Here is a 55,811-nt window from a genome sequence, read left to right as displayed (position 1 = left end):
AGCATCGGGCCAAACCTCGCCGGCGAGCCCGTCGTCGAGGCGTTCAACGCCGAGGTCGTCCTCCCGATCTGAGCTGTTTCCGGCCGATCTGGACAAGCGGCGCCCACAAGGCGCCAACAACATGGACATCTCCCCGCGACACGCCGGCTCAGACCCACCCGGCGCTGGCAGGATCCGCCCGTGATCTCGGCACTCGACACCCTGACCCCCGCCCAGCGCGACCTCCTCGACCAGTGGCTTCCCGGAGCCGAGGTGGTCGCCGACCGCAGCGCACTGCACCGCGCCGGCACCACCGCCCTCGTGCTCTCCGCCGGCGAGGAACGCTTCCTGGTGAAGACCACGACAGAAGGCGTACGCCACATCGACCGTGAGCTCGCCGCCCACCGCAGCTGGCTGGCCCCGTGGACCGACGCCGGCCGCGCGCCGAGCCTCGTCGAGGCCGACCTGGACGCCCGCATCATCGTGACGACCCACCTCGACGGCGAGCCGGCGAGCACCTCGGCCGCCATCCACGACCCCGAGATCTACCGCCAGGCGGGCGAGCTGCTGGCGACGTTCCACGGCCAGGCCGCCGTCGAGGACGAGGACTACGAGCCGGAGCTCGACGAGCGCGCCCTCGCCTCGCTGGACAGCGCCGGCCTGGAGGCCGAGCTCACCGAGCGTCTCCGCACCGAGATCACCTCGTGGCCGACGCCGACGACGGTCCTCGTCCCCACCCACGGCGACTGGCAGCCGACCAGCTGGGTCGTCGACGCCGGCACCCTGCGCGTGATCGACTCCGGCCGCTTCGCCTTCCGTCCGGCCCTCTACGACCTCTCCCGGCTCTCCGCGCAGGACTTCACCCGCAACGACACCTTCGAGAAGGCCTTCCTCGCCGGCTACGGCGCCGACCCCCGCGAGCCCGAGGCCTGGCACCGTCTCCAGGTCCGCGACGCCATCTCCGTCGCCGCCTGGGCCCACCGCACCGGCCACGCCGAGGTCGCCGCCCTGAGCAGAGCGACCCTCACCGCCCTCCTCCCCTGACCCCCCGCCGAGTCGGCTCATCTTGACCAACATCCGCGCCGAGTCGGCCCGTCATAACGAGCCGACTCGGCGACATTTCTGGTCAAGATGAGCCGACTCGGCGGCGATGGTCAGACCTGGTCGAGGAAGCGGTCCATGACCCGCGCGCCGAACTGGAGCGCATCGACGGGCACCCGCTCGTCCACGCCGTGGAAGAGCGCGGTGAAGTCGAGCTCCTCGGGCAGCCGCAGCGGCGCGAAGCCGTACGTCCTCATCCCGAGCCGCTTGAAGTGCTTGGCGTCGGTTCCGGCTGACATCAGGTACGGCGCGACCAGGGCGTCGGGGTCCTCGGCGACCAGCGAGCGCTGCATCGCGGCGACGAGAGCGCCGTCGTAGGGCGTCTCCCAGGGCATCTGGTTCTGGTCGAACTCGATGTCGATCCCCTCGCCGCACAGCTTCCGCAGCGTCTCGAAGAAGTCGTCCTCGAAGCCGGGCAGGAAGCGGCCGTCGACGTGGGCGGTGGCCTCGGTCGGGATGACGTTGACCTTGTAGCCGGCGCTGGTCATGGTCGGGTTGGTGACGTTGCGCAGGGTGGCGCCGATCATCCGGGCGGCCGGGCCGAACTCCTCCACGAGCCGCTCGGCGTTCTCCGGGGTCGGCTCCTCCCCCGCGATCTCGCCGACCGCGGCGAGCAGGGTCTGCATCGTCGGGGTCAGCTGCACCGGCCACTCGTGGGCTCCGATGCGGGCGATCGCGCCGGAGAGGCGGGTGATCGGGTTGTCGCGGTTGATCATCGAGCCGTGCCCGGCGGTGCCGCGGGCGGTCAGCTTCATCCAGGCCATGCCCTTCTCGGCCGCCTCGATGAGATAGAGCCGCTTGCCACGAACCGTCGTGGAGAAGCCACCGACCTCGCCGACCGCCTCGGTGCAGTGGGCGAGCAGGTCGGGGTGGTCCTCGACGAGCACGTGGGCACCCTTCATCCCGCCGGCCTCCTCGTCGGCGGTGAAGGCGAGCGTGATCGGGCGCTCCGGGATCCGGCCGGTGCGCTGGCGTTCCCGAACGACCGCGAGCAGCATCGCGTCGAAGTCCTTCATGTCGACCGCGCCGCGGCCCCAGACGTACCCGTCCTGGATCTCCCCGGAGAACGGGTCGACCTGCCAGTCCTCGGCGGCGGCCGGGACGACGTCGAGGTGGCCATGGAGCAGCAGACCGTCACCGGAGGAGCCACCCCACTGCGCGACGACCGAGGCCCGGCCGTGCTCCGACTCATAGATCTCGGAGGAGATCCCGACCTCGTCGAGCTGCGCCGCGACGTACTCGGCCGCCTTCCGCTCCCCCGGTCCCGGGTCGTTCCCGAAGTTGCTGGTGTCGATGCGGATCAGGTCACGGCAGAGGTCGACGACCTCGGTCTCGGCGCTGGTCATACCGCCACCGTATCGACCGGCGACGACAAACAGCCGCCTGACGTCCACCTATGTGACGGCAAAGGATTTCGTTGCGGTCGGATGCGTGGGTTTCCATGGGCGCATGCAGAAGCGTGCCCTCCTCTCCGCCCACCGCGCCGCGGCGCGTCAGTCGGGGCACCGTGACAACTCCTGGGAGTCGCTTCTGGAAGCCGTTCGGATGGAGGTCGACTACGTCGAGTTCGACGTGCACCGCACCCGCGACGGCGAGTTCGTCCTCCACCACGACGGCCACATCCGGGACCGCATCGGTCGCAGGGTGAAGATCGAGCACAGGACGTACGCAGCGCTCTCGCGGCTCGCACCGTTCCGCCTGGTGCGCTACCGGGAGGCGCTCGAGTTGCTCGCCGCCCACGGCAAGCACGCCCACATCGACCTCAAGTTCGCCTCGCCGTCGAACCACCTCGGCCTCCCGCACGAGGTCGACGCCGCCGAGATCGCCCTCGAGGTGATGAACGAGAGCTTCATCGTGACCACGATGGTCGACGAGTCCGTACGCGCCCTGCGCGACTGGGCCGACCTCCGCGCCCCTGAGACCCTCGTCGGCCTCTCCCTCGGTGGCGTCGACTTCCGCCACCATCCGCTCAAGCTCTTCCGGCTCAAGCTCTCGGAGTTCTTCCCCGAGGGCCGCATCCGCCGCTGCCGCTCCAACCTGGTCGTCGTCGAGCAGCGTCTCGCCGACGTCTGGCTGCTGCGGTGGGCCCACCGCCGCAACATCAAGGTCCTCGTCTGGACCGTCGACAACCCCGGCCGCCTACGCCGTTTCGTGCACGACAAGCGGGTCTGGATGGTCACCAGCAACCACCCCGCCCGCGCCCTCCTGCCCGCCTGACCTGGGCGTGCGCCCACAGGGCCATCCCGATTCGGCACCGGGGCGGCCTCCTGATAATGTTCTTCTTGTTGCGCGCGGGTGGCGGAATAGGCAGACGCGCTAGCTTGAGGTGCTAGTCCACGTATTAGTGGGTGGGGGTTCAAGTCCCCCCTCGCGCACAGAGAGAAACCCCAGGGAGACCTGGGGTTTCTCGCATTTCACCAGGGCCTGCTGATTCGTTGGTGCAGAGCGCGAGAACCTTTCCCGGTTCGCGCGCTGGTCATCCCTGCGCCGCTCGTGTGATCGCACGAGACGCTCTTCAGCTCAGGCAGTGTTCGGAGTCACGCGATGCGCTCCCGGGCCAGCCCGAGGGGGCATCGTACGATCGCCGCGGCGCTCCGTCGGCAAACCAGCCGACGGCCCGTCGACACGCATCCGGTCCTCGCTGCCCGGGCTCGTCCCGTGCCGATGGCAGGCTCGTGTTCCTTCCCCCCGAAACCAGCGCGCCGCCATGTGCCAAGGAGAGACACTCGTGACCGACCCCCACACCACTCCCGTGACGGCCGGGCAGCTGCGGGCAGCCATGATCGAGGCGGCTCGGCGACTGTTGGAGGACTCCCCCACCCACGACATCTCGGCAAGAGAGGTCTGCGAATCCGTCGGCGTGGGGAAGCCGGTGCTGGACCAACACTTCGGCGACAGGAACGGACTCCTCAGCGCGGTCATCGACGAGGCGTTCAACCACTACATCGAACGCAAGCGCTCCCGCGAGCAGGCGGTCGACCCGGTGACCGAGCTCTATGCCTGCTGGGACGACTACCTCGACTTCGCGGCCGCGAACCCGGCGCTCTACCGACTCATGTTCTCCCCCACACTGCCCAAGGTGCCGGATGCGGCGGGGCGGATCTTCGTCCTGCTCACCGAGGCGCTCGACCGCTGCGCGGTCGCCGGCGCACTTCGCATCCCGAGCGTGGAAGCAGCTCAGATGATCCTCTCCGCAAACACCGGGGTCGCGCTGAGCATCCTCTCCCAGCCCGGCCGGTTCGGTGATCCGAGGCTGTCTGAGCGCGTTCGTGATGCCGTCTTCGCCATCTGCCTCACACGCGACGGGCACCAGCAAGGGGACGGCGGTAGCCTCTCCGATATGAGCGGCGTCCAAGGGATCGATACCACCGTCCGGCCGTCCGGCACCGGATGTGCGGAGTGCACGGCGAGCGAGAACGGGTGGTGGCTGCACCTGCGCCGGTGCGCCGAGTGCGGACATGTGGGCTGCTGCGACAGCTCGCCGGCCCAGCATGCCACCCACCACTACCGCGAGACCGGCCACCGCTACATGCAGAGCTTCGAGCCCGGCGAGGACTGGTTCTGGGACTTCGAGAGCCAGGAGGCCGTACGCGGACCCGTACTGGCCGACCCGACCAGTCGGCCGGAGACCCAGCCGTCCCCGGCTCCGGCGGATCGCGTGCCCTCGGACTGGCAGCGATACCTGCACTGAGTCCTCTCGCGCCGGCCGCGACGGTCGGCCGGGCTCACCGTGGCAGGAGCCCCAGCTCACGCGCCCGCCTGACCGCGGCGTTGCGCCGAGTCACACCCAGCTTCCGAAGGATGTTGCGTACGTGGGTGCGGATCGTGTTGACGGAGATGTACATGACGCCGGCGATCTCCTCGGTGGTGAGGAGGTTCGCCAGGTGACCCAGAACCTCCTGCTCCTTCTCCGTGAGCTCCTCGAACACGGGGGCGGGAGGGCGCGCCGAGACGGAGGTCAGTGCACGCTTCTGGACGTTCAACCGCCGTGAGGGCCCGGCCGAGATCTCGAAGAGCCAGTCGTGCTCGGCGCTCAGCTGCTTGTCCCGAACGAGCAGCTGTCGCACCACGGCGGGCGCCTCGTGGAACGGGCGCCGCACTCGTTCCTGCGAGGCCAGCGTGAGAGCCCGATCGAGCGCCGCGCGCGCCCGGGGTGATGGTCCGTCGTGCAGTCGGCGTGCGCACTCCACCAGCCAGCCGAAGACCTGGACCGGCACGGGCACCCGTTTCGACAGCACGGTGGACATCGCGGCGTCAGCAGCGCTCGGGTCGCCCAGCTGCAGGTGTGCGAGCCCGACCACGAGGGCCGCCTCGGGCGCGTCGTCGAGGTCCTCGACCTCGACCACCGCGGTCGGCTCGCCGGCGGCAACCCTGACGTGGGCGAGCTCGACGCGCAGCTGCTGACCCAGCCAGCCGCCCTCGTCGCAGATACCAGCGGCCGCCTGCTCGAGCCTGCCGAGTGCGCCCAGCCGGTCACCGTGCGCCACCTGGAGACGCGCCCCGATCACCGCCAGCATCGCCTGCGGAACCGGGTCTCGCAGCCGCAGGTCCATCCGTTCGACCGACTGCACGTGATCGGCTGCCGCGCGCAGGTCGTACCGCTCCATCTCCACCCAGCCGAGCGCCACCCGGGCGGCAGCCGACCGGTCTGCTGCGTTGAGACCGATCTGCTCGGTGGCACCGATCGCGCGGCCCCCGAGCTTCGCAGCCCTGGAGAGCTTGCCCCGGTAGCAGGCTATGACGGCCTGGTAGCCCAGGCACTCGGCCAGCACGGCCTCGGATCCGGCGCCCGCCGCCGCGGCGACACCCGACTGGAACATCGCGTCGGCCGCGGCCAGCCGTCCTTGGCGCAGGGCGGCGATGCCCTTGCTGAGAAGGACGAGAGCAGTCAGCTCCGGGCGGGCACTGCCCTTCGACCCGGCGTCCGGCGCGGCCAGTGCCTGTTCGGCCGCGGTGGCGAGCGACATGGCTTCGTTCGGGTCCTTCGTCGCCTGTGCGCCCACGGCCTCCAGCACCCGGACCGCGACGGTGGTGGCCCAGAGACGGGGGTCCGATCGCTCACCCGGCTCGGTCCTCACCTGTGCCAGCTCGTGGGTGAAACCGGTGGTGTCGCCGGCTCCCAGCGCGAGCGTCGCCCTCACGACGGTGGAGGCCGGGTCCGCCAGCTCGGACGGGATCGACCGCAACGACCGGGTCAAGGTGCTCGTGTCGTCGTCGAGCAACAGCTGACCGACCGCCAGGTCGTCGACCACCTCCGCGGCCGCCTCCTGCCAGGCCCCGATCGCGACGAAGTGACCGACGGAGTCAGCGACCTGACCGTGGTGGGCGAACCACTCGGCCGCCGTTCGCTGCAGGCGCCTCATCTCCTCAGGCGATTCGTAGGCGAGCACGGCGCGGAGGAGATCTCGGAAGAGCGGGTGATAGCGGTAGCACCCTGGCCGGCCGGGCACAGCTTCGATGAACACGTTGTCCCGGGTCAGGAAGGTCAGCGTACGTTCGGCCGTGGGACCGGCGAGTGCCTCGGCCAGTCCCGGCTGGATCGTGTCGGGAACGCTCGTCGCCAGCAGCAGCGTGCGTACCTCGGGCCTCTGCGCGGCCAGCACCTCGCCCACGAGGTACTCCGAGATGTTCCCGGTGTCCCCGACGATCTCGGTGACGGCATCGTCGGGATCCTGTCGCAGCCGCAGCAGCTGCGTGCCGAACCGCAGCCCTGCCGCCCAGCCCTTCGTCCGACCGTTGAGCGCGTGCACCGAGTCCTGCGTCAGGCTCAGTCCCGCCCGCAGCGTCAGCTCACCGGCTTCCTCGTCGGTGAAGGCCAGGTCCGCCATCCGCACCTCGAGGACCATGTCATCGAGGCGGTACCGGTACAGCGGAAGCACCGGATCGGCTCGTGTCGCCATCACCAGCCGGAGCCGGTCGCCGCTGTGTCGCAACACGAAGTCCAGATCCTCGGCGACGTCGGCCGAGAGCAGCTCGTATCCGTCCACCACCACCGTCAGCCGTGCCGGATGGTCGCCGACCGCCTCCGCGACCGTTCGGCGAACCTGGCGGTCGAGCGGGCCCTCACCCTCGGAGACCGTCTCGGCCGAGACCGCGACGCCCAGGCTCTCGAGGCACCCGACCAGACCCGGCCAGAACGCACCATCCGTCCCCTCGTAGGTGATCCACGCGGTGCGGTCCTGCTCCCCGCCGGCCGCGACCCAGTCGGCCAGCAGGGCCGTCTTGCCGGTTCCTGCCGGCGCGCTGACCAGCGCCAGGGAGCAGGCGTCGCTGCGGTCGAGCATCTGCAGGAGACGTGGTCGCCGTACGTACGACGAAGGGACCGTTGGGATGCCGAGCCACCCATCGCCGGGGTGAGGAACCATCGCGTCGACGTGCCTCCTAGATCGAACGAGTGCGCAAAAGCGCCCATCCGAACAGACCAAGGGGGAGCCAATCGGAACCAAGGACCAGTCCAAACTAGTACGAGCCTCCGGAGCGGTACATAGCCCGTACGTGTCAGCGCTCTCGTGCCGCGGTCCCGGTCTCACCCTCCACCTGAGGGTCAGTGCAGCAGGACCTTCATCCAGGTCAGTCCCAGGCCGAGGAGCCCACACGCTGCCGACCCGGCGAAGGAACGAGCCCAGGAACGGCCCGTGTGCCGGAGCCAGACCATCGGGATGAGAGCCAGCAGCACGACCCCGGACCACATGGACCAGGTGACGGCTCGTCCGTCCTCGATCCACCCGATCGCTCCGAGGAGCAGGATGAGCAGCGGGACGAGGACGCCCTCCACGATGCCGATCTCGTGGCGCACCCCCGCAACGAAGACGCGGCGCCACGGCATCACGTCGGGTCCCGAGTCGGCGATCATCGAGGCGTAGACGTGCACCGCCCAGATCACGGCGCTCGAGATCACGGCGAAGCCGAAGACCCGGCCGGCGGAGTCGTCGAAGTGGGAGGCGCCGGCGATGACGGCGAGCACCGAGACGATGCCGTAGACGGCGCCGGCGACGGCGCGAGGCCCGCGACCGAACCGCCGATCGTGTCCTCGATGCGACTCGCTGACCGCGCCGCCGATCTCCTCGCCGCTCATCGCCGGCCCGCCGCCAGGATGGAGCCGAGCCTGGGCGGCACGAGGGACATCAGCCTCACCGCGATCACCTCCGGTCAGCCTCTTCCGGCGAGGCGCTCGCATGCCGGGTCGATGCTGTGCTGACCCGGATGTCCTCGATCGTCAGCCCCTCCGCATCCAGCATGCCCACGAGCTCGGCGACGCCGGCGCCCGCGCCGGCAGTGGCTCGAAAGATGGTGCACGGCCGCCGCTCGGCGACAGCCGGGTGCAGCGCGCAACGGAGCACCGGACCCAGGTCGCCTTCGACGGTCAGCTCGAACAGGCCGCCGGTGCCGGACCCACCCTCACTCATGGCCGTCTCCGGCCGGCTCGTCGTCGGCGGTGTCGGCCATGGCCCGTCGGACCTCCACCACCTCGAGACCGAAGGTCCGAAGCCTCGCCAGGAACCCGTGGAGCTCGGCCTGGTCACGACACCGGCAGATCAACACGGTCCTCGTCTCGCGCGAGGAGGTCTCGACATCGGCGAGCTGCACCAGAACCTGCTGCGGGACGAGTCCGGCGACCCGTATCTCGAAGGCCTGGGTATCGGTGGCTCCCGGCTCCGACGGGTTCTGGCCCATGATCTCAACTCGACTTCCCGCGCTAGGTGTTCGTCATCCGCGACACATCAAGCAAGCCTGGTGCGGAAGCGGCCACGGGTCGTCGTCCGCGGTGGATGAGGACCGGCACCGGCCGCCGGCCCGACTACGCGGCCATCTCTCTGGCGAAGTACTCGAGCGCTGTCTTGGTCTTGGTCTGCTGGTCGCCCGAGATGTTCAGTCCTCGCTTGACCAGCAACGCCTTGAGCTCCGCGGCGACCTGGAAGGCGTTCACGGGTGCGCACCTGGAGGAGAGCTCGAGGATTCGCGAGCCGTCCGGGTAGAACCACAGCTCGGCGACCAGCCGGCCGGCGTACTCCGGTGGCCTGAACTTCTGCTTCAAGATGGTGATCGGGCCGAGCGCGACCAGGGCGTCGAGGTCGACGTCCGCGCCCGCGTGGGCCTGGAAGAAGCTCCGCTGCTCCTTCGTGTACAGCTTGCGGATGGCGCGCGTGCCCGCCGCGACCTCCTTGACGTCGCTCTGCCCGAGAGTCGCCTTCATCGAGGCCGAGCAGACGAAGCCTCCCGGCATCGCATCGACCTCCACGGTCAGGTTCTTGGAGCTGCGCGCCTCCGAGAGCTCTGCCGGGACGACCGGCCGCACCTTCACCACGGAGTCGTCGTTGCGACCCTGGATGCGGCGGGCGCGGACGACGACGCCGCGTCGGTTGAGCGTCAGGTCGGCGGTGTCGAAGAAGAACACCTGCCGGATCTGGGCATCCAGCGGGTCCAGCCCCAGGGCGGTCACCGCCAGCGGTCGCTCGGCGTTCGGCACGGTCATCTTGAGCTCGACGCTGTCGGCCTGCTTGGTCAGGTCGAGCAGTTCACCGAGCTGTTCGCCGGAGAGCAGTCCTGGCGGCTGGGTGCTGGTGGACATGTCGGATCACGCTTCCACGACACCGAGGGCCGGGCATCACCCCGACCGGACGATTAGGTCTGGCTGCAGGCCGGATCGAGCGCTCGCCCACCAAGGCAGAACCCTCGCCCCGAGGACGACACCGGGGCAAGGGTTCTGCCGATCGAGAGGATCAGGCCGTGCTAGCCGGCCATCGCCTTCGCCTTGAGGGAGGCGAACTCTTCCTGAGTGATGGTCCCGGAATCGAGCAGCTGCCGGGCCTTGGCGATCTCCTCGGCGGGAGACGATCCGGCGACCGTGCGGATGTATTCGTCCTGCGCCTCCCTGGCCTGTTGGAACGCCTGACCCTGCCGCTCCGCCATCCCCTTGCCACGGGCGATGAGGTAGATCACAGCCATGAGGAACGGCAAGAAGATGAGGCCGATCATCCAGAGGGCCTTCACGCCACCGGAGATCGATTTGTCCCGGAAGAGATCGGTGACGATGTTGAACAGAACCATCAGGTACGCGACGAACGCGAAAGATACGATGATGAACCAGATGATGTCCCAGAAGCTCATGTGAGAAGTTCTCCTGTCATTCGGGAAGAGTGTCGAAGGGGACGTACGAACGCGGGACCGGTCAGCTCGACCGCCGGAGACCGGGAGGCTCCCGGTGCGACGGAGAGGACTGGCCAGGACCGAGGCCCCTTCAGCGTCACTGGCTCATGATTCGCGCTTTGGCGGGGGTTCCCTTCACCCGCAACGGGTGATACCTGGTTCCACCGACGGGACTCGTCCGGCGCCGGCGAGCGTGGCTCAGGAGCCTTGGATGCGGGCGTAGAGCTCGCGGTGGGCACGAGCGGCGCGGGCCCAGGTGTAGCCGGCGGCGAGGTCCCTTCCGGCGGTCGGGTCCGGCGGCGTGTCCAGGATCTTGCCCAGCGCGACGGCGATCTCGGCCGGCGTCGTGGCGTAGGCGACGGTCTCGGCGAAGACCTCGCGGAGCACGGGCAGGTCGCGGGCGACCACGGGGACGCCTGCGGCGAGCGCCTCCAGGGCGGCGAGCCCGAAGCCTTCCTTGGTCGACACCATCGCGAGCGCGCCGGCCTCGGCGACCAGAGACGGGAGCTCGTCCTCCGCGAGCACGCCGGTGATGACGACGGGCACGTCGAGCTCGCGAGCCCGGGCGTCGAACGCCGCTCGGTAGTCGCGGTAGTCGAAGAGGGTCTCCCCACCGCCGAAGACCAGCGTCAGGTCGGCATGACGGGGATCGGAGGCGCGCAGCTCGGCGTACGCCTCCAGCAGGTCGAGCGAGCCCTTGCGTGGCTCGATCCCGCCGAGGGCGAGGACGTAGCGGCCGAGTCGCGCCCGCCAGGACTCCCGACCGGCGACGTCGTCGGCTCCGGCCGCGAACCGGGCGGCGTCGACACCGTTGGGGATGACCGTCGGGGTGAGGCCCCATCCTGCCTCGACCTCGTCCGCGACCGACTGCGAGACACAGATCCGGGCGTACGGCTCGACGACGGCCTTCTCGTGGCAGGCGGCGAGCTGCGGGGTGGTGAAGTGATCGAGGTGGTGGATGGTGCGCAGGCAGGGCAGCGCGGCGTTGGCGCTGATGCAGTCCTGGGCGTGCACGATGTCGTAGGCGTCCCGCTGCTGCTCGAAGGCGGTCCTCAGGACGGCGATGGAGCGCACGATCCGCTCCCCCACGCTCTCCTCCTCGCGTGCCTCGAACGGCACCGCACGGACGGTGACGGCGGGGTCGACCGGACGGAAGAACTCCGTGTCGCCGTGACGGCCGAGGGTCCAGACATGGACGTCCTCGCCGAGCGCGGCCAGTGCCTCCGCGAGCGCCAGCGTGTGCACGACTCCGCCGCGAGGACGGGTGGAGTAGGTCAGGAGCGCGATCCTCATTCGGGCCTCCCCGGGTTCTGGTAGGCCGTCGGGGTCAGCTCCTTGAGGTGGTGGAGGACCCGTCGGGACCGGGCGATCTCCGCGTCGATGTCGATCTCCGCGACGGCGAGGCCACCTTTGGAGGTGGTGCGAGCCAGGATCTCGCCGCCGGGACCGACGACCTTGGCCTGGCCCAGGAAGCGCAACCCACCCATCACCCCGGTCTGGTTGGAGGAGACCCACACGACCTGGTTCTCGGCCGCCCGAGCCTGGTCGTAGAGGTCGAAGAGCCGCGACTGCCGATCCTGCGGGAGCCGCGAGGCACGGTCGGTGACCGAGGCCGGCCAGGCCGAGAGACAGGCGATCACCGAGGCGCCGTCGAGGGCGAGGGTGCGGGCCGCCTCCGGGAACGTCTTGTCGTAGTCGATGAGCATGCCGAGCCTCCCCACCGGGGTGTCGAAGGCCGCGAAGCCCTCCCCCGCCGCATAGACCAGCGACTCACCGGCCGGCTGGTGCACCTTGCGGTGGCGCCCGAGAATCCCGTCGCCGCTGAGGCAGACGGCGGAGTTGTAGAGCCGCGCCCGGCCCTCGACGACGACCTCCTCGGCATACCCGAGGCAGACCACCATCTCGCCGGCCATCGCGATCATCCGGCCGATCTCGAAGGAGTCCTCGCCGAGGGCCGGCGGCAACGCGTACGGGTCGGGGTGCCGCAGGTCGGAGAGGTAGCCGCCGAGGGTCGCGTCGGGGAGCACCAGGAGGCGTACGTCGTTGCGCCGGGCGTCCTCGACGATCCCCTCGAGCTTGGCGACCGCGCGCGGCAGGTCGCGTCCGAAGTGGGCCGCGACCGCCGCGATGCGTATCTTCGACATGCTTCTCAACCTATTCGTCGTCGTCCTGGATCCGGGGTGGGCGCGCCTCAGGCGACGGCCGCCGCCGACGTGTCCAGCAGACGGGGTGAGCGGCGCCGGGCCAGATCGGCGGCAGGCTCGATGGTCCGGCGGCTGTTGCCGGTGATGGTGCCGGTGATGTGCTCCGCGTCGGCGGCGATGCCGAGGTAGCGCCCGGAGCCCCAGGTGTGCAGCCACGGCAGCCCGAGGAAGGAGAGCCCGGGGACCGCGGTGAGGCCACGGGTGTGGGTCGGTCGTCCCGTGCCGTCGAAGACGCCCACCCGGACCCAGCGATAGTCGGGCCGGTAGCCGATCGCCCAGATCACCGTCGAGACACCGGCCGCGGCGAGGTCGAGGGCGGTCGGATCCGACTCCGGCTCCCAGACCGGTCGGTAGGGCTCAGCCGACGGTACGTCGAGGTCGCGAGAGGCGATGTAGACGTCGATGTCGCGGCAGATCGAGCGGTAGACGTCGTCGGCGGAGCCGAGCGCCTCGCGCAGCGTCGGCTCGAGGACGAGATCGGTGCCGGCCCCGGAGGCGAGCCGGCCGTAGAGCCGCATCCCCTCGGCCGCGAACTGGCGCAGGTCGATGTCGCGGCCGCCGTCACGGCCGGTCACGTAGTGGTTGGTCTTCTCGCGTGCCGCCGGGCCTCCCGGATAGCTCGTCACGGGAGTGTCGTAGAGCCCCATCTCGGCCAGCCACGTCATGCAGTCGCGGCCGCGGTGGAACCGGGCGACCCGGGGCGCATCGCCGATCGCCAGATGCACCTGACGTCCCTCCAGGTGCAGGTCCTCGGCGATCTGGGCCCCGGACTGGCCCGAGCCGACCACCAGCACCGCACCCGGGCGGAACTGCGCGGCGTTCTTGTAGTCGGCCGAGTGCAGCTGGTCGATCGCGGGGTCGAGCGCGGGCGCCCAGTCCGGGACGACCGGTACGTGGTAGCCGCCGGTGGCGACCACGACGTGCTCGGCCTCCCAGGTCTCGGCGCCCTCGGGCCCCTCGGCCTCGAGCAGGAACCCGCCGTCCGGGCGCTGGGTCAGCGAGGTCACCCGGGTGTGCTCGCGCAGCGGAGGGCCGAAGGTCGGCGCGTAGCCGGCCAGCCACGCCACCACCTCGTCGCGGGTCATGAAGCCGTCCGGGTCGGGCCCGGCGTACTCGTAGCCGGGCAGGCGGCAGTGCCAGTTGGGTGTCACGAGGGTGAAGTTGTCCCAGCGGGTCTCGGCCCACTCGTGGCCGGCGGTGCCCGCCTCGAGGACGACATGGTCCACGCCGTCGCGGACGAGGAACCAGCTCGCGGCCAGGCCGGCCTGCCCGCCGCCGACGATCGCGACGGTGGTGCGGTGGGTGGTCATCGGGACTCCTGGGAGGTCGAGGTGGCAGGAAGGGGCGGGTGCATGGCGAGGACCCTGACGTGCTGCTCGGAGGCGTACGCCGCGGCCGAGGCGCGCAGCTGCTCGGCGGTCGCCATCGCGCTGGTGCACGCGAAGCCGAACTTCGCCCGCACCCGCTCGGAGGCGGTGGCCAGGGCGGTGAGGCTGCGGTCGAGGAAGTCGTCGACGGCGTACGTCCGGCCGGCCTCCAGATGGTCGTGCACCACCAGCGAGGGCGAGTAACAGTCCTCGACCCGGCCGTCGGGCCAGCGCACGGTGAAGGTCATCTCAGGCACGGCCCTCACCCACCGGGGCGAGCGGCTCGGCGGTCGCCAGCGTGGACGGGTACGCCTCGGGCCGGCGGTCACGGAGGTGGAACATCGCCCGGCGCGCCGTGCTCAGAGCGCTGGGCACGTCGAGCTCGGCCACGGCCATGCCAGCGTCGAGACCGGTGGTGGCCAGGATGTCGCCGCCCGGACCGACCACCTTCGCGTTCGCGACGAAGCGGAGCTTGCCGAAGGTCCCGTGCTGGTTGGAGGCCAGCCAGACCACCTGGTTCTCGAGCGCCCGGGCGGCGTCGAAGAGGTTGAACCGCGCCAACCACCGGTCGTCCTCGAGCGAGGCGCTGGTGGCGGTGCGCGAGGCCGGCCAGGCGGAGATGCAGGCGATGATCTCGGCGCCGTCGACGGCCAGCGCCCGCGCGCCCTCGGGGAACGCCTTGTCGTAGCAGATCATGGTGCCGATCCGGCCCGCCGGTGTGTCCACGCAGCCGAACCCGTCCCCGGCCGCGTAGTAGAGGTTCTCGCCGAGCGGCTGGTGCACCTTGCGGTGAGCGCCCAGCACGCCGTCGCCGGTGACGACGGCGGCCGTGTTGTAGCGGTCCGCACCATCGGACTCGCACAGACCCACGACCACGGTCATGTCCGCGGCGAGCTCGGCGACCCGCCGCAGCTCGGGGCCGTCGATGTCCATCACGGGCGGGAGGTCCTCGGGCGTCTCGTCGTGGCTGCCGTCGCGGCCCGCGCCGAGCACAGAGAGGTAGCCGCCGAGGCAGGCCTCGGGGAGGGCGAGCAGGCCCACGCCGGCCTGGCGGGCGTCCTCGATGAGGCCGCCGATCTGGGCGAGGTTCTCGTCCACGTCGCGGCCGAAGCCGGCGCAGACGGCCGCGACGGCGGTGCCGCGGGGGGAGCTGTTGATGGTCATGTCGCAGGTCCTAGTCCGGTGACGGTGTGGTCGATGGCGTCGGTGACGGTGCCGTCCGGCCAGCGCAGGCCGACGCCTGTGCCGGGGACGAGCTCCCCGCACACCGCGGAGGAGAGGAAGCCGGGCAGCTCGGGCCGCACCCGGGTTCGTGCGGGCGCCTCCGCGGTGAGCATCGCGAAACCCGGGAAGCAGGTGAGCCAGTCCGCGGTCGAGGCGGCCGGCGGGGTGGGGACGGCGCCGACGTCGATGATCGCGCGGCAGCCGCTGGCCTCGGCCAGCATCCCGGCGGTGCCGACCAGCCCGGCCATGCTGACGTCCTTGGCCGCGCTCGGCGCCAGCGCGGGCACGACTCCGGACAGCGCCCGAAGCTCGGCCGAGGTCCGGTGCGAGGAGGAGTCCCACTGGCGGCCGCGGTAGCCGGGCCGCCAGCCCCCGCCGAGGTCCGCGCTCAGCCGGAGTACGTCACCGGGTGCTCCCCCACCACCCGGGACCGGCCGCTCGGCGCGCCCGAGAGCGGTCACCGAGAGCGCGGACGGGACGCCGAGCTGGGTGTGCCCGCCGAGGACGGGCAGGTCCCACGCCTGCGCGGCCTCGGCCAGCCCGCGCACGATCCGGCGGGCGAAGGAGGCGTCGCGGGCCCCGATGGCGTCGAGCAGGCCGACCGGCTGCGCGCCCATCGCGGAGAGGTCGTTGACGTTGACCAGGACCGCGCACCACCCCGCCCACTCGGGATCACGCTCGACCATCGAGGGGAGGATGGCGTCGCAGGCCGCGACCAGGTCGCTGCCCGGGACCGGCGCCCCGTCGTCACCCCGGAACCCCGGCGTCGAGTGCCCCACCAGGGCGCCGACGAGGTCGCCCAGCGGCGACTTGGTGGCCTCCGACAGCTGCCGGATGCGCGGGACCGGCCACTCCATCACCACATGGGTCAGGTCGTGGAGGTGGACCCGCTCGCGCGGGATCCAGCCGAGCCTGCGGAAGAGCCCCTCGTTGCGGGACTGGACGGTGGCGTCGAAGCGGAGCGCACCGGCCTGCTCGGCCGTGGCGCAGGCCGCTCGGACGAGCGCCGCACCGACACCGAGGAGCTGACGTGCGTCCTGCTTGACCGCCAGCCGGCTCCCCCGCCACCAGCCGACGTCACGGGCGCCCGGCTGCGCCGGGTGGAGGCGTACGCCGCCCAGGGTCTCGCCGTCGTCCGAGCGGGCGAGCAGGACGATCCGGCGCGGGTCGTCGTCGACGTCGTCGAGGTCGGAGCCCGGGAAGAGACCCTGCTCGGTGACGAAGACCTCCCGGCGAAGCCGGAGGTAGGCCTCCAGGTCCGCCGCGGTCTCGGCCCGGACCACGGTATAGCCCTCCAGGCTCGGCGAGCGGCGTGCGGCACCAGTGAGGATGACGTCATCGAGGAGCTCGGTCATGCCGGCTCCTCCCCGCAGGCACCGAGCGCGGAGCAGGCACCGCACGAGGCGCAGCCGGCCGCCTGGTCCGCGCCGGTCATGCCGGCCCGGCGCAGGAGCGCGGCGACCCGGGAGGTGACCCGGTAGACGTCGGCGTGCGGCGGCGCGGGAACGGCATCGACGTCCTTGGCCAGGGTGCCCGCCAGCGGGCGGTAGGGCACGACGAAGGGATAGACCCCCATGGCGATGAGCTCCTCGCAGCCGGCGACCAGCTCGTCGGGATGCTCGCCGAGACCGACCAAGAGGTAGGTCGAGACCTGGTTCCAGCCGAAGACGCGGACCGCTTCGGCCCAGGCGGCGCGGTACTCGCTCAGCGGCACCGAGCCCTTGCCGGGCATCCAGCGCAGCCGCGCCGCGTCGTCGAGGGACTCGACATGGATCCCGATCGAGCGAGCGCCCGCGTCATAGAGCTCCTGGATCGAGGCCAGGTCACCCGGCGGCTCGCACTGCACCTGGATGGGGAGATCGGGCACCGCCTCGCGTACCGCGCGCACGCAGCGCGCCAGATGGGTCGCCCCGCGGTCACGGCCCCGGGAGGTCCCGGTGGTCATCACCATCTGGGTGACACCGTCGAGCTCGACCGCGGCCCTGGCCACCTCGGCGAGCTGGGCGGGCTGCTTGACCGCGATCGTGGAGCCCTGGCGCAGCGACTCCTCGATCGCGCAGAAGCGGCACCGATCGTCCTCTGCGTAGCGCGCGCAGGTCTGCACGACGGTGGTGGCGAGGACGTTGGCCGAGTGCAGCCGGGCGATCTTGTCGTAGCCGACACCGTCGGCGGTGACCAGGTCGTAGAAGCGGGGCCGGGCGACGGCCTCGACCCCGAGCCCGGTGTCGGCGCCGTCGAGGAGCAGCTTGCCGCCGCGTACGGAATAGGGGCTGCGGGGGTTGAGCGGGATGGCCGCGCCGACCCCGTCCAGGAGGACGTGGCCGTCGTCGCTCGGCCCCGCGCCCGAGCGGCGGGCGACGGGGGCATCGAGCAGGCGGATCCCCTGGATGGCGACGTCGACGCGGGTGCTGGACGAGATCGGCGAGGTCATGGCCGGGTCCTCAGAGGTTGTAGGTCGAGTTGATGATGGCGCCCTTGCGCGCGTAGTGGATCAGCGCGTCCTGGACGTCGAGCGGGTGCGAGGGCACGACGCCCTCGATCAGGTCCTCCTCGCGCAGGCCGTGGAGGCCCATCCCGAAGCGGCAGCAGAAGACCGTTCCGCCCTCCTTGATGAAGGTCTCGATGGCGCCGTTGGTGTTGAGCTCACCGGGGAACCCGGCATCGCCCATCGTCGGGAAGCCGCGCGAGGCCATGCAGGCGAGCGTGCCCGGCCCGTAGAAGTAGATGGCGGACTCGAAGCCCTTGCGCAGGGCCCGCGTCGCCTGCAGGACGGCGACGAAGCTGACCGAGGACTCGTGCGGGATGCCGTGGACGAGGGTGAAGTAGGTCTCCCCCTCCTCGGCCTGGTAGTCGGGGAAGATCTTGGTCGAGCCGTAGATGTTGGTGCCCGGCTGCTGCGAGGGGTGCGGGATCTCGCCGAGCGACTTGGCCATGTTCTCGGCGATCTGGGCGTCGATGTCAGCGGTGTCAGTGGTCACGTGGTTCTCCAGAGAGGTGGGATAGGCGGAGGGAGCGGGCTCGTCGTCCTTGACGAGTGGTCGGCAGCCGGGCTGCCGCTCTCAGCCGTAGAGGGCTGAGAAGTTGTGGTGGAAGAAGGCCTCGGCGAGCTCGCCGTCACCGGCCGCGGCGGCCAGCCGGGCGTGCTCGCCGGCGAAGTCACCCCACGGGGCGTCGGTGGCGAAGAGGATGCGGTCGTGCCCGACGCCGCGGCGCTCGATCTCCTGCACCAGCCAGGTCGGTGCGAAGCCGATCGCCCAGCTGGTGTCGGTGTAGACCTGCATCCCGGCCTCGATCCAGTCGAAGAGCCGGCCGCCGATGAGCTTCATGTGGCCGCTCATCCCGCCACCGAGATGCACGAGATGGAGACGTACGTCGCGGGCGTAGCGCTCCACGAGCGTGCCGATCTGGTCGATGTCGGAGGCGGCGCCCGGCGAGGTGTGCACGTGCACGGTCAGGTCGTGCTCGCGGGCGGTGGCGAAGACCTTGTCGAGCTGCTCGAGGCATTCCGGGTCGCTGGGATGGCCGCCGAGCAGGAAGCTCGTCTTGAGCGCGGCCACCCCCTCCTCACCGGCGAGGGCGAGGGCGGCATCGTTGCGGGCCGAGTCGGACGCCTTGGGCGAGACCCACAGGCCGCACCGGATCCGGTCGTCGCTCTGGGCGGCCTCGATGGCCAGGGAGTTGAGGTCGAAGGCGGCGTCGGGGTCGGGCACGCCGTAGTTCGGCAGCACCAGCGCGCGCTCGATCCGGTCGGCGTCGAGGTCGGCGACGAGCTCCTTCACGGTGGCTCTCGCGGTCACGTCGGCGTTGATCGCCGGGCCGCCGTAGAACGGGTACGCCGGCAGCCGGCCGATGTGGCGGTGGGCGTCGCGGAGGGGCTTGTTCATGGCATCAAGCCTTCGGCCCGGTCGTTTCGGAGTGGTTACGCCTGGAATACGAAGCCCGTTTCGGTTCGTAAGATCGAGGTAACCCGCCTCACCCGAGTCAGGTGATGCGGCTCGGCGCCGGCGGCGTTGCGATGGTGCGGTGCTGACCTGGCTGCGCGAGCGGATGTCCCTGCCTCGCCATCTCTTCGATCGGCGGACGGCACGACGCGATGCCGCTGCCGGCGCCGTGCTCGGCATCGAGTCGGTCCCGGACGGGCTCGCCAGCGGTCTCCTCGCCGGGGTGAACCCGGTCGCCGGGCTCTACGGCTACCTGTTCGGGCTCGCCGGCGGAGCGCTGTTCACCGGCACCGCCGCGATGGCGATCCAGGGCACCGGGGCGATGGCGATCATCGTCGCCGACGTCGACCTCGACGCCTACGACGACCCGGTGCGAGCGCTCGCCACGCTGTCGATCCTCACCGGCGTGATCATGATCGTCGCCGGCGCGCTCCGCCTGGGCCGGCTGCTGCGGTTCGTGTCGAAGTCGGTGATGACGGGCTTCATCTCCGCGGTGGGGATCAGCATCGTGCTCGGCCAGCTCGACAACTTCACCGGCTACGACTCCCACGGGAGCAACCGCGTCACCGCCGCGCTGGACCTGCTGGTCCACCTCCGCGGCGTCGACCTCGCCTCGGTCGTGGTCGGTCTGACCACCGTCGCCGGCATCCTCGTCCTGCAGCGCACCCGCCTGGGTGCCACCGGACTGGTGGTGGCCGTCGCCGCGGGTTCCGCGCTGGCCGCCGTGCTCAACGCGCTGGGAGAGGACACCGTGGCCCTGGTCGCCGACGTCGCCGAGGTGCCCAACTCGTTGCCCCTTCCGGTCTTCCCCGACCTCGCGGCCACGATCGACCTCCTGCTCCCCGCCGCCGCGCTCGCGTTCGTCGGGCTCGTCCAGGGCGCCGGCGTCTCCGCCGGCTTCCCGAACCCGGACGGCACCACCCGTCCCTCGCGCGACTTCATCGGCCAGGGAGCGGGCAACATCGCCTCCGGTCTCTTCCGCGGCGTGCCCGTGGGCGGCTCGATGTCGGCCACCTCGCTGGTCGTCGGCGCGGGCGCCCGGAACCGGTTCGCCCTCCTGGTCGCGGCCGTCGTGATGGCTACCGTCATCGTCCTCTTCGCCGGGGTCGTCGAGCTCGTCGCCATGCCCGCCCTGGCCGGCCTGCTGATCGTGGTCGGTGTCGGCACCGTCAAGCCGGCCAAGCTGCTCGCCGTCGCCCGGACCGGGCCGGTGCCGCTGACCGTGATGCTGACGACCCTGGTGCTCACCCTGCTGATGCCGCTGCAGTACGCCGTGCTGGTCGGGGTCGGGCTGTCGGTGCTGCTCTTCGTGATCGGCCAGTCCTCACGGCTGGTGACACGCCGGCTGGTCATGGGCGCCGAGAACCGGGTCATCGAGACCAACCCGCCGGCAAGCCTCGGCGAGCGCGAGGTGGTGGTGCTCCAGCCCTACGGGCCGATCTTCTTCGCCACCGCCACCGCGCTGCGCTCGCAGATGCCGGACCTGACCCCGGCCTCACGCAGGTCCGTGGTGATCCTGCGGCTGCGGGGCGCCGACGACGCCGGCGCCACGCTGCTCGAGGTCCTGGCGACGTACGCCGCCGGGCTCGCCGACCTCGGGAGCAGGCTGGTGATCGTGACCGACAACGATCGGCTCGTGCGCCAGCTGCAGACCGACGCGACGCTCGGCTCGGCCGGCTCCGTCTACCAGGGCACCGCGGTGATCTGGGAGGCCACCCGGGAGGCCTACGACGATGCCGTCGCGTGGGTGGCGCAGGACGAGGAGCCCACGAGCCGGGACCAGCACTCCGCCACCCGCCCCCACCGCGACCCGCACGAGGGCGACTGGCCACCGGACCAGATGGCCCTCTAACCAGAGCCCTCGCAGCCGGTAGCGGGGTTCACCCCTTTCCGGCGATCACCGACGTCCCCCGCACCCGCAGGCTGGGGTGGTGACGAGCTCGGCGACCCATGACGAATCGCGTACGGACTGGCGCGAGCTGATCGCGATCGTGCTGCTGTCCGTGACCGCGATCCTGACCGCCTGGACCGGCTTCCAGGCGAGCAAGTGGAGCGGCGCGATGTCGATCTCCTTCTCCCAGGCATCGACGAAACGGATCGAGGCCGCCCGGCTGGAGTCCACCGCCAACCGCAAGCTGACGGTCCAGGTCTCGCTGTTCGTGCAGTGGCTCGAGGCGTACCAGATCGGCGACAGCGAGCTGACCGAGTTCCTCCAGGCCCGATTCCCGGAGCCGCTGGCCACGGTCTTCCCGGCGTGGCTCGACGCCCGGCCGCTGAAGGATCCCGACGCTCCCGCCACGCCGTTCGACATGGCGGAGTACGTCATCCCGGAGTCCGTACGCGCAAGTGCTGCGGACGAGGCCGCCGACCGCAAGTTCACCCAGGCGCTCCGCAACAACCAGCGCGGCGACAACTACACCGTCTTGACCATCGGCTTCGCCTGCGTGCTCTTCTTCGCGGCCCTCTCCGAGCGCATGCGGCGCCGCAGCGCTCAGTGGGCGCTGCTCTGCATCGGCGGCGCGGGATTCCTGCTCCTGACGATCGTGCTCATCTCGTTCCCGAAGATGATCTGAGCCCGGTCACCCGAAATAGGTGATCCTTCCGCGTTTTTTGCCGTTTACTTTGAGTAGCATCGCAGCATAGCCGGGCGGGTATTCCGGCTCATCTACGGCGCGGTGACGCTCATCAGCACCCTCCCCCCCAACGAGCGCACGACGCCGACGTGGCATCTGAGCTCCGACTGAGGGGAGGGGTTGTGCAGCGCAGCAGGCCGGCGCCCGCTACAGACCCGACGACTGGACAACCCACACCGATCCCGCCTCGCGAGGCGACGGCGGTGATACCGGCATCGAGGGCCGCGGACGACGCGGCCAGCGCGCCGTGGCCCCGCCTCCCGAGGGTCTACGTGCCACGCCGATCGCTGTGGGCCGACCTCGACCGCTCCGCCGATGCCGCGATCACCCTGCTGATCGCCCCCGCCGGCGCCGGCAAGACCCTGGGGGTCGCCGGGTGGCTGCGGCAGCAGACCGGCGACGAGCCTCCCCGCGCCCAGCGCTGGATCGACGCCGACGGCACCATGACGCCAGACCAGCTCGCCGAGATGCTTGACGAGGCAGCCGAGGGCACTCCCCCGCGCATCGTCATCGACGACGCCCACCTGCTTCGCGCGGCCACGCACCGGATGCTCAACGAACGCCTCAACGACGACCCCGACTCCATGCGCCTGGTGATGATCAGCCGTTGGGACCTGCCCTTCACCCGGCTGGTGCCGGAGCTGCTCGGCAACTTCGCGATCGTACGAGGCAACGTGCTGCAGCTGACCGACGCCGAGGCCGAGGCACTCATCGTCGAGCACGCCCGCACCGACTCCAGACAGGTCGTCGACGGCATCGTCCGGCAGGCTAGGGGCTGGTGTGCCGCGGTGGTCCTCGCTGCCCGGTCGGTCCATGCCAGCCCTCCGGGGCGAGCCGGCGAGACCGCGTTCGAGGACGGCACCGTCGGCCTCGGCGACCGGGTGGCGAGCGAGGTGTTCGCCTCGCTGTCCGCGCGGGCAAGACACCTGCTGCTGTGCACGTCGGCCGAGAACGTCGTGACCGCCAGGACCGCCGCCCATCTCTCCCAGGACCCGAGTGCCGGGGAGACGCTGGCCGACCTGGAGAGCACCGGGCTGCTGGTGACCCGCGCGGTGCCGCTCGTCCCCGAGACCGAGGAGGCCTACCGGATCCATCCGCTGCTCGCGGAGGTCGTACGCCGCCGGCTGGTCGCCGGAGGGGTCGACGTCGTCCGGGCACGATCGACCGTCGTGCGTGCTGTTCGGATCGACCGGACGCGCGGCGAGGCGCGGAGCGCGCTGCGGCGGCTCGAGGCGGTCGGGGCCCACGAGGAGATGGCGACCGTGCTCGCCGAGGACGGCGTCAGGACGGCGATGCGCGGCGACGGGGAGCGCCTGAGCCCCTTCGCCCGCAACCTCGTCGAGCACGTCGAGACGACCCCCAGGACCTGGTTCGCCCTCGCCATCGAGCACTGGCTCGACGGCAACGTGCCCGAGGCCGAGCACTGGCTCGACAGCTGTCTGGCGGTGCCGGCCGGGCTCTCGGCGGAGGAGCTCGCGTGCGTCGGGCTGATGCGGGCCCGGCTGGGCCTGGAGCCGCTGCGCGCCGCGACCGACAGGGCCGTGGAGGTGGCCCGGGGACGACACGGCGCCGGCGGCGAGGCCGCCATCCTCCCGCAGCTGCTCACCGAGCTCGGCATCACCCAGAGCTGGCTCGGCGAGCTGCCGGAGGCGGAGCAGAGCCTCACCGCCGCGATCGGGCTGGCCCGCACCTGGAACATGCCGGCGGTCGCGGCCGACGCCTCCAGCCATCTGGCGATGACCGAATACATGCTCGGTCGCGAGGCGGCCTGCGGAGAGATCGCCGAGGAGGCCGCCACCCTGCTCGAACGGGTCGCCCCCGACCACGCGCACAGCCCTCGCAGCGAGTTCACCCGGACCCGGACGGCTCTGGCCGCAGCCCTGGCGCGCACGGCGCGGCTCCCGTGGCTCGAGCTGACGCCCATCCCGGATGCGACGGTCCATCCCACCGACCTGTGCACCCGGTTCTGGATGAGGCTCCGGGAGGCCCACACCACCATGTCCAGCCACTCGGTCGTCCGGGCGCGCCAGCTCCTCGACGAGCCGTTGGGCCTCCCGGGAGCCTTCCGGCTGCCCGACCACCTGCAGGTCGTCCTCCTCGTCAACGTGGCGGCGCTGGCGGCGCTCGCGACCGACCGGCGCTCGTTGAAGTCGGCCGAGGCCGAGCTCACCGAGCGCGGGATGATCGGGGAGGCGGCGCTGGCCAAGGCGCTCCGCGCCGACCTGGACGGAAACCGCAGGCTCGCCGCAGACCACTTCGACACCGCGGCGCAGCAGACGACGTGGTCCCAGCCGATGACCCGCGGGATCGCGCTCGTCGGCCGCGCGGAGCTGCTCAGCGAGCTGGGCGACGCGGACGGGGCGGCCGAGCATCTCCAGCAGGTCGCGATCGAGACCGAGGTGCGCCAGAACGCGATCCCGTTCCTCGGCTGGACACGACAGGGCACGCCCGTGCAGACCATGCTGGGACGGTTCCCCACGCTCAGGCCGCAGGACTGGGTCAGCCGGATCTCGTCCGGCATCGCGGAGGTTCCCAGCCTGACGACCTACTTCGACCAGGGCACGCCCCGGCCGAGCGAGACGGTCGACGAGTCGGCCGGGCCGCTCCCCGGCCTGAGCGCCCGGGAGCGGGACGTGCTGCGCGAGCTCGCCCGCGGATCGACGTACGCCGACATCAGCGCCGCGCTCTTCGTCTCCGAGAACACGGTGAAGACCCACGTCAGCAGCCTGTACGCCAAGCTCGGGGCCTCGCGGCGCAGTCAGGCGCTGGCGGTGGCGCGGAGCCTGAACCTCATCTGACCGCATCGGGCTCGGCCGCCCTGGGACTCGGCGGCCGAGCCCGATGTCGGTTCGGGTCCCGGATCCTCGCGGAAGGTCAGCCCCGCGCCTCGGCTCGGAGGCGGAAGGACATCACGATCGCGATGATGCCGACGGCGATCAGCCAGATGCAGGAGACCACGAGGAGCGCCCCCAGCGACACCGCCGGGTTGATGAGGAGGACCGCACCGGCCAGGACCGTGATCACCCCGGCGATGATGTCCCACGTACGTCGCCCCGGGGCCGGCCGGAGGATGGCGCCGATGATGTCGACGATGCCTCCGATGACCCACCACACTCCGAGCAGGATCGTGACGATGAGCAGCGTCTGCACCGGGTCACGCAGGAAGAGCAGGCCGACGACGATCGCCAGCGCACCCGAGAAGCCCACGACGGCTCGCAGACCGCCGTCCATGGATCTGCCCGCCACCGCGGCGATGAGGCGGATCAGACCGGACGCGATGATCTGGATCGCCACGATCACCGCGAGGACGACGAGCGTCTGCTTCGGCCAGACGGCCAGGACGACTCCGAGCGCCGTGGTGAGCAGGCCGTAGGCCAGGACCAGGCCCCAGTAGTCACCGAGGCCCTCGAACACGGACCCGGAGCCCACCTTCGGCGCGTCCGGCTGGGCCCCCGCGCTCTGTGCGTACGGGCCCGGTGCGTCGGGTCCGGAGGCGTCGGGCGCGGAGGCATCAGGCCGAGGGATGTCAGGACGGGGAAAGTCCGAGCCCGGGATGTCGGAGCTCGTCATCTCAGAACTCGGCCCGGCTCGACATCAGCTGCGCGAGCGACCAGATGACGAAGATGTAGAGCGCCAGCATCGCGAGCGCCCAGAACGGGTAGTAGGGCATGAAGGCGAACGCGGAGATCGAGCCGATGACCGCGATCACGATGCCGGAGATGCGGGCCCACGTCTGCCCGAGGAGCAGGCCGATGCCGACGGCTATCGCGATCGCCCCCAGCACGATGTGGATCCAGCCCCAGGTGGTGAGGTCGAACTGGTAGACGTAGTCGATGCCCTTGACGTAGACCTTGTCCTCGGCCACGCCGGCGATGCCGGAGAGGATCTGGAAGATGCCGACCGTCGTGAGGATGGTGCCTGCGAAGATGGCGCCGGAGAAGGCGAAGGCGGTCTTGACGGGTGCGTCGTGGCCGCCTCGTGGTGTGGTGGTGCTCATGATGGGGTACTCCCTGTGGTCGTGAGCGGTTTCTCGTCGACCGCTTCGTTGGATGAGCCAGAAGCTAGGCCGCCGCGGCCCCGGCTGACTCACCCGCAACGGGCGAATCTCCTGCGCCGAAGGCGCGTCGCAGCGCAGCTTCCTGGCCGTCGCTCAGGTCGGTGAAGATCGGATCGGACGGCAGCCGGCCGCCCAGCGCATCCCTGACCGTGTCGACGACCCCGTCCGTGGTCAGCACGAACAGGGCCGAGGTGCCTGGGGTGACGCGATCGCGCACCCTGTTGATGAAGCCGTCGTCGATGCCGACGGCGCTCAGCGCGTCCGAGTGCAGCCCGGTCGCGGTGCCCAGCGCCGCACCGAGCAGTGGCACGAAGAAGATGAAGCCGAGCAGGAGCCCCCAGAAGGACCCACCCAGCTCCGTCCCCTCCGCGTCCGCGGAGGGGTGCAGCTGACTCGTTCGCAGCTTCATGGTGCCGGGCGGCCAGGAGAGCGCCGCAGCGTCCTGGAGGTCGATGAGACCCTCGAGAGCCAGCCCCTCCAGCGCGTGCAGGGTCTCCTCGGCGCCTTCGGGAGTGTCGAACCTCCACACGGTCAGAGTTCCGGTCGTCATGTCCTCCCCCGCCCCCGGCATCCCTCAGCCGAGCAGTTTCTGTTTGGCGGCTGCGAACTCCGCGTCGTCGAGGATCCCCTGGCTGTGCAGCTCCCCCAGCCTGGCCAGCTGCCCGATCAGGTCGCTCTCGGCCGGTGCGGCGGGAGCGGCCGGCGGCGGTGCCGCCGGGGGCGGGGCGGCCGGCGGCGGAGCGGCCGGGGGCGGGGCGTACTGCTGTTGCTCGTAGGCCTGTGCCTCCGCCCGTTGCTGGGCCCTGGCCGCCTGCCGGCGGTTGACAGCGTTCGATGTGGCCGTTGCCGTTCCGGCGATGACGGCCGTCCGTGCGGCGGCACCGATGAGTCCGGGCCGTCCGACGCGTCTGGCGAGCATGGTGTGTCTCCTCTCTAGCGAGCGACGGACGCGAAGGCGACGTCGACGTCCTCGGGCGGTACGCGCAGGAACAGCTCGACCTCGGCGCCGACGCTCCGGATCTGACTGACCGCCTCCCGCGCCCAGACCTGCTCGTAGACGACCGCGAGACCGGCCCGGCCGGGCTCGAGGGCGGTGGCGAACAGCTCGATGTCGGTGTCGCTGAGCAGGTCGTTGGCGTCGATCTGGAGCCCCGACAGCTCTGGAGGCAGACCCTCCGCGTCCTCCAGGTCGAGGGCCCGGAAGCTGCCGCCGGAGTCTTTGGCCATCAGCACGCAGTCGATGATCCGGATCACTCCGGCCTCGACCGATGGCTGCAGCACTGCCGCGAGGTCGCCGAGCCCGACGTCCTCCGGCATCGAAAGAAACAGAATCTCGACCGGGCCGCGGTCCATCGCGCCTCCCACATATCGCACGCCTGCCGGGCGGCAGGACACCTCCGACGCTAGGACGCGATCTGCGCTCGCTGATCACCCACATCGGGTGACCTTGGGACCGGTCACCGCGGCGGTTCGGGCGGTTCGAGCGGCGACTCCCGCGAGGAGACCACCGCGGCGTGCGTGGACTCGCCCAGGATCTCGGTGGCCGGCTCGATGTGGACTCCGCTGAGCCGTCGAAGGGTGCCGTCCGCCGACCAGCGCTCGACCAGATCCGGGTCGACGCCCGAGAGGTACAGCCGTCCGCCGGCAGCCTCCAGATCCCGGGCGTAGTCCCCCACGACCTTCAGGAACGTGGCCCCCAGCGTCGTCCGCCCCCGCAGCCGCAGCACCACCGCGGTGACGGCCTCCGGCGACTCGCCCGGCTCCGGCTCGGCCTCGTCGGGAGGCAGCGGCAGCCGACGCTGCAGCGTCCGCGCCCCGGCATAGAACAGCGAGCCGTACGCCTCGAGCACGACCAGGTCACCGCGCGTCAGCACCGGTGGCACCGGCCTCTCGACCAGGCGCCCCTCGCGGTCCCGCTCGATGCGTACGAGCCTGAGATCGAGGGAGTCCTGCCGCAGCTGCAGCAGGAGCGAGGCGACCACCCCGATGCCGACCGCCTGGGCGACGGGCAGCAGCAGGACGGCGACGAAGGTCGCCGTCATCGCGACGGCCGGGATGACCCCGGTCCGCGCGACGCTCACCACCTCACGCGGATGGATGGATGCCGCACCGGCGTAGATGAGCACGGCGGCGAGGGTCGGCATCGCGACCTTGCCGACGATCCCCGAGAGCAGCACGAGGATCACCGCCATCCAGATGCCCGTCCAGATCGCTCCCCACCGGGAGGCCGCTCCGGCCGTCGCGTTGAGGGCCGTCTGCCCCACGGACCCACCGACCGGCTGGCCGCCGAAGAGTCCGGAGGCGACGTTGGCGAGACCTTGGGCGGTGAAGTCCCGGCGCATCGAGGACCTGCTGCCGTCGAGGTTCGGGACGGCCTCCGCGACCCCGGCCCCCTGGATGAGCACGAGCGCGGCGATGGCGAAGGCTCCGGTGACCATGTCCAGGTCGATCAGGCTCAGGTCGGGAAGGTGCGGGAGGGGAAGCCCCTGCGGGATCTTGCCGGAGTCCTCCACGCTGACGACGTCGGCCCCGGTGACCAGGACGGTGAGCGTCGGCACGACGAGCGCGACGAGTGGCGAGGCCACCGCCAGCCGGGTCGGAGCCAGCACCAGCAGCAGGAGCAGCGCTCCCAGCCCGGTCGCGACGGTGGGCAGGCTGCTCTCACCGAGCCGCGTGAGGAGGTCCCATGCCTTGGCTGCCGCGAAGGGCCCCTCGGCGTCGACGCCGGCGATGTCGGGGAGCTGGCCGAGCACCATGTTGACCGAGACCCCGGTGAGGAAGCCGAGCATCACCGAGTAGGACACGAACCTGATGTAGCGGCTCAGCCTGAACAGCGCGGCCAGGAGCATCACCCCGCCGGCGAGGATCGTCAGCAGCAGCATCGCCGCCGACCGGTCATCGGCATCGTGAGCGGCCAGCACCGAGCCGGCGGCCAGCGCCGAGGCGCTGGTGGTCGTGACCACCATCATCCGGGTCGAGGAGCTCAGGCCGCCGGCGATGGGGCCGGCGAAGGAGGCGTAGAGCCCGTGGGTCGGGTTGACCCCGGCGAGCACGCTGGACGCCATCCCGTCCGGCACGCTGGCGATGGCCCCGGGCAGCCCGGCGACGAGGTCGCGGCGCCAGTGGCGCTTGCGCGGGGTGATCTCCTGGACCTCCCGGCGCAGCACCCGCTCCGCACGGGCCTGGGTGCGACGCAGCGATCCCGCATAGAGCCTGCGCAGCGGCGTACGGCCGTCCGGGTCGGGATCCATGTCGCCCTTGGCCACCGGCGCTCCAATGCAGGGAGGAGGAAGGCGTACGGGGCTCGGGCCGACGCCGTCAACGGATCCTGCGGGAAGCCGGCCCGCATCTGCCTCCCCCGGGACGGGTGACCCGAGGCTCACCCCTTCCGGGCGACCCTGGAACGGCGCCGGCGTAGCAGCCTGATCGATCGTGGCCAGACTTCTCGCTCCGTCGTTCGCCGGCTACTCGCCGTCGTGGATCAGATCCGACGTCCTCGCCGGGCTCACCGTATGGGCCGTGCTCGTGCCGGAGTCGTTGGCGTACGCGACGATCGCCGGGGTCCCACCGGTCGTGGGTCTCTACGCGGCCATGCCCGCCCTGGTGCTCTACTGCCTGTTCGGCTCCTCGCGCCATCTGATCGTCGCGCCGATGTCGGCCACCGCAGCGCTCTCGGCCGGTGTCGTGGCATCGTTCGCCTCCGGTGGGGCCGACGTCGTCGCGCTCACCGTCGGGCTGGCTATCGCGACGGGGATCGTCGCTCTGATCGCCGGCCTGCTGCGCCTGGGGTTCCTGGCCGCGTTCATCAGCGAGCCGGTCCTGCGAGGCTTCATCATCGGGCTCGCCCTGACGATCATCATCGGGCAGCTGCCCTCGCTGGTGGGCGTCGAGAAGGGCTCGGGCAACTTCTTCGAGAAGGCCTGGGACCTGCTGCGCCACCTCGGTGACGTCGATGCCCTGACCATCGCCATCGGGGTGGGCAGCCTCGCCGTGCTGCTCGTTCTGCGGCGGCTGGTTCCGCTCCTGCCCGCCTCCTTGATCGTGGCGCTGGTCTGCATCGGGCTCACCGCGCTGCTCGACCTCGAAGGGCACGGGCTCGCCATCGTCGGCCACATCGACGCCGGCCTGCCCACCATCGGGCTCCCGGACGTGTCGGGATCCGAGTTCCGCGACCTCCTCGCGGCCGCCGTCGGCGTGATGCTCGTCGGGTTCGCCGAGGGCCTGGGCGCGGCGAAGACGTACGCCGCCAAGAGCGGCTACGACATCGACCCGAACCGCGAGCTGCTCGGCCTGGGCGTCTCCAACCTGGGCGCCGGCCTGGCCAGCGGCATGGTGGTCAACGGCTCGCTGTCCAAGACCGCCGTCAACGGCTCGGCCGGGGCGAAGTCGCAGCTCTCGGCGGTCACCGCCGCCGTGCTGACGCTGCTCACCCTGCTGTTCATGACCAGTCTCTTCGCCGACCTTCCCGAGGCCACGCTCGCGGCGATCGTGATCGCCGCGGTGGTCGAGCTCGTCGACATCTCCGCGCTGCGCCGGCTGTGGCGGGTCCGGAGCGGACAGGTCACCAAGATCTACCAGATCAGCGCGCGCGCCGACTTCGTCGGCGCCGTCGTGGCGCTGCTCGGCGTGCTCCTCTTCGACACCCTTCCCGGTCTCGTGATCGGCATCGTCGCCTCGGTCATCCTGCTCATCGCGCGGACCTCGCGGCCGCACATCGCCCCGCTGGCTCCCGTCGACGGGACCGAAGGTGACGGCGCGTCGCCGCACCCGGGGCTGTGGGTGGACCAGAGCCGCAACCCGGCGTACGCGGGGATCCCGGGTGTCCTGGTGGTCCGGGTCGAGGCGCCCCTGCTGTTCGTGAACGCCGACTACGTACGCGACCGGGTCCGGGAGCTCGCCACGGACGTGCCGGACCTCCGGCTGGTCGTGCTCGACGGCCGGGCGACGCCCTCGATCGACGTCACCGCCACCGCCATGCTGACCCAGCTGCGTGCCGATCTGCACCGCCTGGGCGCCGACCTGGCGCTCGCCGGGGGCGTGGGTCAGGTGCGCGACGTCCTGTCCGAGGCCGCCGAGGAGGGTGAGCCGACGGTCTACCCGACCGTCGAGGCCGCCCTCGCGGCGGCTACTGGAGAGCCGACGTCAGGCGCATGACGTTGTCGACGTACGCCGCTCCGCGCCCGCGCCGCGCCCACTCCTCGGCACTGAGCTCGCTCGACCTCTCCCGATAGTCCTCGAGCACCGTCTGCAGGTCGGCGACCACCTGCTCGCTCTCGAGCAGCACGATGACCTCGTAGTTGAGCGCGAAGGAGCGGTAGTCCATGTTCGAGGAGCCGACGACGGCGACCCTGTCGTCGACCGTGAAGAACTTGGTGTGGAGGACGAAGGGCGCCGGATAGAGCCGGATCCGGACACCGGCGTCGAGGAGGTCGGCGTAGTAGGAGCGCTGCGCGTGGAAGACCATGAACTGGTCGGCGCCCTCGTTCACGAACAGCTCGACCTCGACGCCCCGCTGGGCTGCGGTCGTGACGGCGTAGAGGAGCGACTCGTCCGGCACGAAGTAGGGACTGACCAGGCAGATCCGCGACTGCGCGCCGTAGATCAAAGTGTTGAACAGACGCAGGTTGTTCTCGGTCACGAAACCGGGACCGCTCGGCACGACCTGGCACGCCACGTTCTCGGCGGCGCGCTCCGTCGGCTCCGCGTCCCGCGGCGCGCGTGGGGAGAGCAGGTCCCGGATGCTCTCGGAGGTCTCGGCGTACCAGTCCGTGGCGAAGACGATCGCCAGGTCGCGCACCGCGGGCCCCTCGACCCGGATCATCAGGTCGACCCACTTCCGACCGGCGCGATGGTTCTTCGGCTTGTCGTATCCGGGCTCGATGAGGTTCTGGGACCCCGCGAACGCCACGGTCCCGTCGACGACGAGGATCTTGCGATGGTTGCGCAGGTCGGGGCGGCGGAGCTCGCCGGAGAGCGGCCGGATCGGCAGCATCGGGGCCCACTTGATGCCCGACTCCTCGAGCCGCGACAGCATGTCCTGGTAGCCCGGGATGCCGCGTGAGCCGAGGTGGTCGAAGAGGAAGCGCACCTCCACCCCACGCCCGACCGCCTCGACCAGCGCGTCGAAGAAGTCGCCGGTGTCCTCGTCCCAGGCGGAGATGTAGAACTCGACGTGCACGAACCACCGGGCGCGGCGTACGGCCTCGGTCATCGCCACGAACGTCCGTGCGTAGTCGGGATGGACCTCGACCCGGTTGTCCCGGGTCAGCGGCAGGGATCCCAGGTGCTCGTTGAGCCGTACGGCGCCCGCCGAGGGACCAGAAGGCGCCGCCAGGGCCGCCGGGTCGGACCCCAGCTCGGCGCTGATCCGCTCGTTGACCTGCCGCTGCCACTCACGGCGCTTGCGCCCGACGCTGGTGCTCCCGAAGAGCAGGAAGGCGAGCAGGCCGAACGCCGGTACCGCCAGGATGAGGAACAGCCAGGCCAGGCCCGTCGACGGCTTCCGGCGGCCGGGGATCACCCCCAGCGCCACCACACACACGACGACGTGAGCGACCACGAACGCGGCGCTGATCAGGCCGGCGATCCAGGTTGACTCTTGCATCAGAACGACCCCATTCCATCGCCGACCATCTTGAACCCGAGCACTCCGAGGAGAACCGTCATGATGACCGCGTTGTTCGCGATCATCCAGGTCTTCATGCCCTCCAGCAGCTGGGCGGCGCGCTCACCGGTCGCCAGGTAGATGCCGTAGGGCACCAGCACGCCCAGGCTCGCGACGACGGTGAAGACGACCATCGCCCCGATCCGCTCACCGTTCACCGAGGTCGCCGTCGCGATCGTGCTGCCCGCCGAGACGACGAGCAGCAGGTTCTTGGGGTTCACCGACCCCAGGAGTACGCCGGTGCCGAAGGCCTTGACCGCGTTGAACTCGTCCAGCGCCGCCATCCACTTCGGCGTCGGCGCCGACTCCCCCTCCCCCGGCCGGGCCTGCCAGCTGCGTACGGCGAGCAGGAGGAGAAGGGAGCCGAGGACGATCTTGAGCAGGGCCGCCCAGGTCGGGGTGTCCGCGTCGCCGGACCCGGCCGCGCCGACGAGCAGCGCGACGAGGGTGCCGAGCACGAAGATGCCGGCCATCCACCCGGCGACGAAGGCCGCCCCGTTCGAGCCGGCGCGGCGGCTGACCAGCATGAGGACGAGCGCGACGATCGGCATCGGGCTGACGAGCACGCCCAGTGCGATCGGGAGGGACTCGCCGATTGCTTCCCACATGGCCCGACCTCAGCGCAGCCGGTCGCCCGCCGTCTTCACCTGCTCCGGGTGAGAAGTGAACGCACCAGTCGCGCGGCCTGGACGGCGACCGGATCCTCGACGAGCAGCCGGCCGAGCAGCGCCCCGCCGACGACGATGCCACCGAAGCCGATCAGCCAGGTCGAGAGGGAGAGGATCACGCCCAGCATGCCGAACTGCTCGGCGTTCGACTCGACGTAGGCAGGCATCAACCAGGCCGAGCCGCGGCTGTAGAGGACCTGCACGACGCCGGTCAGCACCGCTCCCGGGAGCAGCAGCCAACCTCGGGCGCGTCCGAACAGCAGCAGCCAGCTGCTCCCCCACCAGATGGCGCTCGCGCCCAGCATCTGGAGCACCGGCCGGAGCGGGTTGCCCGGGTCGGTGAGCAGCTCGACGATCGCATTGGCCACCATCAGACAGCCCAGCCACGCCACGACCCAGAACAGGCAGCGCCGGGCTCCCCGGACGCCTCCGACGTGCTCCTGCTCCCAGACCCGCTCGAGCATCCGCTGCACGGCGCGGCCGAAGGACGTGGCCGACACGATCGTGATCACCAGGCCCAGCGCCCCGGTCTCGGACCGCACCTGGTCCAGGTCGACCTCGCCCGTCACCTGGCGTACGACCTCGTCGCCGACTCCGGTGACCTGCGCGACCTGGTTCAGCGCGTTCCCGGTGAGATGGGGCAGGAAGGCGGCCAGCACGACCAGCATGGGCACCATGGCCAGGAGCGCCTGGGCAGCGATCAGCATGCACCGGTCGATGAACTCGATGCGGATGATCTCCGTCGCGAGGCGCCCCACCTGAGGGACGTGCCCGACCCAGGCCTCCACCCGGTCCCGCAGGTCAGCCACGTTCACGGGAACAGTGTTCCCCGGGGCTCGGTTCCCCACCCTCGCCCGTTTCCGGTGACCGCGCCGGGCGGCGGGGCGCTTATGTTGGTCAGACCAACGTCCAGGTCACCCGCTGGAGCCAACCATGAACGGACACATGATCGACGTGATGCGCTCATGACCCGGATCCTCATCCGGGTGGGCTCGTCGGTGTCGGACGACGTCCTCGAGACGTTCCCGCACCTGACCCGGGCCACGCAGCGCGCGACGACCACCCTTGTCGGGGATCTCTCGGACGCCAAGGAGCTGCAGGGCGTGCTGGACCTACTCAGCTCCCTGGGGGTCGACGTCATCGAGATCGTCACCATCCCCGAGTAGATCCGGCGGCGCGCTGCCCGCGATGAGCGGCATCAGCCAGCTCCTCGCCGGGTCGGACTCCACGGCGAGGGCGCGCACGAACAGGGTGAACGGGACCGCCATGACGGCACCGATCGGGCCCATGATCCAGGACCAGAAGATCAGTGACAGGAAGGTCAGCGTCACCGAGAGGCCCACCGCCTCTCCGACGATCTTCGGCTGGATCACCGACTGGATCACGACGTTCAGGAGGCAGTAGACGGCGATGACCGCGAGCATCAGCGAGAGGTCGCCGTCCAGCAGCGCCAGGATCGCCGGTGGCACCAGACCGATCACGAAGCCGATGTTCGGGATGTAGTTGGTCAGGAACGCGAGCAGCCCCCACAGCAACGGCGCGGGCACGCCCAGCAGGTAGAGGGCGAGCGTGTCGAGCGCTGCGACGATCAGGCCGAAGACCGTCGAGACGAGCAGATAGTGGCGGGTGCCGACCGCGAACGAGGACAGGGCGGCCACGAGATCCGGGCGCTTGCGGCCGATCGAGGCCAGCTGGCGCGGCAGGGCCGTCGCGTCGATGGCCATGAACATGCACATCGCCAGGATGAAGACCACCGTGGACAGCACCCCGAACATCCCGCCCAGGGCACCGGACACCAGGGACAGCAGGTTCGAGAGGTCGAACGACTCGACGATCTTGAGCACCTCGTCGGTGCCGATACCGACCTTGGTGAGCCAGTCGGTCAGGTCCTCGACGCGGGCCTTGGCGACATCGCCGTAGGTGCCCAGCAGCGTGCCGAAGCGAGCCACCGCGAGCAGCACGCACATGCCGAGACCGACGACCCCGACGACGACCGCGATGATGGAGAGGGCGGTGGCGAGGCCGGACGGGACCCGCTGCTCGAGCCAGGTCCGCGCGGGGTGGACGACGATGGTCAGGACCATCGCGAGAAACACCGGTCCGAGGATGTTGTTGGCCGCTTGGAGCCCCGCCACGAGGACCACCACCGCCGCGGCCCCCAGCAGGATCGCCAGGACCCTGAATTCCGGCGGCCAACTCGCGGCCGACTCGCTCCGGCCCTGCGTCCTGGGACTCACGGCACCCATGGTCCAGCCCGACCTGTCCGGCTGTATCGCCCGTTAAGGGTGAGCGCGACCACGTGGCCAGGCCTATCCCCAGCCCGGTATCCGGGCCCTTTGCCTCCTTACTTTAGCGACGAACCACTGCTTGGATGATTGCGGATGACGTCATCTCGGAGATGGGAGAAACAACGGTTTGCGAACGTTAGACACTGGTTCCCGCGCCTACGTTGCGCCGACAAGGCTGCGTGTGCCGCGGATACAGCCGACGTTCGTCAGCCGGGACCGGTTGACCGAGGACGCGCTCGCGCAGTGCCGGCTCACCCTCGTCTGCGCCCCCGCCGGCTACGGCAAGAGCATGCTCGTGGCCGACTGGGCCACCCGCGCCGCGGCCCGCGGGGAACCGGTCGCCTGGCTGTCGCTGCACGAGCAGGACGACCGGCCGCACGAGTTCTGGTCCGCCCTGATCGAGGCCCTCGTCCTGGCCGGATCGCCCGAGAGGAGCGAGCAGCTCGAGGAGCTGAGTCCGCCCTCGCAGGGCACCGAGCCGAGGTTCGTCACCAAGGTCGTCGAGGCTCTCCAGCTGGCCGGTGTGCGGTGGATCGTGCTGGACGACGTCCACCTGCTCCACGACGACGAGGTGCTGCGCGGGCTCGACATCCTGCTCGCCGAGCTGCCACCCGAGGTGGGCCTGGTGATGGCGTGCCGGTCCGAGCCGTCGCTCGCGCTGCACCGGCTGCGACTCGACGGGTCGCTCTCGGACGTACGCGGCAAGGACCTCGCCTTCACCGACGTCGAGGCACTGGAGCTGTTCGCGGCGAGCGACCTGCCGATGACGGCCGATGCGATCTCCCATCTCGTCGGCCTGACCGAGGGCTGGGCCGCCGCCCTGCGCATGGCGGCGGTCGCGGCCAGGGTCGGTGGCGACGACCCCGCCGAGGTCGTCTCGACCTTCGACGGCGATCTCCGCGCGGTGATCGAGTACGTCCTGACCGAGGTCGTCCACCGGCTCGACCCGGAGCTCGTCGAGTTCCTCTACGCGACCTGCGCACCCCACCATCTGTCGATCGACCTGGCTGCCCACCTCTCCGGCAGAGCCGACGCCGGCGCCCTGCTCGACCGGCTGTGCCGGGCGAACGCGCTCGTGAGCCAGTCGGGCGACTCGGCGTGGTACCGCTACCACGCCCTGCTGCGCAGCTGCCTGCTCGGCGCTCTCGCCCGTCGCGACGTCGAGGCCCCGGCACGCCAGCACCGGGCCACCGCGGTCTGGCTCGACGCGCACGGCGATGCCGGGACCGCGCTGCGACATGCGGCTCGCAGCGGAGATCAGGACCTGCTCGACGCCCTGCTTCGCGCGAACGGCCTCCCCATGGTCCTGGCCGGCCGCGGCGACCTCGTCCGCGAGGCCATCGCGTCCCGCGACGGGATCGTCACCGACCAGCGGGTCGCGATCATCTCGGCCCTGGCGGCCCTGGATGTCAACGACCATCCTGCGGCCGACGACGCGCTCGGCGCGCTGCCGGCCGACGAACCACCGTCGGACCCGACGGCCGCCGCGATGCTCGCCGCGGCCGTCGTCCAGCGGGCCCTCGCCGGGGGCGACGTCGTCGCGGCCCTGCAGGACAGCGCGATCCTCGATGTCGACCTGACGGGCGACATCGACGTCGACCTGGCCGTCCTCACCCAGCGCGGACCCGCCCGGATGCGCACCGGCGACTATCTCGGAGCCATCGACGACCTCGAGCGCTCGCTCGTCCTGGCCAGAAGCCGTCGCTACGACCTGGTGGTGCTCGAGACCATGTCCCAGCTGTCCGGGATGACCGGCGCCAGGTGTGACTTCAACGCCGCCCTCGACTGGTCCGGCCAGGCCATCGCGTTCGCCACGCAGCACGGCTGGCGAGACTCCCCGCGCCTGGCCTACTCCTACCTCGTGGCCGCCTGGACCGCCTTCCAGACCGGAGACTGCCAAGGACAGCTGCGCTACGCCGAGCTCGGCATGGGCGCGCTGGACGGAGTGACCAACACCGAGGTCGAGCTCGGCGTACGGGGCATGCACGCCCTGGCGACCTTCGAGGCCACGACAGGGAAGGAGCGGGTCGAAGCCGCCGAGACGTTCCGGCGGATCTGGCGGACCGACGCCGCCGAGCATCTCTCGCCGGCCGGGCTCAGCGCCGCCACGTCCCAGGGGGTCAGGCTGGCCCTCGCCATCGGCAACGAGGACTGGGCCGCGGAGACGGCGGCCCAGGTCCGCGCTCACCTGCCGGGCAGCGCCGAGTGCGCGATCCCGGACGCACAGATCCTCGCCGCCGCCGGGCGGACCCGCGAGGCGCTGGCCGGGCTCGAGCCCGTGCTCGACGGGACCCTCCCGGCACACGCACCGACGGCCGTCGTCCGCGCGCAGGTGCTGACCGCGGCCCTGGAGGCCTCCCTCGGCAATGATGTCCGCGCGTTCGACGCACTTCGCAAGGCGCTCGAGTGGGCGGTGCCCAACAACTTCCGCCGGCCGTTCATTGACCTGGGGCCGCACCTGGCGCCGCTGCTCTCGAGGAACCGCTCACGGTTCGGGCCCGCCGAGGACTTCGTCACGGCCCTGCTCGCCGGGCATCCACGGCAGGACGAGCGCAAGATCGGGTCCATCGGCACGCTGCTGAGCGCACGCGAGATCGACGTGCTCCACGACCTCCCCTCGCGCCTGACGATCCCTGAGATCGCGGCGGCGGAAGGGGTCAGTGAGAACACCGTGAAGACGCACGTACGCTCGATCTACCAGAAGCTCGGGGTGAACACACGCTCGGAAGCGGTGCATGAGGCACGCGAGCGCGGACTGATCTGACCGCGCCTCACCGGACCTCGGGGACGACCGCGCTCCGCGCGACGGTCGATACCAGCGAGCCGATGGCGATCCCGATCACCAGGTTGATCAGCATCGTGACGAGCTTGGTGTCCAGACCCGCGTCGGACGTGAAGGGCCACAGCGCCGCGATGACGGTGGCCAGGCCGATGATCCACCCGAAGAACGTGCGGGGCTGCGGGGTGGTCAGCAGGAGCACATGGGCGACGGCCGTGGCCAGCAAGCCGGCGACCGCTGCCCAGAAGGCGTACCACCAGGTCGAGGCGTTGCCCCAGACCCCGTCGCCTTCGGGGGCGAGGATGGGTACGTCGAAGATCCCGCGGGCGATCACGATGCCGGCGACCGCGAGCAGCGCGGCCACGACCGCGGCGGCGGCACCGCCCGCCCAGAGCCGGCCGGCGTTGACCGTGGGCTGCAGGCGTCGCGTGGGAGGTTGGTTCATCGCCATGATCAGTCTCCGTCGTCAGTCGGTTCCGTGGTCTCAGGGGTCTCGGTGCGGAGGATCTTCTTGAGCTCCTCGGCGACCTCGTCGTCCAGCTCGGCGTAGACGAGGGTGGGGTTTCCGTGCTTCATGGCCGCGGCGACCGCGTCCGGGTCCGCGTCGCTGCTCAGCACCACGAGGGCGGACTTTCCGGGCCCGAGGTGGCCGGCGATCTGGGTGAGCAGCTCGTCACCGATGCCGGCCTTCCGCAGGCGTTGAACCGCGGCCGCGGACGCCGCCCCCACAACGGCGCCCGCGACCGGGTTGAACACGAGGATCCCGAGAAGGCCACCGAGCAACGAGCCCTTGGCTGCGGCGCTCGTCGTACGGTGGCGAAGGTGACCGATCTGCGGCTCCTCCGCTCCCGGGAACCAGGTGAGCGTGATGGCATCGTGCACGGTGAGCGCACCACGCTCCTGCAGGTCCTGGAGCCAGACCTCGGCGTCGGTGGCGCCCATGATCCGGTCGTAGACCCACGCGGTCAGGCTCGCCATGACGTCACTCGGCGAAGACCTCGCGCAGTGCCGCCTCCTGCTCACTGCTGAGGTTGGTGAAGATCAGCTCGCCCTCGTGGCCCTTCATGGCCTCGTGCACCTTGTCGATGACCGCGTCGGAGGTCATCAGGAACAGCGCCGAGGTGCCGGGAGTGACCTGGTCGCGGACCTTGTTGATGAACGCGTCGTCGATGCCGACGTCGGTCAGCGACCCGGTCAGGACGCCGGTCGCGGCACCGACCGCCGCTCCCAGCAGCGGCACGAAGAAGATGAGTCCGAAGAGCATGCCCCAGAAGGTGCCGCTCATCGCCCCCATGGCCTTGGTGCTGGTCAGCTGGTGGGTCTTCGGCTTCTTCTTGCCGACCTCCCAGTGCACGGTGGCGGCGTCATCGAGGACGATGAGGCCCTGCTTGACGAGGTCCTCGAGGTTCTTCACAGCCTGGTCTGCGCCTTCGGTCGTGTCGTACTTCCATACCGTCAGGGTCGCCATGTCTGGTCCTTGCTGTCGTCGACTTCGTTCGTCGCCGACGATTCCGGCACGGCCGGCGTCCAGCATCACCCGAATTCGGTGAACCACCGTGCCGGTGCGGTTCGTAGCGTGCCGTACGTGAGCAGTCGAGGAAGACCATGACAAGGGTCCTGATCAGGGTGAACGGTGAGCTCTCCCGCGAGCTCCAGAAGGCGTTCCCGCAGCTGGCCGTCCAAGCGCATCATGAGGAGTCCACGCTCACCGGCGAGGTTCCCGACCAGGAGGCGCTGCAGGGCGTCCTGCACGCGCTGCGCGCCGATGACATCGACGTCATCGAGGTCGTCACCATCCCCGACTGACCCACCGGACCTCGACGTGCTTCGGCTCAGTCGAAGACCGTCGCCCAGTCGCGGGCCATGCTGATCACGGTCCAGCCCAGCCGGGCACCGACCGCGGTGATCGGCTCGGGCTCGGCGAAGGTCTGCGCGGTGCTGACGTAGGAGAACTCGCGCTCGGCGTCGTCGTGGTCGACGAGCAGCGCGAGCGTCGGGCCCTCGCCCGCCACGGCCCACTCCAGCATCTCCCGGTCGCCGCCGGAGTTGCCGACGGCGAGGATCGGGCGCCGGCCCAGCTGGGTCTGGATGTTCGACACCTTCGCCGCGCCCTCGTTGGCGGCGCCGACCAGGCGCCCCGACCGGCTCAGCCGCGGCGGGTCGGGGGCGTAGTCGTACTCGATGAGCGTGCCCACCACCGCCTCGGGCGGCACTCCGTAGAGCTCCTGGCTGATGGCGCGGACGAACTCGGTCCCTCCCCCGGTCACCACGCTCACCGCGAAGTCGCGGCGCCGCAGCTCGGCGATGAGCTCGAGCATCGGTACGTAGGTGCAGGTGCGGTGCGGCCGACCGAGGGTCGGGTGGTCGGCGCGGGCCATGAACTCGCGGGTCCGCGCGGTGAAGTCCTGGGGCGAGAGGCCCGTGAAGAGGCCGGTGAGAGCCATCGCGATCCGCTCCAGCCCGATGTCGCCGATCGCCTGCTGGTCGCCCGAGAGCAGCGCCGCGAACTCCGCCTGCTCCTTCACCGACGGGTCGGCCGCCACGCTGGTGCGCAGCGCGTCGAGGAAGAAGTCGAGCTGGACGTAGGACGGCCGCTCGCACCACAGGGTGCCGTCGTTGTCGAAGCACGCCACCCGGTCGGGGACCGGCACCTCCTCGGCGGCGTCGAGGAAGGCCACGACGGCGTCGCGGGTCGCTCCCGGATTCCAGGAGGGCAGCAGCTGCTCGGTCACGGTGTCTCCTTCTGATCGTGGGTCCCGGGGCGGCGTACGCATCGGAAGCCCATGTGGCTGGTTCCGGTGTCGACCATCTGCGGACGGCGTGCCGCGGGCCGGTAGCGCAGGCAGTAGGTGTCGGCGCACAGGTGCGAGCCGCCCTTGACGACCTTGCGGGCGATCCGGAACTGGGGCTGCGCAGGGTCGAAGCTCTGCTCGGCCTCACCACCGCGCGGGTCGACGGGCACGCAGCACGGCTTCGCCACCTCGTCGGGGTGCCGGTCGGTCCACCAGTCGCTGGTCCACTCCCACACGTTGCCGGCCATGTCGAAGAGCCCGAAGCCGTTGGCCGGGAAGCTGCCGACCGGCGAGGTCCGGGAGAAGCCGCTCTCGCGAGTGTGCCGCCACGGGAAGTCGGGTCCGTCCCAGGTGTTGGCCATGATCCGGCCCTCCGGGCGCGGCTCGTCGCCCCAGGTGAAGGCGGCTCCCTCGAGCCCGCCGCGCGCGGCGTACTCCCACTCGGCCTCGGTGGGCAGGGCGGCCCCGGCCCAGGTGGCGTACGCCTCGGCATCCTCCAGCGCGATGTGGACGACCGGGTGGTCGGGCCGGCGCTTGACCGAGCTGCCCGGCCCCTCCGGCGCCGACCAGCACGCCCCCGGTGTCCAGGTCCACCACTGGCTGACGTGCCGCAGGTCGACCGGCCCGGGGGTCGGGGTGAAGACGAGCGAGCCCGGCTGGAGGTTCTCCGGCGGCGCGTCGGGGAAGTCGGCCGGGTCGACGGGTCGCTCGGCGACGGTGACGTAGCGGGTCTTGCGCACGAATCTCGCGAACTGCTCGTTGGTGACCTGGTGCGCGTCGATGGAGAACGCCCCGACCCGCACGCGGTGGGTCGGGGCCTCCTCCGGATAGTGGTCGTCTGAGCCCATCGTGAAGGTGCCGCCGGGCAGGTCGACGAACGACCGTCTGGTCATCAGCTGGCTGGACATCAACTGCTCGGGACGCCGGACTTGAGCTTCTCGAGCACCTTGTCGACGCTGAAGCTCGCGGGTTCCTGGCGCGCGGGGAACTCGGCGAGCGACGCGATCATCTGGGCGACGTAGGCCTGAGCCGGGATCGGGAGCCAGGCGTGGTCCAGGCACCAGTCGTAGTAGGTGTTCGAGGTGATATCGGCCCGTTCGTACGGGTCCGTGCGCAGGTTGAACATCTTCGGGACCCTGAGCTGCGTGTACGGCTCGGCCCACACCCGCAGCGTGCCGGTGGCGCGCTGCTCGAGGAAGACCAGCTTCCAGTTGTCGAACCGCAGGGCGGTGAGGTCGCCGTCGTCGGAGACGTAGAAGAAGTGCTTGCGCGGGCTCTCCTCGGCCTCTCCGGTGAAGTAGTCGAGCTGGTTGTGGCCGTCCAGGTGCACCTTGTAGGTGGTCCCCGCGAGCTCGGTGCCCTTCTTGAGCCGGTCGGCGACGTCGGTGTCACCGGCGGCGGCGAGCAGGGTCACGAACCAGTCGTTGTGGCTGACGATCCCGTTACGTACCTCTCCTGCGGGGATGCGACCGGGCCAGCGGACCATGGCCGGCACCCGGTAGGCGCCCTCCCAGTTGGAGTTCTTCTCGTTGCGGAACGGGGTCATGCCGGCGTCGGGCCAGCTGTTCATGTGCGGGCCGTTGTCGGTGGAGTACATGACGATGGTGTTCTCGGCCAGCCCGTTCTCGTCGAGGAAGTCCAGGACCGACCCGACCAGCTCGTCGTGGTCGACCATCGTGTCGTGGTACTCCGACTGCCACCGTCCGGCCTTGCCGCGGCTGCCGTCCTTGATGTGGGTGCGGAAGTGCATGTGGGTGGTGTTGAGCCACACGAAGAACGGGGTGTCGCTCGAGCTGGCGTCGCTCATGAACCGCAGCGCCTCGGGGACGACCTCGTCGTCGATCGTCTTCATCCGCTCCTTGGTGAGCGGGCCGGTGTCCTCGATGCGCTGGGTGCCGTCGTCGTTGGCCCAGGAGTGGATGACCCCGCGCGGCCCGAACCTCTTGCGGAAGTTCGGGAACTCCTCCTCGTTCGGGTAGTCGTCCAGCTCCGGCTCCTCCTCGGCGTTGAGGTGGTAGAGGTTGCCGAAGAACTCGTCGAAGCCGTGCATGGTCGGCAGGAACTCGTCGCGGTCGCCGAAGTGGTTCTTGCCGAACTGCCCCGTCGCGTAGCCCAAGGACTTCAGCGCCGTCGCGATGGTCGGGTCCTCCGCGCGCAGACCGATGTCCGCGCCGGGCATGCCGACCTTGGTCAGGCCCGTGCGGTAGGGGTTCTGCCCGGTGATGAACGCGGCGCGCCCCGCCGTGCAGCTCTGCTCACCGTAGGAGTCGGTGAACCTGATGCCCTCGGCGGCGATCCGGTCGATGTTCGGTGTGCGGTAGCCCATCAGTCCGTCGCTGTAGCAGCTCAGGTTGCTGATGCCGATGTCGTCGCCCCAGATGATCAGGATGTTGGGCTTGTCGGACATGAAGATCCTCCTCGTGGGTGTCCCCGGGAGGCTAGGCAGGCACGGGCGCGGGCGACCTCCCCCGACTCGGGTGACCTCTCCGCCGCGCGGAGACGATGGGGTGGACCCGTGAAGACGTGGCTGGCCCCGACGATGCGCGGCTACCGCCGTGCGTGGCTGCGCGGTGATGTGCTCGCGGGCCTCGCGACGGGGACGGTCGTGATCCCCCAGGCCATGGCGTACGCCACGATCGCGGGGATGCCGGCCGCCGTCGGTCTCTACACCTGCCTGCTGCCGATGGCGGCGTACGCCCTGCTCGGTGGCGCGCATGCGCTGAGCGTCTCGACGACGTCGACGATCTCCGTGCTGGTGGCCAGCTCGCTGGCCGGGCTGCCCGAGCGCGATCCCGAGGAGCTCATCCGGGCTGCGTTCACGCTGACCTTCCTGGTGGGCCTCTGCCTGCTGGTGATGCGACTGGCCAGGCTGGGCGCGCTGGTCGAGACCATCTCGCCGGCCACGATGACCGGCATCCGGCTCGGCGTCGGGCTCACCGTCATCGCCAGTCAGCTGCCGGCCCTGCTCGGTCTGCGGGTCGAACCGGGGGCGGAGGGGTTCTTCGAGGAGCTGGTCGCGGTCGCCCGCGAGCTCCCCGAGCTCTCGATGGTGACCGCGACGGTCGGGATCACCGCGATCGTGATCCTCCTGGCGCTCCGGCGACTGGCACCGGGGGTCCCGGGGCCGCTCGTGGTCGTCGCGGCGGGCATCCTGCTGGTGGCCACCAGCGACGTGGAGGGCCGCGGCCTCACCCTCATCGACCCGGTGCCGACCGGGCTGCCGTCCCTGAGCCTCCCGGTCGCCGGCGACGTGACCGGGCTTCTCCCCGGCGCCATCGCCATCGCGCTGATGTCGTTCCTGGAGACGGTGGTGGTGGCGCGGACCAACCGGCGTCGCCGCGAGCCACCCATCGACGTGGACCGCGAGCTGGTCGCCACCGGCATCGGCGCCCTGGCCGGTGGGCTCACCCAGTCGCTGCCCCCGGCCGGCGGCCTCTCGCAGTCGGCCGTGAACCTGCGATCAGGCGCCCGCACCCAGCTCTCCGGGCTGGTCACGGTCGCCCTGGCCCTGCTCGTGGCTCTCGCGCTGGCGCCCCTGCTGGCCGACCTGCCCCAGACCGTCCTCGCCGCCATGGTGCTGGTCGCCGTGGCCGGTCTGCTCGATCCGCGCGAGCTGGCGACGTACGCCGCCGTCGACCGGGCCGAGCTCTGGGTCGCCCTGGCCGTGGCCGCCGTGGGTCTGACCGGCGGCATGCTCCTCGGTGTCGCGGTCGGAGTCGGCCTCACCCTGATGCTGGTCATCCGCGCGGTGAACCAGCCGAGGGTGCGCCGGCTCGAGGGTCCGTCGGTGACCGGCGAGGTGCTTCCGCTCGTGCTCACCGGCGACCTCTACACCGGCAACGCCCGGGCCACCTGCGAGGCGGCGCTCGGCCTGGTGCGGGCCTCCCCTGCCCGGACGGTCACCCTCGACGTCTCGGCGCTGACCCAGGTCACCGTCCCGCTGCTTGACACCCTCCGCTCGCTGCGCGAGGACCTCGCCGCCGACGGGACCGAGCTGGTGCTCCTCGACGTGCCCGACGACGTGCTGGCGACCCTGCGTCGAGCGCCGTGGTTCGCGGAGACGGAGCGGGACGGATTCCTCGGATGAACGGGAGGTCGCGGCTGGTAAAGTGAAGGGGTGGGACTGATCGAGGTGGACAAGATCTAGCCACCGGACTGCCGGTGGCTGTCGCCTGACCGGGCATCCCGCCCTCGGTGACGAACACTTCTCGACGCACGCGCGTCCGCCCTCCCGGGCGTCGACGCCGACGCGTAGAGCTCTCCGGCACGTTCGCGTCCTGGTCGACACGTACCTGATTCCCGTCGCGCCCTGTGGGCGTTCGACGGACGAGACGAGAGAGCACAGCCATGTCCACCCCCTCCGCCATCACCCTGCGCGACCTGACCTTCGAGTGGCCCGACGGCACCGTCGCGCTCGAACGGGTCACCGGCACCTTCGGCACCGACCGGACCGGCCTGGTCGGTCGCAACGGCGCCGGCAAGTCCACCCTGCTCCGCCTGATCGCCGGCGAGCTGTCCCCGACCTCCGGCCACATCGACGTCACCGGCGAGGTCGGCTACCTGCCGCAGACGCTCACGCTGCGGCAGGAGACGACGATCGCCGACCTGCTCGGCATCGACGGCATCCTCGCCGCGATCCGGGCGATCGAGTCCGGCGAGGTCGACCAGCGCCACTTCGACACGATCGGCGACGACTGGGACATCGAGTCCCGCGCCGAGGAGGCCCTGGACCAGATCGGCTTCTCCGCCGCCGACCTCGACCGTCGCGTCGCCGAGATCTCCGGCGGGGAGGGCATGCTGATCGCGATCACCGGCCTGCGCATCCGCCGCACCCCGATCACGCTGCTCGACGAGCCCACCAACAACCTCGACCGTGCCACCCGCGCCAGGCTCGCCGAGCTCGTCGACCAGTGGCCGGGAACGCTGGTGGTCGTCAGCCACGACCTCGAGCTGCTCGAGCACATGGACAGCACCACCGAGCTCTACGGCGGGACGCTGAGCACGTTCGGCGGGCCGTACAGCGCCTGGAAGGAGCACCAGGAGCAGGAGCAGGCGGCCGCCGCGCAGGCCGCCCGCTCGGCTCAGCAGGCGCTCAAGGTCGAGAAGCGGCAGCGCGTCGAGGCGGAGACGAAGCTCGCCCGTCGCGAGCGGACCGCGAAGAAGACACAGAAGGACGGTGGGATCCCGAAGATCCTGGCCGGCAACCGGGCCAGCAAGGCCCAGGCGTCCGCCGGCTCCCTGCGCTCCACGCTCGACGACAAGGTGAGGGCCGCCCAGGCCGCCGTCGATGCCGCCGGTGCCCGCGTACGCAACGAGGAGCACATCCACCTCACCCTGCCCGACCCCGGGGTGCCGCGCGGGCGGCGGATCGCGGAGCTGGAGGACGGGGGCCGGACCGTCGTGGTCCAGGGGCCGGAGCGGGTGGCGCTGATCGGCGCGAACGGCTCGGGGAAGTCGACCCTCCTCGACCAGCTGGTCCGGGGCGGCGAGCCGGTGCCGGACCGGCCCCGCGGCCGGCTTCTCACCGACCGGGTCGGCCTCCTCCCCCAGCGCCTGGACGGGCTCGACGAGGAGGCCAGCGCGCTGGAGAACGTACGCAGCGTGGCACCGGACCTGCCGCCCGGAACCATCCGCAACCAGCTGGCCAGGCTCCTCCTCCGGGGCGACGGCGTGGACCGCCCGGTGCGTACGCTCTCCGGCGGCGAGCGCTTCCGCGTCTCCCTCGCCCGCCTGCTGCTGGCCGACCCGCCCGCCCAGCTGCTGATCCTCGACGAGCCGACCAACAACCTCGACATCACCAGCGTCGAGCAGCTCGCCGAGGCCCTCGACGCCTATCGCGGCGCGCTGCTCGTGGTCAGTCACGACTTCGGGTTCCTGGCGCGGATCGGCATCGACACCGTCCTCGAGCTCGACGGCGCCGGACGGATGCACCGGCGTCGCGACCTGGACGGACCGGCCGTTCCGCTCTAGGCCCTGGTCGCCGGCGGGTCAGCCCGGGCTCTCGACCGAACGCTCTCGTGCCTCGGCCGAGGGCGGTTCGGACGCGGTGGTCGGCAGGGTGTGCAGATGGGCTGCCGCAGCCGCGGCCGAGTCGTTGAGAGTGCCCCGGCCGGTGCGGTGGCGGACGATCACCACGACGGCGAGCAGGAGGCCCAGGAGGCTGAACACGGCCATCGCCCAGGACGCCGCGGCCAGACCATCGGCAAGGGCGTCGGCGGCGGGCTCGCCGTCGCCCTTGTGGTTGGCGATCACGGTCGCGTAGATGGTCGCTGCCAGCGCGGTGGCGACGGCAGCGCCGACGTACCTGGCCATGTTGGAGACCCCGGAGGCCTCCCCGACCTGGTTGGCGGCGACGGATGCGGTGGCGGCCGAGGAGGAGGGTCCGTTGGACAGGCCCATGCCGACCGCGATGGCGACCAGCGGGAGCAGGAAGCCGACGTACTGCCACGAGGCGTCGACGAGGCCGATGACCACGAACCCTGCGGTGCAGAGCGCGAACCCCGCGCCGATGGTCTGCCGTCCGCCGAACCGTGCCGCGAGCCGAGGAACCAGCGGTGCGACCAGGACGAGGCCGACCGTGCTGGGGAGCGTGGCCAGGCCCGCCTCGAGCGGGGTGAAGTCGAGAGCCGCCGGATCCTGGAAGTAGAGGCTGAGCAGGTACATCAACGCGTTGATCGTGCCGGCGCCGATCAGGATGGCGATGGTGGAGCCCACGAGCACCCGGTTGCGCAGGAGGGCGAGGTCGAGCAGCGGGACGCTCACGCGTCGCTCGACCGCCACGAAGGCCACTCCGGCCACGACGCAGATGGCGAAGCACAGCAGCGTGGGCGCCGAGATCCAGCCCCAGTCGCCGCTCTTGCTCACGCCCAGGATCAGCGGCATCAAGGTCAGCGCGACCAGCACCGTACCGGCGAAGTCGATGTCGCGAGGTCGGTTCGGGTCCCGTGACTCGCTCACCGTCGCGGCGGTCAGGAGCATGCAGAGGACGGCGATCCCGGCGTCGATCCAGAACAGGCCCTGCCAGCCCGAGGTGTCGACCAGTACGCCACCCGCGAGCGGTCCCGCGGCCGCACCGACGGCCGCGGCGGCTCCCCACAGGGACACCGCGCGCAGCCGTGCGTCACCGCTGTTGGCGACCGAGAGCAGGCTGAGACCGCAGGCCAGGATCGTTGCTCCGGAGGCTCCCTGGATGACCCGTCCGGCGATCACCATGGCGCCGGACCCGGCCAGTGCGATCAGGACGCACGAGGCCACGAACAGGAGCAGCCCGGCCTGGAAGACCCGCTTGCGTCCGAAGACGTCGCCCAGCGACCCGGCGGTGATGATCACGGCCGCGCCCATCAGCGAGTAGCCCGTCACCGCCCACTGCAGGGTGCTGGTCGACATGCCGGTGTCCTCGCTGATGGCGGGGAGCAGGATGCTCACCGCCGAGGTGTTCGCGTTGACGACCAGCGTGGAGATGCAGGTGGCGGCGAGTACGCCCCGCGTACTGCCGGTGTGTTGGGCGACGTCGGTCATCCGAGCTCCTCTCCCCCGGGTGATTGTGCTCGCTCCGACGCTACGGCGGGCCCGCCTCGGCTCCTTTACCCCTTTCTGGCGAGGACCTGCGGCCGAGGTCGACGTACCGTCCCTCGGAGGAGGACGTCGATGGCGCGGACGGCGGAGCAGCTGGCGGTGGACCCGGCGGGGAGGACGCCGCTCGAGGTCGCCGAGGGGCTCGGAGTCGATCCGGCTCGGGGGCTGAGCACGGAGGAGGCCGCCCACCGGCTGGCCGAGCTCGGCCCGAACCAGCTGGCCGAGGGGAAGAAGGAATCCGGGCTGCAGGCGTTCCTGCGGCAGTACCAGGACTTCATGCAGATCGTGCTGCTGGTCGCCGCCGCGGTGAACCTGGTGGTGACCGGCGACGTCGGAACCTCGCTGGTGCTGGCCGGGCTGACCCTCTTCAACGCCGTGATCGGGCTGCGGCAGGAGGCCAAGGCCGAGGAGAGCGTCGCGGCGCTGGCGCAGCTGATGAAGACGGTCGCGCGGGTGCGGCGCGACGGTCAGGCCGTGGAGATCGACGCCTCCGAGCTCGTCCCCGGCGACGTGGTGCTGGTCGAGGCCGGCAACCGGGTGCCGGCCGATGGCCGGATCACCCTCGCGGCCACGCTCGAGATCGAGGAGGCGGCTCTCACCGGCGAGAGCCTGCCGGTGGGCAAGTCGACCGACCCGGTGCTCGGGGAGGACGTACCGCTCGGGGACCGGACCTGCATGGCGTACATGAACACCTCGGTGACCCGGGGACGCGGCGAGATCGTGATCACCGCGACCGGGATGGACACCGAGATCGGGCACATCGCCGACCTGCTGGCCAGCACCGAGGCCGACAAGACACCGCTGCAGAAGCAGCTCGACGGGCTCTCGAAGATCATCGCCTTCATCGCGGCGGTCGCGCTGGTCTTCGTCGTGGTGCTCGGCCTGGTGCGGGGTGAGTCCTTCGACACCCTGTTCATCACCGGCGTCGCGCTGGCCGTGGCCGCGATCCCGACGGGCCTGCCGGCGGTGGTGACCGCTCTGCTCTCGATGGGCACCCGCGAGATCGCCCGGCGGAACGCGATCGTCAAGCGGCTGCCGGCGGTGGAGACGCTGGGCTCGACCTCCGCGATCTGCTCGGACAAGACCGGCACGCTGACCCTCAACAAGATGACCGCCCGGGAGCTGGTGATCCCGGGCCACAACGTGTTCACGGTCTCCGGCGAGGGCTACGGCACGGCCGGGGACATCAGCCACGTCGGTGGGTCCCGGATCGACCTGGATCCCTACCTGCTGCCGATGGTGCTGTGCGCGGATGCGGTGCTCGACGGCGAGAGCCTGATCGGCGACCCGACCGAGGGGGCGCTGATCGTGCTCGGCGCCAAGGGCGGGCTCGACATCGACGCCACCCGACGAGACTTCCCGCGGATCGCGGAGGTGCCGTTCGACTCCGAGTACAAGTTCATGGCCACCTTCCACGAGATGACCGGCGTCGGCGGACGCCCGGTGGTGCGCTGCTACGTCAAGGGCGCGCCGGACGTGCTGATCGCCCGCGGCGGGTTCTACCGCTCCGCCGACGGTGGCGTCGTACCGGTGACCGACGAGAACCGGCACCTCGCCTTGGAGGCCAACGACCGGATGGCCGACTCCGGCCAGCGGGTGATGGTCGTGGCGCAGCGGGACTTCGAACCCTCCGGGTTCGATCCCACCGGCGACCTGATCGGCCTGGTCAGCGACCTCACCCTGCTCGCGATGGTCGGCATCGTCGACCCGCCGCGGCCGGAGGCGAAGGCCGCGATCGCCGAGTGCCACTCGGCCGGGATCCGGGTACGGATGATCACCGGCGACCACGCCACCACGGCCGCCGCGATCGCGAGGGAGCTCGGCATCGAGGGCACGGCCATGACCGGCACCGAGTTCGCGGCGATGAGCGATGAGGACCTGCTGGCCCAGCTCGACCGGATCGGGGTCATCGCCCGGGTGGCGCCCGAGGACAAGATCCGGCTGGTGAAGCTGCTCAAGCGCTCCGACAACGTGGTCGCGATGACGGGCGACGGCGTCAACGACGCCCCGGCGCTCAAGGCCGCCGACATCGGCGTCGCCATGGGGATCACCGGCACCGAGGTCTCCAAGGAGGCCGCGGTCATGATCCTCACCGACGACAACTTCGCCACCATCGTCAACGCCGTCTCCTACGGCCGTACGCTCTACGACAACCTGGTCAAGTACCTCCGGTTCCAGATGTCCACGCTGGTCGCCTACATCGCGATCTTCCTGGCCGCGGGCGTCCTGGACGTCGCCGGCGGCGTCCCCCTGAACCCGCTGCAGATCCTGTGGCTGAACATGGTCATCGACATCCCGATCGCGATCGCGCTCGGGTTCGACCAGGCCACCAAGGGTCTGATGGACCGCCCGCCACGACCCGTGGCCGCCCCGGTGCTCTCCCGGTCCAACTGGGTCCGGCTGTGCGTCCAGGGCGCGATCATGACGATCGGGTCGCTGGTCGCCTACCAGATCGGCGACGACCTGGACGGTGCCGTGGTCGCGGCGACCATGCTGCTCACCACGCTGTCGATCTTCCACGTGGTCGCCGGCCTCATGTCCCGCGACCAGGTCGGCACCCTCTTCGACCGCGACGCGATGCCGGGGCTCGCCCAGCTGCGCCGCTACGGCATCGCGGTGCTCGCCATCGTCGCGGTCACCACGATCGATCTGCTCGAGCGGATCTTCGGCACGACCGAGCTGGACGGACGGCAGTGGGGCATCTGTATCGCCCTGGCCGCCTCCCTGCTCGTCGTCGAGGAGGTCATCAAGCTCTTCCTCCGCCGGCGCGGCGCGTCCAGCGTCCTTCCGGGCCCGCCGCTCGCACCGGCGGTGGCCGGCTGAACCTGTCTAGGAGCCGAGGGCGGCGACCGCGGTGGCGTACATCGTGGACTTGATCGTGCCGAGCGTCTCGGCCGGCTTGCCCGCGAGCGGGGCGACGCGCGCGATCGCCTGCTCGAGGAGCTCGGCCTCGGGCGCGATGCCGTCGACGATGCCGGCGGCGAGCGCGTCGGGGCCGGGGAACCGGCGGCCGGTGGTCATCGAGTCGGTCGCCGCCCGCGGGGTGAGCTTGGCCTGGATCAGGGCGGCCATGCCGGGGGTGAACGGGATCTGGATGTCGACCTCGGGGAAGCAGAAGAAGCCGCGGTCCTCGCGCATGACCCGCCAGTCGAGGGTCATCGCCAGCATCGCGCCGGCGCCGAAGGCGTGCCCGTTGATCGCGGTCGCCGTGGGCACCGGGAGGACCAGGAGGCGGGCGAGCAGCGCCTGCACCTGGGCGACGTACGGCTCGAACTGGTCGGCGTTCTGCCCGAGCCAGTCGAGGTCGAGGCCGTTGGAGTAGAACTTGCCGGTCGCGGTCAGGACCAGCGGCGCGGGCGTGGCCACGACCTGGTCGAGGGCCTCGTTCACCGACCTCATCCACTCGGGGCTGAACCGGTTCTCGGTGTCGCCGATGTCGAGCACGTACACGCCGTCCGTCTGGATCAGGGTCGTCGTCATGGTCGTTCCTTCCGGGGTCAGCCGCGCGGGGAGCGCAGGCTCTCGAGGCCGTTGTTGAGGAGGTACTGGGTGACGTTGAGGGCGGCGTGCCGGTCGGGGGCCGGCTCCTTGCCCTTGGCCATCCGCCACATCTGGACGCTGTAGTAGGTCAGCTCGGTGAGGCTGTCGAGCAGCCGGATCCCGCTGCGGCGCGGGTTGACGACGCTCTCGTCGGCGCGGCCGGCCAGCAGCTGCACCGGGAAGTCGGGCTGCACGGTGAGCGGCCTTCCCAGACCGACGAGGTCGACGGCGCCGGACTCGACGGCATCGACCATCCCGCCGGCCGTCCGGAACCCGCCGGTGAGCATCAGCGGCAGCGCCGGGAGCTCGGCGCGGACGCGTTCGGCGTAGGAGAGGAAGTACGCCTCCCGCCGCCGCGTGCTCGCCTTCAGCGACGGGTCCACGCCCAGCATCGCCGCCGAGGTGTAGGTGCCGCCGGAGATCTCCAGCAGGTCCAGGCCCTCCTCGGCGAGCGCGTGGACGACCTCGAGCGACTCCTCCTCACCGAAGCCGCCCTTCTGGAAGTCGGCCGAGTTGAGCTTGATCGCGACCGGTGTCTGGTGTCCGACTTCCGCGCGGATGGCGCGGAGCACCTCGAGCACGAAGCGGCGCCGCTTCTCCGGGGTGCCGCCCCACGCGTCGGTGCGCTGGTTGGAGAGCGGCGAGAGGAACTGGCTGATCAGATAGCCGTGCGCCCCATGGATCTGTACGCCGTCGAAGCCCGCCCCGGTCACGACCCTCGCGGTCGTGGCGAAGCGGCGGATCAGGTCCTCGATCTCGGCTGCGGTCAGCGCGCGGGGCTCGGCGAAGAGGCCGCCGGTTCCGGGCACCGCGACCGCCGAGGGCGCCACCGGATGGGCGGTGAGCGTACGCGGCGCCTGCCGGCCCGGGTGGTTGATCTGGACCCACACCTTGGAGCCGCCTGCTTTGGCGATCTGCGCCCACTCCCGCAGGTCCTCGATGTGACGGTCGTCCTCGACCACGACGTTGCCCGGCTCGCCGATCGCGGTCCGGTCGACCATCACGTTGCCGGTGATCGAGAGCCCGACGCCGCTCTCGGCCCAGCGCCGGTAGAGGTTCTTGATGCGGCTTCCCGGGGTGAAGTCGCGACGCCCCAGGCCCTCGCTGAGGGCGGCCTTGGCGAGCCGGTTCGGGATCACGAACCCGTTCGGCAGCTCGAGCGGCTGCGCCAGGATCGACTGGTCTGGGGTCACGGGTTGCTCCTCGTTGTGGTCGGTGAAGCCTTGGCGGGGCGCGGCCCGAGCGGGACCGCGAGGATCGCGCGGACGGCGGCCTCGAGCCGGGCGGCGGTCGCCTCATCGGCCTCGCGGCTCTCGAGGATGCAGCGGCGCAGGATCCCGCCGGGCAGGTCGACGACGCAGACCGCGATCGCCTCGACCGCGATCCGGTCACCGCGGCCCCACACCCCCCGCGCCAGGGTGATCAGCACCTCGACGAACTTCTCCTGCACGCTGGCCAGCTCGGTCTCGATCTCGGGCGGCAGGTCGGCGGAGAAGAGCTGATCGCGGCGCTGGGCGAAGAAGAGCCGAGCGCTGGCCGGGAAGCGGCGTACGAACTCCACGGGGGTCAGCGCCACCCCAACGACCGCGTCCACCCCGATGGACCCCTCCCCCATCGACTCCGCCATCAGGTCGCCCAGCCGGCACCAGGACCGCAGCCACAGCCGCGCCAGCAGCACGTCCTTCGAGCCGAACGCGTGGTAGATCGTCCCGTTCGAAGCCCCCGTCGCCGCGGCCAGCGACCGCAGCGTCAGCCCTGACGGGTCGCTGCTGGTCACGATCTGCTCGGCGACGTCGAGGAGATCGTCGAGCGTGTGCAGCCGCTGACGGGACATGCCGACAATCTAAATAGAGCGAATGCTCTAGATCAACGGTTCTCGGCTGTGTCCGGTGTCACAACAGCAAAGTGCTGCCCGCCGCGGCAGCGGCGCGGCGGCGCATCGCCGTCCGCTCCGGCTGATGTACTCGAATTCCTGTCGACGATGAGCAGCGAGGAGAACAGGCGTGAGCAAAGACGAATCTTGGGATGGAACGGTCGTCAAGAAGTCACGAGCAATGCTGGACGGCTCGAACCTCTACCGCCGCGTGAAGATCCGGACCGAGTCCGGCGAGACCCAGAAGGTCCGTGTCGACAAGGCTCTGTGGAAGGAGCTCGAGGTCGGCGATCGCATCGTGAAGGAAGCCGGGCAGGACCCGCACCGCGCCTGAGGTCACCGCACGGCGACGAGGACCCCGATCTTGTCGATGCGGTGCTCGGGGTTGTCGAACTCGTCGGACCAGTAGTTGCCGGCCGCGTGATCCTCAGGGGTGGCGCAGGTCGACAGCGTGATCATCGCGCGGGTGGGCTCCTCGCCGGGCCTGCCGGGGACCGGCGCGCGCTGCGCCCGCAGCGACGCCTCCGACCGGAACGACGTCTCCCGGGTGCCGGTGATGCGATAGACGTACGTCGCCTCCTCGGTGCGCACCCGGACCCGGTCACCCGGTTCGAGCTCGGGCAGCCTGAGGAACGCCTGCGTGGACGAGAGCCGGTGGGCGGTCACCTGGTAGTTGCCGATCCCGCCCGGCCCGGTGCCCCCGCGAGGACCGTAGGGGCTGGCCGCGACGCCGCCGTTCTGGATCTCGGTCCCGGGAGCGTCGTCGGTCCGGCCGCGATAGGGCACGACCTCCAGGTCGCTGACACCGATCTCGGGGATGGACAGCTCGCCGCGCATCGGGCGACCGTCGGAGGACAGCGGCGCCGCCTCGGTGGCGGTCGGCGACGGTGTCGGGGAGGTCGTGATGGACGGCGACGACGGTGCCGGTGTGCTCTTCACCGATGGGGTCTCTGTGCCGCACCCGCCGAGCGCGAGTGCGCCGAGGACCGTGGCGACGGCCCGGAACGATGTGATCTTCATGGCGCTGCCTCGGGCGAGCTACGGGTGGGAGATCCACCGTACGCCGCAGCGAAAGCCCGATCCGCCCGGACCGGATCAGAACAACCGGTAGAACCGCCAGAACCCGAAGTCCTCGATCGGGAGCACCTCGAACCAGCTGAACCCCGCGGCCTCGCCGTACCCCTGCAGCGTCGAGGGCCGCATCACCGTCCCGGTCCCCACGCTCGGTGGCGACGAGAGCCCGTCGGGCAGGCACACGAAGAGGCTGAACCCGTACATGATCCGCTCCAGGTCATCCCCGTTCGGAGCGAAGCCGTCCGCCACGGCCTCGTCCATCACCACCAGCGATCCGCCGGGCACGAGCGTCCTCCGCACCGCACTGAGCACCTCGACCGGCCGCGGCATGTCGTGCACGCACTCGAAGGCGAAGGCGACATCGACCGTGCCCTCCTCGATGGTCGCCGCGTCCTGGCACACGAACCGCACCCGATCCTCGACCCCCGCCTCCCGGGCGTTCACGGTGGCCATGTCGACCGAGGGCTGGTCGATGTCGATGCCGAGCACGGTGGCTGTCGGGTAGGCCCGAGCCAGCGCGATGCTCGACCAGCCCCCACCACAACCCACGTCGAGGATCCGACACCCCTCCGTGGAGAGCGCGTCATGGACGGCCGGCACACCGGCCAGAGCCGGCCCGAGGCGCTTCTCGTACCACGGCCGATTCGCGTCCGCCTGCGACTGCCGAGCGTCATCCCCCAGGTCGTCCCAGCTCACCCCACCACCATTCCGGTACGCCTCCATGAGTTGAGGCAGCACCGGCCCCACCGCCCCGAACATCCGCGCGATGGGCACCAGATAGGCCAGGCTGGTCGGGTCCGTCATCACCTCCGCCGTGCTGGCCGGGATGGCGAACCGTCGCTCTTCGGGGGCGCCGTCCTCGTCGACCACCAACAGCCCGCTCACCGCCTGCTGCTCGAGCCACT

Annotated in this window: 53 protein-coding genes and 1 tRNA gene (2 of these 54 only partly in view); 16 read left to right on the top strand and 38 right to left on the bottom strand. The window is 70.8% G+C overall.

The annotated features are described in order from the left end of the window. A protein-coding gene (locus tag ACZ6WN_RS18305) for a histidine phosphatase family protein (protein WP_465866529.1) crosses the window boundary here: on the top strand, positions 1–72 show its final stretch. The gene continues 486 nt to the left of window position 1, outside the view; the window shows 72 of its 558 coding nt (coding positions 487–558); the start codon falls outside the window, past its left edge; its stop codon occupies positions 70–72. A gap of 108 nt (positions 73–180) precedes the next feature. Next, entirely contained in the window at positions 181–1,023 is an 843-nt protein-coding gene (locus tag ACZ6WN_RS18300) for an aminoglycoside phosphotransferase family protein (RefSeq protein ID WP_465866527.1), read from the top strand. 110 nt (positions 1,024–1,133) lie between these two features. Here ACZ6WN_RS18300 and ACZ6WN_RS18295 read toward each other — a convergent pair whose 3' ends face one another. Continuing rightward, a complete protein-coding gene (locus tag ACZ6WN_RS18295) occupies positions 1,134–2,426 on the bottom strand; it encodes a M20/M25/M40 family metallo-hydrolase (RefSeq protein WP_465866525.1) in 1,293 nt (430 codons plus the stop codon). Between the two features lie 103 nt (positions 2,427–2,529). On the opposite strand from ACZ6WN_RS18295, the gene ACZ6WN_RS18290 reads away from it, so the two are divergent. From ACZ6WN_RS18290 to ACZ6WN_RS18280, 3 genes are all read left to right on the top strand, one after another. Further along, positions 2,530–3,297, top strand: a complete 768-nt coding sequence (locus tag ACZ6WN_RS18290; RefSeq protein WP_465866523.1) for a glycerophosphodiester phosphodiesterase — start codon at positions 2,530–2,532, stop codon at positions 3,295–3,297. 72 nt (positions 3,298–3,369) lie between these two features. Next, positions 3,370–3,455 (top strand) — tRNA-Leu (locus tag ACZ6WN_RS18285). Between the two features lie 353 nt (positions 3,456–3,808). Further along, the gene (locus tag ACZ6WN_RS18280; RefSeq protein WP_465866522.1) at positions 3,809–4,771 is read left to right on the top strand and encodes a UBP-type zinc finger domain-containing protein; all 963 of its coding nucleotides are present in this window, start codon (positions 3,809–3,811) and stop codon (positions 4,769–4,771) included. 34 nt (positions 4,772–4,805) lie between these two features. On the opposite strand, the gene ACZ6WN_RS18275 is transcribed toward ACZ6WN_RS18280, so the two are convergent. The 15 genes from ACZ6WN_RS18275 to ACZ6WN_RS18205 form a co-directional block, all read right to left on the bottom strand. After that, entirely contained in the window at positions 4,806–7,364 is a 2,559-nt protein-coding gene (locus tag ACZ6WN_RS18275) for a winged helix-turn-helix domain-containing protein (RefSeq protein WP_465866520.1), read from the bottom strand. A gap of 260 nt (positions 7,365–7,624) precedes the next feature. Next, positions 7,625–8,155, bottom strand: a complete 531-nt coding sequence (locus ACZ6WN_RS18270) for a hypothetical protein (RefSeq protein WP_465866518.1) — start codon at positions 8,153–8,155, stop codon at positions 7,625–7,627. Positions 8,156–8,219: 64 nt separating this feature from the next. Then, on the bottom strand, positions 8,220–8,486 hold the full coding sequence (locus tag ACZ6WN_RS18265; RefSeq protein WP_465866517.1) for a hypothetical protein: 267 nt from the start codon (positions 8,484–8,486) through the stop codon (positions 8,220–8,222). Continuing rightward, positions 8,479–8,754 (bottom strand): hypothetical protein, encoded by a 276-nt coding sequence (locus tag ACZ6WN_RS18260; protein ID WP_465866515.1) that lies wholly within the window; start codon positions 8,752–8,754, stop codon positions 8,479–8,481. The genes ACZ6WN_RS18265 and ACZ6WN_RS18260 overlap by 8 nt, the downstream gene beginning before the upstream one ends. A gap of 124 nt (positions 8,755–8,878) precedes the next feature. Further along, entirely contained in the window at positions 8,879–9,649 is a 771-nt protein-coding gene (locus ACZ6WN_RS18255) for a hypothetical protein (RefSeq protein WP_465866514.1), read from the bottom strand. Positions 9,650–9,810: 161 nt separating this feature from the next. Next, on the bottom strand, positions 9,811–10,188 hold the full coding sequence (locus tag ACZ6WN_RS18250) for an SHOCT domain-containing protein (RefSeq protein ID WP_465866512.1): 378 nt from the start codon (positions 10,186–10,188) through the stop codon (positions 9,811–9,813). A 237-nt stretch (positions 10,189–10,425) separates the two neighbouring features. Continuing rightward, a complete protein-coding gene (locus ACZ6WN_RS18245; protein WP_465866511.1) occupies positions 10,426–11,520 on the bottom strand; it encodes an MSMEG_0565 family glycosyltransferase in 1,095 nt (364 codons plus the stop codon). Continuing rightward, entirely contained in the window at positions 11,517–12,371 is an 855-nt protein-coding gene (locus tag ACZ6WN_RS18240; RefSeq protein WP_465866509.1) for a carbon-nitrogen hydrolase family protein, read from the bottom strand. The genes ACZ6WN_RS18245 and ACZ6WN_RS18240 overlap by 4 nt, the downstream gene beginning before the upstream one ends. 47 nt (positions 12,372–12,418) lie before the next feature. Further along, positions 12,419–13,741, bottom strand: coding sequence for an MSMEG_0569 family flavin-dependent oxidoreductase (locus tag ACZ6WN_RS18235; protein WP_465866508.1), 1,323 nt, complete (start codon positions 13,739–13,741; stop codon positions 12,419–12,421). After that, entirely contained in the window at positions 13,738–14,046 is a 309-nt protein-coding gene (locus ACZ6WN_RS18230) for an MSMEG_0570 family nitrogen starvation response protein (protein WP_465866611.1), read from the bottom strand. The genes ACZ6WN_RS18235 and ACZ6WN_RS18230 overlap by 4 nt, the downstream gene beginning before the upstream one ends. A gap of 1 nt (position 14,047) precedes the next feature. Continuing rightward, the gene (locus tag ACZ6WN_RS18225) at positions 14,048–14,962 is read right to left on the bottom strand and encodes a carbon-nitrogen hydrolase family protein (protein ID WP_465866507.1); all 915 of its coding nucleotides are present in this window, start codon (positions 14,960–14,962) and stop codon (positions 14,048–14,050) included. Then, positions 14,959–16,377, bottom strand: a complete 1,419-nt coding sequence (locus ACZ6WN_RS18220; protein WP_465866505.1) for an MSMEG_0567/sll0787 family protein — start codon at positions 16,375–16,377, stop codon at positions 14,959–14,961. Before ACZ6WN_RS18220 ends, ACZ6WN_RS18225 begins: the two co-directional genes overlap by 4 nt. Further along, on the bottom strand, positions 16,374–17,453 hold the full coding sequence (locus ACZ6WN_RS18215; RefSeq protein WP_465866503.1) for an MSMEG_0568 family radical SAM protein: 1,080 nt from the start codon (positions 17,451–17,453) through the stop codon (positions 16,374–16,376). The genes ACZ6WN_RS18220 and ACZ6WN_RS18215 overlap by 4 nt, the downstream gene beginning before the upstream one ends. A gap of 10 nt (positions 17,454–17,463) precedes the next feature. Further along, positions 17,464–18,000, bottom strand: coding sequence for an MSMEG_0572/Sll0783 family nitrogen starvation response protein (locus ACZ6WN_RS18210; RefSeq protein WP_229787631.1), 537 nt, complete (start codon positions 17,998–18,000; stop codon positions 17,464–17,466). Positions 18,001–18,081: 81 nt separating this feature from the next. After that, positions 18,082–18,906, bottom strand: coding sequence for an amidohydrolase family protein (locus ACZ6WN_RS18205; protein ID WP_465866502.1), 825 nt, complete (start codon positions 18,904–18,906; stop codon positions 18,082–18,084). Between the two features lie 139 nt (positions 18,907–19,045). Here ACZ6WN_RS18205 and ACZ6WN_RS18200 point away from each other — a divergent pair, with 139 nt between their 5' ends. The 3 genes from ACZ6WN_RS18200 (at position 19,046) to ACZ6WN_RS18190 (ending at position 24,394) form a co-directional block, all read left to right on the top strand. Continuing rightward, complete coding sequence (locus ACZ6WN_RS18200) at positions 19,046–20,815, top strand: SulP family inorganic anion transporter (protein ID WP_465866500.1); 1,770 nt, start codon at positions 19,046–19,048, stop codon at positions 20,813–20,815. A 79-nt stretch (positions 20,816–20,894) separates the two neighbouring features. Next, entirely contained in the window at positions 20,895–21,536 is a 642-nt protein-coding gene (locus ACZ6WN_RS18195) for a hypothetical protein (RefSeq protein ID WP_465866499.1), read from the top strand. Between the two features lie 332 nt (positions 21,537–21,868). Beyond that, on the top strand, positions 21,869–24,394 hold the full coding sequence (locus ACZ6WN_RS18190; protein ID WP_465866497.1) for a helix-turn-helix transcriptional regulator: 2,526 nt from the start codon (positions 21,869–21,871) through the stop codon (positions 24,392–24,394). 76 nt (positions 24,395–24,470) lie between these two features. On the opposite strand, the gene ACZ6WN_RS18185 is transcribed toward ACZ6WN_RS18190, so the two are convergent. The 6 genes from ACZ6WN_RS18185 to ACZ6WN_RS18160 all read right to left on the bottom strand — a co-directional run bounded on the left by ACZ6WN_RS18185 (position 24,471) and on the right by ACZ6WN_RS18160 (position 28,919). After that, a complete protein-coding gene (locus ACZ6WN_RS18185; RefSeq protein ID WP_465866495.1) occupies positions 24,471–25,166 on the bottom strand; it encodes an HdeD family acid-resistance protein in 696 nt (231 codons plus the stop codon). Between the two features lies 1 nt (position 25,167). After that, positions 25,168–25,593 carry a DUF7144 family membrane protein gene (locus ACZ6WN_RS18180; RefSeq protein WP_465866493.1) on the bottom strand — a complete coding sequence of 142 codons (426 nt, stop codon included), beginning with the start codon at positions 25,591–25,593 and terminating at the stop codon, positions 25,168–25,170. 64 nt (positions 25,594–25,657) lie between these two features. After that, positions 25,658–26,203 (bottom strand): DUF1269 domain-containing protein, encoded by a 546-nt coding sequence (locus tag ACZ6WN_RS18175; protein WP_465866491.1) that lies wholly within the window; start codon positions 26,201–26,203, stop codon positions 25,658–25,660. Positions 26,204–26,227: 24 nt separating this feature from the next. Beyond that, a complete protein-coding gene (locus ACZ6WN_RS18170) occupies positions 26,228–26,572 on the bottom strand; it encodes an SHOCT domain-containing protein (RefSeq protein WP_465866489.1) in 345 nt (114 codons plus the stop codon). 14 nt (positions 26,573–26,586) lie between these two features. Then, positions 26,587–27,006, bottom strand: a complete 420-nt coding sequence (locus ACZ6WN_RS18165) for a DUF6325 family protein (protein ID WP_465866488.1) — start codon at positions 27,004–27,006, stop codon at positions 26,587–26,589. 104 nt (positions 27,007–27,110) lie between these two features. Further along, positions 27,111–28,919, bottom strand: a complete 1,809-nt coding sequence (locus ACZ6WN_RS18160) for a SulP family inorganic anion transporter (RefSeq protein WP_465866487.1) — start codon at positions 28,917–28,919, stop codon at positions 27,111–27,113. A gap of 166 nt (positions 28,920–29,085) precedes the next feature. On the opposite strand from ACZ6WN_RS18160, the gene ACZ6WN_RS18155 reads away from it, so the two are divergent. After that, the gene (locus ACZ6WN_RS18155; protein WP_465866485.1) at positions 29,086–30,807 is read left to right on the top strand and encodes a SulP family inorganic anion transporter; all 1,722 of its coding nucleotides are present in this window, start codon (positions 29,086–29,088) and stop codon (positions 30,805–30,807) included. Here ACZ6WN_RS18155 and cls read toward each other — a convergent pair. Genes cls through ACZ6WN_RS18140 form a run of 3 tightly spaced genes read right to left on the bottom strand, consistent with a single transcriptional unit; the run spans position 30,779 to position 33,800 of the window. Further along, positions 30,779–32,257 carry a cardiolipin synthase gene (gene cls / locus ACZ6WN_RS18150; protein ID WP_465866483.1) on the bottom strand — a complete coding sequence of 493 codons (1,479 nt, stop codon included), beginning with the start codon at positions 32,255–32,257 and terminating at the stop codon, positions 30,779–30,781. The genes ACZ6WN_RS18155 and cls overlap by 29 nt on opposite strands. Further along, positions 32,257–32,925, bottom strand: a complete 669-nt coding sequence (locus ACZ6WN_RS18145) for a GAP family protein (RefSeq protein WP_465866482.1) — start codon at positions 32,923–32,925, stop codon at positions 32,257–32,259. Before ACZ6WN_RS18145 ends, cls begins: the two co-directional genes overlap by 1 nt. A gap of 35 nt (positions 32,926–32,960) precedes the next feature. Then, a complete protein-coding gene (locus tag ACZ6WN_RS18140) occupies positions 32,961–33,800 on the bottom strand; it encodes a YhjD/YihY/BrkB family envelope integrity protein (protein WP_465866480.1) in 840 nt (279 codons plus the stop codon). 150 nt (positions 33,801–33,950) lie between these two features. Here ACZ6WN_RS18140 and ACZ6WN_RS18135 point away from each other — a divergent pair, with 150 nt between their 5' ends. After that, entirely contained in the window at positions 33,951–34,151 is a 201-nt protein-coding gene (locus tag ACZ6WN_RS18135; protein WP_465866478.1) for a hypothetical protein, read from the top strand. Here the strand turns inward: ACZ6WN_RS18135 and ACZ6WN_RS18130 are convergent. After that, positions 34,098–35,222 carry an AI-2E family transporter gene (locus ACZ6WN_RS18130; RefSeq protein WP_465866476.1) on the bottom strand — a complete coding sequence of 375 codons (1,125 nt, stop codon included), beginning with the start codon at positions 35,220–35,222 and terminating at the stop codon, positions 34,098–34,100. The two genes, ACZ6WN_RS18135 and ACZ6WN_RS18130, sit on opposite strands and share 54 nt — an antisense overlap. Before the next feature lie 232 nt (positions 35,223–35,454). Between ACZ6WN_RS18130 and ACZ6WN_RS18125 the strand changes: the two genes are divergently transcribed. Further along, positions 35,455–38,037, top strand: coding sequence for a winged helix-turn-helix domain-containing protein (locus ACZ6WN_RS18125; protein ID WP_465866475.1), 2,583 nt, complete (start codon positions 35,455–35,457; stop codon positions 38,035–38,037). Positions 38,038–38,044: 7 nt separating this feature from the next. Here ACZ6WN_RS18125 and ACZ6WN_RS18120 read toward each other — a convergent pair whose 3' ends face one another. Genes ACZ6WN_RS18120 through ACZ6WN_RS18110 form a run of 3 tightly spaced genes read right to left on the bottom strand, consistent with a single transcriptional unit; the run spans position 38,045 to position 39,520 of the window. Further along, a complete protein-coding gene (locus tag ACZ6WN_RS18120) occupies positions 38,045–38,503 on the bottom strand; it encodes a DUF6069 family protein (RefSeq protein ID WP_465866473.1) in 459 nt (152 codons plus the stop codon). Between the two features lie 2 nt (positions 38,504–38,505). After that, the gene (locus ACZ6WN_RS18115) at positions 38,506–39,030 is read right to left on the bottom strand and encodes a DUF1269 domain-containing protein (RefSeq protein WP_465866472.1); all 525 of its coding nucleotides are present in this window, start codon (positions 39,028–39,030) and stop codon (positions 38,506–38,508) included. A gap of 4 nt (positions 39,031–39,034) precedes the next feature. Further along, positions 39,035–39,520 carry a DUF1269 domain-containing protein gene (locus ACZ6WN_RS18110; RefSeq protein WP_465866470.1) on the bottom strand — a complete coding sequence of 162 codons (486 nt, stop codon included), beginning with the start codon at positions 39,518–39,520 and terminating at the stop codon, positions 39,035–39,037. 137 nt (positions 39,521–39,657) lie between these two features. Between ACZ6WN_RS18110 and ACZ6WN_RS18105 the strand changes: the two genes are divergently transcribed. Beyond that, positions 39,658–39,858: a hypothetical protein gene (locus ACZ6WN_RS18105; RefSeq protein ID WP_465866469.1), complete on the top strand. Its 201-nt coding sequence runs from the start codon at positions 39,658–39,660 to the stop codon at positions 39,856–39,858. Positions 39,859–39,884: 26 nt separating this feature from the next. Here the strand turns inward: ACZ6WN_RS18105 and ACZ6WN_RS18100 are convergent, their stop codons facing one another. Genes ACZ6WN_RS18100 through ACZ6WN_RS18090 form a run of 3 tightly spaced genes read right to left on the bottom strand, consistent with a single transcriptional unit; the run spans position 39,885 to position 43,251 of the window. Then, the gene (locus ACZ6WN_RS18100) at positions 39,885–40,784 is read right to left on the bottom strand and encodes an HAD family hydrolase (RefSeq protein ID WP_465866468.1); all 900 of its coding nucleotides are present in this window, start codon (positions 40,782–40,784) and stop codon (positions 39,885–39,887) included. Further along, a complete protein-coding gene (locus ACZ6WN_RS18095) occupies positions 40,781–41,737 on the bottom strand; it encodes a formylglycine-generating enzyme family protein (RefSeq protein ID WP_465866467.1) in 957 nt (318 codons plus the stop codon). Before ACZ6WN_RS18095 ends, ACZ6WN_RS18100 begins: the two co-directional genes overlap by 4 nt. A 14-nt stretch (positions 41,738–41,751) precedes the next feature. Then, positions 41,752–43,251, bottom strand: coding sequence for an arylsulfatase (locus ACZ6WN_RS18090; RefSeq protein ID WP_465866466.1), 1,500 nt, complete (start codon positions 43,249–43,251; stop codon positions 41,752–41,754). A gap of 108 nt (positions 43,252–43,359) precedes the next feature. On the opposite strand from ACZ6WN_RS18090, the gene ACZ6WN_RS18085 reads away from it, so the two are divergent. Together ACZ6WN_RS18085 and ACZ6WN_RS18080 are read left to right on the top strand one after the other, a co-directional pair. Further along, positions 43,360–44,931 (top strand): SulP family inorganic anion transporter, encoded by a 1,572-nt coding sequence (locus ACZ6WN_RS18085; protein ID WP_465866465.1) that lies wholly within the window; start codon positions 43,360–43,362, stop codon positions 44,929–44,931. Positions 44,932–45,191: 260 nt separating this feature from the next. Next, a complete protein-coding gene (locus ACZ6WN_RS18080) occupies positions 45,192–46,814 on the top strand; it encodes an ABC-F family ATP-binding cassette domain-containing protein (RefSeq protein ID WP_465866464.1) in 1,623 nt (540 codons plus the stop codon). Positions 46,815–46,832: 18 nt separating this feature from the next. Here ACZ6WN_RS18080 and ACZ6WN_RS18075 read toward each other — a convergent pair whose 3' ends face one another. Further along, the gene (locus ACZ6WN_RS18075; RefSeq protein WP_465866463.1) at positions 46,833–48,362 is read right to left on the bottom strand and encodes an MFS transporter; all 1,530 of its coding nucleotides are present in this window, start codon (positions 48,360–48,362) and stop codon (positions 46,833–46,835) included. A 129-nt stretch (positions 48,363–48,491) separates the two neighbouring features. On the opposite strand from ACZ6WN_RS18075, the gene ACZ6WN_RS18070 reads away from it, so the two are divergent. After that, positions 48,492–51,242 (top strand): cation-translocating P-type ATPase, encoded by a 2,751-nt coding sequence (locus ACZ6WN_RS18070; protein WP_465866462.1) that lies wholly within the window; start codon positions 48,492–48,494, stop codon positions 51,240–51,242. A 6-nt stretch (positions 51,243–51,248) separates the two neighbouring features. Here the strand turns inward: ACZ6WN_RS18070 and ACZ6WN_RS18065 are convergent, their stop codons facing one another. Genes ACZ6WN_RS18065 through ACZ6WN_RS18055 form a run of 3 tightly spaced genes read right to left on the bottom strand, consistent with a single transcriptional unit; the run spans position 51,249 to position 53,793 of the window. Beyond that, complete coding sequence (locus ACZ6WN_RS18065) at positions 51,249–51,899, bottom strand: enoyl-CoA hydratase-related protein (protein ID WP_465866461.1); 651 nt, start codon at positions 51,897–51,899, stop codon at positions 51,249–51,251. A gap of 17 nt (positions 51,900–51,916) precedes the next feature. Beyond that, the gene (locus ACZ6WN_RS18060) at positions 51,917–53,152 is read right to left on the bottom strand and encodes an NADH:flavin oxidoreductase/NADH oxidase family protein (protein WP_465866460.1); all 1,236 of its coding nucleotides are present in this window, start codon (positions 53,150–53,152) and stop codon (positions 51,917–51,919) included. Further along, positions 53,149–53,793, bottom strand: coding sequence for a TetR/AcrR family transcriptional regulator (locus tag ACZ6WN_RS18055; RefSeq protein WP_465866459.1), 645 nt, complete (start codon positions 53,791–53,793; stop codon positions 53,149–53,151). Before ACZ6WN_RS18055 ends, ACZ6WN_RS18060 begins: the two co-directional genes overlap by 4 nt. Before the next feature lie 169 nt (positions 53,794–53,962). On the opposite strand from ACZ6WN_RS18055, the gene ACZ6WN_RS18050 reads away from it, so the two are divergent. Further along, the gene (locus ACZ6WN_RS18050) at positions 53,963–54,166 is read left to right on the top strand and encodes a DUF7489 domain-containing protein (RefSeq protein WP_465866458.1); all 204 of its coding nucleotides are present in this window, start codon (positions 53,963–53,965) and stop codon (positions 54,164–54,166) included. A 2-nt stretch (positions 54,167–54,168) separates the two neighbouring features. Here ACZ6WN_RS18050 and ACZ6WN_RS18045 read toward each other — a convergent pair whose 3' ends face one another. Beyond that, complete coding sequence (locus ACZ6WN_RS18045; RefSeq protein ID WP_465866457.1) at positions 54,169–54,852, bottom strand: class E sortase; 684 nt, start codon at positions 54,850–54,852, stop codon at positions 54,169–54,171. Between the two features lie 75 nt (positions 54,853–54,927). Further along, positions 54,928–55,811, bottom strand: partial view of a class I SAM-dependent methyltransferase gene (locus tag ACZ6WN_RS18040; RefSeq protein ID WP_465866456.1) — the 3' portion only. It continues 190 nt past the right edge of the window; only the last 884 of its 1,074 coding nucleotides appear in the window; the start codon falls outside the window, past its right edge; it ends in the stop codon at positions 54,928–54,930.

The sequence above is a fragment of the Nocardioides sp. NPDC054178 genome (assembly GCF_055585005.1).
This window is presented reverse-complemented; position numbering and strand designations above follow the sequence as displayed.

Coding starts and splice junctions, on each gene's coding strand:
- ACZ6WN_RS18245 (WP_465866511.1), bottom strand. CDS start 11,520: ATGAGGATCGCGCTCCTGACCTACTCCACCCGTCCTCGCGGCGGAGTC.
- ACZ6WN_RS18295 (WP_465866525.1), bottom strand. CDS start 2,426: ATGACCAGCGCCGAGACCGAGGTCGTCGACCTCTGCCGTGACCTGATC.
- ACZ6WN_RS18205 (WP_465866502.1), bottom strand. CDS start 18,906: ATGAACAAGCCCCTCCGCGACGCCCACCGCCACATCGGCCGGCTGCCG.
- ACZ6WN_RS18250 (WP_465866512.1), bottom strand. CDS start 10,188: ATGAGCTTCTGGGACATCATCTGGTTCATCATCGTATCTTTCGCGTTC.
- ACZ6WN_RS18220 (WP_465866505.1), bottom strand. CDS start 16,377: ATGACCGAGCTCCTCGATGACGTCATCCTCACTGGTGCCGCACGCCGC.
- ACZ6WN_RS18080 (WP_465866464.1), top strand. CDS start 45,192: ATGTCCACCCCCTCCGCCATCACCCTGCGCGACCTGACCTTCGAGTGG.
- ACZ6WN_RS18135 (WP_465866478.1), top strand. CDS start 33,951: ATGACCCGGATCCTCATCCGGGTGGGCTCGTCGGTGTCGGACGACGTC.
- ACZ6WN_RS18170 (WP_465866489.1), bottom strand. CDS start 26,572: ATGCTCGCCAGACGCGTCGGACGGCCCGGACTCATCGGTGCCGCCGCA.
- ACZ6WN_RS18225 (WP_465866507.1), bottom strand. CDS start 14,962: ATGACCATCAACAGCTCCCCCCGCGGCACCGCCGTCGCGGCCGTCTGC.
- ACZ6WN_RS18180 (WP_465866493.1), bottom strand. CDS start 25,593: ATGAGCACCACCACACCACGAGGCGGCCACGACGCACCCGTCAAGACC.
- ACZ6WN_RS18120 (WP_465866473.1), bottom strand. CDS start 38,503: ATGGCGATGAACCAACCTCCCACGCGACGCCTGCAGCCCACGGTCAAC.
- ACZ6WN_RS18065 (WP_465866461.1), bottom strand. CDS start 51,899: ATGACGACGACCCTGATCCAGACGGACGGCGTGTACGTGCTCGACATC.
- ACZ6WN_RS18185 (WP_465866495.1), bottom strand. CDS start 25,166: ATGACGAGCTCCGACATCCCGGGCTCGGACTTTCCCCGTCCTGACATC.
- ACZ6WN_RS18260 (WP_465866515.1), bottom strand. CDS start 8,754: ATGGGCCAGAACCCGTCGGAGCCGGGAGCCACCGATACCCAGGCCTTC.
- ACZ6WN_RS18175 (WP_465866491.1), bottom strand. CDS start 26,203: ATGACGACCGGAACTCTGACCGTGTGGAGGTTCGACACTCCCGAAGGC.
- ACZ6WN_RS18075 (WP_465866463.1), bottom strand. CDS start 48,362: ATGACCGACGTCGCCCAACACACCGGCAGTACGCGGGGCGTACTCGCC.
- ACZ6WN_RS18235 (WP_465866508.1), bottom strand. CDS start 13,741: ATGACCACCCACCGCACCACCGTCGCGATCGTCGGCGGCGGGCAGGCC.
- ACZ6WN_RS18165 (WP_465866488.1), bottom strand. CDS start 27,006: ATGGACCGCGGCCCGGTCGAGATTCTGTTTCTTTCGATGCCGGAGGAC.
- cls (WP_465866483.1), bottom strand. CDS start 32,257: ATGCAAGAGTCAACCTGGATCGCCGGCCTGATCAGCGCCGCGTTCGTG.
- ACZ6WN_RS18215 (WP_465866503.1), bottom strand. CDS start 17,453: ATGACCTCGCCGATCTCGTCCAGCACCCGCGTCGACGTCGCCATCCAG.
- ACZ6WN_RS18145 (WP_465866482.1), bottom strand. CDS start 32,925: ATGTGGGAAGCAATCGGCGAGTCCCTCCCGATCGCACTGGGCGTGCTC.
- ACZ6WN_RS18115 (WP_465866472.1), bottom strand. CDS start 39,030: ATGGCGAGCCTGACCGCGTGGGTCTACGACCGGATCATGGGCGCCACC.
- ACZ6WN_RS18045 (WP_465866457.1), bottom strand. CDS start 54,852: ATGAAGATCACATCGTTCCGGGCCGTCGCCACGGTCCTCGGCGCACTC.
- ACZ6WN_RS18110 (WP_465866470.1), bottom strand. CDS start 39,520: ATGGCGACCCTGACGGTATGGAAGTACGACACGACCGAAGGCGCAGAC.
- ACZ6WN_RS18055 (WP_465866459.1), bottom strand. CDS start 53,793: ATGTCCCGTCAGCGGCTGCACACGCTCGACGATCTCCTCGACGTCGCC.
- ACZ6WN_RS18240 (WP_465866509.1), bottom strand. CDS start 12,371: ATGTCGAAGATACGCATCGCGGCGGTCGCGGCCCACTTCGGACGCGAC.
- ACZ6WN_RS18275 (WP_465866520.1), bottom strand. CDS start 7,364: ATGCTCGACCGCAGCGACGCCTGCTCCCTGGCGCTGGTCAGCGCGCCG.
- ACZ6WN_RS18090 (WP_465866466.1), bottom strand. CDS start 43,251: ATGTCCGACAAGCCCAACATCCTGATCATCTGGGGCGACGACATCGGC.
- ACZ6WN_RS18265 (WP_465866517.1), bottom strand. CDS start 8,486: ATGAGTGAGGGTGGGTCCGGCACCGGCGGCCTGTTCGAGCTGACCGTC.
- ACZ6WN_RS18105 (WP_465866469.1), top strand. CDS start 39,658: ATGACAAGGGTCCTGATCAGGGTGAACGGTGAGCTCTCCCGCGAGCTC.
- ACZ6WN_RS18070 (WP_465866462.1), top strand. CDS start 48,492: ATGGCGCGGACGGCGGAGCAGCTGGCGGTGGACCCGGCGGGGAGGACG.
- ACZ6WN_RS18290 (WP_465866523.1), top strand. CDS start 2,530: ATGCAGAAGCGTGCCCTCCTCTCCGCCCACCGCGCCGCGGCGCGTCAG.
- ACZ6WN_RS18270 (WP_465866518.1), bottom strand. CDS start 8,155: ATGAGCGGCGAGGAGATCGGCGGCGCGGTCAGCGAGTCGCATCGAGGA.
- ACZ6WN_RS18230 (WP_465866611.1), bottom strand. CDS start 14,046: ATGACCTTCACCGTGCGCTGGCCCGACGGCCGGGTCGAGGACTGTTAC.
- ACZ6WN_RS18095 (WP_465866467.1), bottom strand. CDS start 41,737: ATGACCAGACGGTCGTTCGTCGACCTGCCCGGCGGCACCTTCACGATG.
- ACZ6WN_RS18255 (WP_465866514.1), bottom strand. CDS start 9,649: ATGTCCACCAGCACCCAGCCGCCAGGACTGCTCTCCGGCGAACAGCTC.